At 42.2% G+C, this 57,671-nt stretch carries 56 protein-coding genes and 1 riboswitch (2 of these 57 running past the window's edge); of the genes, 23 read left to right on the plus strand and 33 right to left on the minus strand.

The window, feature by feature from the left end:
* Together fadJ and fadI are read right to left on the minus strand one after the other, a co-directional pair.
* On the minus strand, window positions 1–681 hold the 5' end (the start) of the coding sequence (gene fadJ / locus Q4549_RS08320; RefSeq protein ID WP_303550692.1) for a fatty acid oxidation complex subunit alpha FadJ. Its footprint begins 1,443 nt before the window's first position; only the first 681 of its 2,124 coding nucleotides appear in the window; its start codon is at window positions 679–681; the stop codon falls past the left edge of the window.
* Entirely contained in the window at window positions 681–1,991 is a 1,311-nt protein-coding gene (fadI, locus tag Q4549_RS08325; RefSeq protein WP_137675019.1) for an acetyl-CoA C-acyltransferase FadI, read from the minus strand. The genes fadJ and fadI overlap by 1 nt, the downstream gene beginning before the upstream one ends.
* Before the next feature lie 179 nt (window positions 1,992–2,170).
* Here fadI and Q4549_RS08330 point away from each other — a divergent pair, with 179 nt between their 5' ends.
* The 6 genes from Q4549_RS08330 to Q4549_RS08355 are packed head-to-tail and all read left to right on the plus strand — an operon-like array spanning window position 2,171 to window position 8,878.
* Window positions 2,171–3,127, plus strand: coding sequence for a MoxR family ATPase (locus tag Q4549_RS08330; protein ID WP_137675020.1), 957 nt, complete (start codon window positions 2,171–2,173; stop codon window positions 3,125–3,127).
* Window positions 3,127–4,041: a DUF58 domain-containing protein gene (locus Q4549_RS08335; protein WP_303550689.1), complete on the plus strand. Its 915-nt coding sequence runs from the start codon at window positions 3,127–3,129 to the stop codon at window positions 4,039–4,041. The genes Q4549_RS08330 and Q4549_RS08335 overlap by 1 nt, the downstream gene beginning before the upstream one ends.
* Complete coding sequence (locus Q4549_RS08340) at window positions 4,034–4,561, plus strand: DUF4381 domain-containing protein (RefSeq protein WP_303550686.1); 528 nt, start codon at window positions 4,034–4,036, stop codon at window positions 4,559–4,561. Before Q4549_RS08335 ends, Q4549_RS08340 begins: the two co-directional genes overlap by 8 nt.
* Window positions 4,554–5,561 carry a VWA domain-containing protein gene (locus tag Q4549_RS08345; RefSeq protein WP_303550683.1) on the plus strand — a complete coding sequence of 336 codons (1,008 nt, stop codon included), beginning with the start codon at window positions 4,554–4,556 and terminating at the stop codon, window positions 5,559–5,561. Before Q4549_RS08340 ends, Q4549_RS08345 begins: the two co-directional genes overlap by 8 nt.
* Window positions 5,561–7,288 (plus strand): VWA domain-containing protein, encoded by a 1,728-nt coding sequence (locus Q4549_RS08350; protein ID WP_303550680.1) that lies wholly within the window; start codon window positions 5,561–5,563, stop codon window positions 7,286–7,288. Before Q4549_RS08345 ends, Q4549_RS08350 begins: the two co-directional genes overlap by 1 nt.
* Window positions 7,289–8,878, plus strand: a complete 1,590-nt coding sequence (locus Q4549_RS08355; protein ID WP_303550679.1) for a BatD family protein — start codon at window positions 7,289–7,291, stop codon at window positions 8,876–8,878.
* Window positions 8,879–8,880: 2 nt separating this feature from the next.
* On the opposite strand, the gene Q4549_RS08360 is transcribed toward Q4549_RS08355, so the two are convergent.
* Window positions 8,881–9,165: a DUF406 family protein gene (locus Q4549_RS08360; RefSeq protein WP_303512627.1), complete on the minus strand. Its 285-nt coding sequence runs from the start codon at window positions 9,163–9,165 to the stop codon at window positions 8,881–8,883.
* A gap of 153 nt (window positions 9,166–9,318) precedes the next feature.
* On the opposite strand from Q4549_RS08360, the gene Q4549_RS08365 reads away from it, so the two are divergent.
* The 4 genes from Q4549_RS08365 to Q4549_RS08380 all read left to right on the plus strand — a co-directional run bounded on the left by Q4549_RS08365 (window position 9,319) and on the right by Q4549_RS08380 (window position 12,635).
* A complete protein-coding gene (locus Q4549_RS08365; protein ID WP_137675027.1) occupies window positions 9,319–9,885 on the plus strand; it encodes a sigma-70 family RNA polymerase sigma factor in 567 nt (188 codons plus the stop codon).
* Window positions 9,854–10,600: a DUF3379 domain-containing protein gene (locus tag Q4549_RS08370; RefSeq protein WP_303550676.1), complete on the plus strand. Its 747-nt coding sequence runs from the start codon at window positions 9,854–9,856 to the stop codon at window positions 10,598–10,600. The genes Q4549_RS08365 and Q4549_RS08370 overlap by 32 nt, the downstream gene beginning before the upstream one ends.
* A gap of 282 nt (window positions 10,601–10,882) precedes the next feature.
* A complete protein-coding gene (locus Q4549_RS08375) occupies window positions 10,883–12,136 on the plus strand; it encodes an outer membrane protein transport protein (RefSeq protein ID WP_303550673.1) in 1,254 nt (417 codons plus the stop codon).
* 103 nt (window positions 12,137–12,239) lie between these two features.
* Window positions 12,240–12,635 (plus strand): MerR family DNA-binding transcriptional regulator, encoded by a 396-nt coding sequence (locus tag Q4549_RS08380; RefSeq protein WP_303512622.1) that lies wholly within the window; start codon window positions 12,240–12,242, stop codon window positions 12,633–12,635.
* On the opposite strand, the gene Q4549_RS08385 is transcribed toward Q4549_RS08380, so the two are convergent.
* Together Q4549_RS08385 and Q4549_RS08390 are read right to left on the minus strand one after the other, a co-directional pair.
* Window positions 12,632–13,216 carry a thymidine kinase gene (locus tag Q4549_RS08385; RefSeq protein WP_303512620.1) on the minus strand — a complete coding sequence of 195 codons (585 nt, stop codon included), beginning with the start codon at window positions 13,214–13,216 and terminating at the stop codon, window positions 12,632–12,634. The two genes, Q4549_RS08380 and Q4549_RS08385, sit on opposite strands and share 4 nt — an antisense overlap.
* 22 nt (window positions 13,217–13,238) lie before the next feature.
* On the minus strand, window positions 13,239–14,813 hold the full coding sequence (locus Q4549_RS08390) for a Na+/H+ antiporter NhaC family protein (RefSeq protein ID WP_303550669.1): 1,575 nt from the start codon (window positions 14,811–14,813) through the stop codon (window positions 13,239–13,241).
* A 60-nt stretch (window positions 14,814–14,873) separates the two neighbouring features.
* A riboswitch (Lysine riboswitch) is annotated at window positions 14,874–15,045 on the minus strand.
* Between the two features lie 180 nt (window positions 15,046–15,225).
* On the opposite strand from Q4549_RS08390, the gene Q4549_RS08395 reads away from it, so the two are divergent.
* The gene (locus tag Q4549_RS08395; protein ID WP_303512618.1) at window positions 15,226–15,633 is read left to right on the plus strand and encodes an H-NS family nucleoid-associated regulatory protein; all 408 of its coding nucleotides are present in this window, start codon (window positions 15,226–15,228) and stop codon (window positions 15,631–15,633) included.
* 55 nt (window positions 15,634–15,688) lie between these two features.
* Here the strand turns inward: Q4549_RS08395 and galE are convergent, their stop codons facing one another.
* Window positions 15,689–16,702: a UDP-glucose 4-epimerase GalE gene (gene galE, locus Q4549_RS08400; protein WP_303550668.1), complete on the minus strand. Its 1,014-nt coding sequence runs from the start codon at window positions 16,700–16,702 to the stop codon at window positions 15,689–15,691.
* 50 nt (window positions 16,703–16,752) lie between these two features.
* A complete protein-coding gene (queE, locus tag Q4549_RS08405) occupies window positions 16,753–17,427 on the minus strand; it encodes a 7-carboxy-7-deazaguanine synthase QueE (protein WP_303550666.1) in 675 nt (224 codons plus the stop codon).
* 39 nt (window positions 17,428–17,466) lie between these two features.
* On the opposite strand from queE, the gene queC reads away from it, so the two are divergent.
* Window positions 17,467–18,150 (plus strand): 7-cyano-7-deazaguanine synthase QueC, encoded by a 684-nt coding sequence (queC, locus tag Q4549_RS08410; RefSeq protein ID WP_303551279.1) that lies wholly within the window; start codon window positions 17,467–17,469, stop codon window positions 18,148–18,150.
* 2 nt (window positions 18,151–18,152) lie between these two features.
* Window positions 18,153–18,731, plus strand: coding sequence for a rhombosortase (gene rrtA / locus Q4549_RS08415; RefSeq protein ID WP_303550665.1), 579 nt, complete (start codon window positions 18,153–18,155; stop codon window positions 18,729–18,731).
* Here the strand turns inward: rrtA and pyrF are convergent.
* The 9 genes from pyrF to Q4549_RS08460 all read right to left on the minus strand — a co-directional run bounded on the left by pyrF (window position 18,720) and on the right by Q4549_RS08460 (window position 28,023).
* On the minus strand, window positions 18,720–19,418 hold the full coding sequence (gene pyrF, locus Q4549_RS08420; protein WP_303550663.1) for an orotidine-5'-phosphate decarboxylase: 699 nt from the start codon (window positions 19,416–19,418) through the stop codon (window positions 18,720–18,722). The two genes, rrtA and pyrF, sit on opposite strands and share 12 nt — an antisense overlap.
* Window positions 19,419–19,422: 4 nt before the next feature.
* On the minus strand, window positions 19,423–20,592 hold the full coding sequence (lapB, locus tag Q4549_RS08425) for a lipopolysaccharide assembly protein LapB (protein ID WP_303550659.1): 1,170 nt from the start codon (window positions 20,590–20,592) through the stop codon (window positions 19,423–19,425).
* Window positions 20,592–20,882 (minus strand): LapA family protein, encoded by a 291-nt coding sequence (locus Q4549_RS08430; RefSeq protein ID WP_303512600.1) that lies wholly within the window; start codon window positions 20,880–20,882, stop codon window positions 20,592–20,594. The genes lapB and Q4549_RS08430 overlap by 1 nt, the downstream gene beginning before the upstream one ends.
* Before the next feature lie 93 nt (window positions 20,883–20,975).
* Entirely contained in the window at window positions 20,976–21,260 is a 285-nt protein-coding gene (locus Q4549_RS08435) for an integration host factor subunit beta (protein ID WP_137675041.1), read from the minus strand.
* Between the two features lie 112 nt (window positions 21,261–21,372).
* Window positions 21,373–23,046 carry a 30S ribosomal protein S1 gene (gene rpsA, locus Q4549_RS08440; protein WP_137675042.1) on the minus strand — a complete coding sequence of 558 codons (1,674 nt, stop codon included), beginning with the start codon at window positions 23,044–23,046 and terminating at the stop codon, window positions 21,373–21,375.
* 105 nt (window positions 23,047–23,151) lie between these two features.
* A complete protein-coding gene (gene cmk, locus Q4549_RS08445) occupies window positions 23,152–23,832 on the minus strand; it encodes a (d)CMP kinase (protein ID WP_303512592.1) in 681 nt (226 codons plus the stop codon).
* A 218-nt stretch (window positions 23,833–24,050) separates the two neighbouring features.
* Entirely contained in the window at window positions 24,051–25,385 is a 1,335-nt protein-coding gene (locus Q4549_RS08450; RefSeq protein ID WP_303550657.1) for a sigma-54 dependent transcriptional regulator, read from the minus strand.
* 1 nt (window position 25,386) lies between these two features.
* Complete coding sequence (locus Q4549_RS08455; protein ID WP_303550654.1) at window positions 25,387–26,430, minus strand: PAS domain-containing sensor histidine kinase; 1,044 nt, start codon at window positions 26,428–26,430, stop codon at window positions 25,387–25,389.
* Between the two features lie 114 nt (window positions 26,431–26,544).
* Window positions 26,545–28,023, minus strand: a complete 1,479-nt coding sequence (locus Q4549_RS08460) for a sigma-54 dependent transcriptional regulator (RefSeq protein ID WP_303550651.1) — start codon at window positions 28,021–28,023, stop codon at window positions 26,545–26,547.
* 438 nt (window positions 28,024–28,461) lie between these two features.
* On the opposite strand from Q4549_RS08460, the gene Q4549_RS08465 reads away from it, so the two are divergent.
* The 4 genes from Q4549_RS08465 to Q4549_RS08480 are packed head-to-tail and all read left to right on the plus strand — an operon-like array spanning window position 28,462 to window position 31,412.
* Window positions 28,462–29,295, plus strand: a complete 834-nt coding sequence (locus Q4549_RS08465; RefSeq protein WP_303550648.1) for a class I SAM-dependent methyltransferase — start codon at window positions 28,462–28,464, stop codon at window positions 29,293–29,295.
* Between the two features lie 8 nt (window positions 29,296–29,303).
* On the plus strand, window positions 29,304–30,059 hold the full coding sequence (locus Q4549_RS08470; RefSeq protein WP_303550645.1) for a phytanoyl-CoA dioxygenase family protein: 756 nt from the start codon (window positions 29,304–29,306) through the stop codon (window positions 30,057–30,059).
* Window positions 30,060–30,072: 13 nt separating this feature from the next.
* Window positions 30,073–30,729 carry an acetyltransferase gene (locus Q4549_RS08475; protein WP_303550642.1) on the plus strand — a complete coding sequence of 219 codons (657 nt, stop codon included), beginning with the start codon at window positions 30,073–30,075 and terminating at the stop codon, window positions 30,727–30,729.
* A complete protein-coding gene (locus Q4549_RS08480; protein ID WP_303550639.1) occupies window positions 30,726–31,412 on the plus strand; it encodes a WbqC family protein in 687 nt (228 codons plus the stop codon). The genes Q4549_RS08475 and Q4549_RS08480 overlap by 4 nt, the downstream gene beginning before the upstream one ends.
* Window positions 31,413–31,428: 16 nt before the next feature.
* Here the strand turns inward: Q4549_RS08480 and rffA are convergent, their stop codons facing one another.
* Window positions 31,429–32,562 (minus strand): dTDP-4-amino-4,6-dideoxygalactose transaminase, encoded by a 1,134-nt coding sequence (gene rffA / locus Q4549_RS08485; RefSeq protein ID WP_303550636.1) that lies wholly within the window; start codon window positions 32,560–32,562, stop codon window positions 31,429–31,431.
* Window positions 32,563–32,618: 56 nt separating this feature from the next.
* Window positions 32,619–34,277 carry a hypothetical protein gene (locus tag Q4549_RS08490; protein ID WP_303550634.1) on the minus strand — a complete coding sequence of 553 codons (1,659 nt, stop codon included), beginning with the start codon at window positions 34,275–34,277 and terminating at the stop codon, window positions 32,619–32,621.
* A gap of 342 nt (window positions 34,278–34,619) precedes the next feature.
* On the opposite strand from Q4549_RS08490, the gene pseB reads away from it, so the two are divergent.
* The 6 genes from pseB (at window position 34,620) to Q4549_RS08520 (ending at window position 40,510) form a co-directional block, all read left to right on the plus strand.
* Window positions 34,620–35,621 carry a UDP-N-acetylglucosamine 4,6-dehydratase (inverting) gene (pseB, locus tag Q4549_RS08495; protein ID WP_303512571.1) on the plus strand — a complete coding sequence of 334 codons (1,002 nt, stop codon included), beginning with the start codon at window positions 34,620–34,622 and terminating at the stop codon, window positions 35,619–35,621.
* Window positions 35,618–36,766: a UDP-4-amino-4,6-dideoxy-N-acetyl-beta-L-altrosamine transaminase gene (pseC, locus tag Q4549_RS08500; RefSeq protein ID WP_303550632.1), complete on the plus strand. Its 1,149-nt coding sequence runs from the start codon at window positions 35,618–35,620 to the stop codon at window positions 36,764–36,766. The genes pseB and pseC overlap by 4 nt, the downstream gene beginning before the upstream one ends.
* Entirely contained in the window at window positions 36,763–37,455 is a 693-nt protein-coding gene (gene pseF, locus Q4549_RS08505; protein ID WP_303550629.1) for a pseudaminic acid cytidylyltransferase, read from the plus strand. The genes pseC and pseF overlap by 4 nt, the downstream gene beginning before the upstream one ends.
* Window positions 37,452–38,993 (plus strand): UDP-2,4-diacetamido-2,4,6-trideoxy-beta-L-altropyranose hydrolase, encoded by a 1,542-nt coding sequence (gene pseG, locus Q4549_RS08510; RefSeq protein ID WP_303550626.1) that lies wholly within the window; start codon window positions 37,452–37,454, stop codon window positions 38,991–38,993. The genes pseF and pseG overlap by 4 nt, the downstream gene beginning before the upstream one ends.
* The gene (gene pseI, locus Q4549_RS08515) at window positions 38,990–40,051 is read left to right on the plus strand and encodes a pseudaminic acid synthase (protein ID WP_303550623.1); all 1,062 of its coding nucleotides are present in this window, start codon (window positions 38,990–38,992) and stop codon (window positions 40,049–40,051) included. Before pseG ends, pseI begins: the two co-directional genes overlap by 4 nt.
* 72 nt (window positions 40,052–40,123) lie before the next feature.
* Entirely contained in the window at window positions 40,124–40,510 is a 387-nt protein-coding gene (locus Q4549_RS08520; RefSeq protein ID WP_303512557.1) for a hypothetical protein, read from the plus strand.
* Between the two features lie 37 nt (window positions 40,511–40,547).
* Here the strand turns inward: Q4549_RS08520 and Q4549_RS08525 are convergent, their stop codons facing one another.
* From Q4549_RS08525 to flgE, 15 genes are all read right to left on the minus strand, one after another.
* Window positions 40,548–43,481: a 6-hydroxymethylpterin diphosphokinase MptE-like protein gene (locus tag Q4549_RS08525; RefSeq protein ID WP_303550620.1), complete on the minus strand. Its 2,934-nt coding sequence runs from the start codon at window positions 43,479–43,481 to the stop codon at window positions 40,548–40,550.
* 20 nt (window positions 43,482–43,501) lie between these two features.
* Window positions 43,502–43,831, minus strand: a complete 330-nt coding sequence (locus Q4549_RS08530; protein ID WP_303550617.1) for a hypothetical protein — start codon at window positions 43,829–43,831, stop codon at window positions 43,502–43,504.
* A gap of 1 nt (window position 43,832) precedes the next feature.
* Window positions 43,833–44,240, minus strand: a complete 408-nt coding sequence (gene fliS, locus Q4549_RS08535) for a flagellar export chaperone FliS (RefSeq protein WP_303550614.1) — start codon at window positions 44,238–44,240, stop codon at window positions 43,833–43,835.
* A 12-nt stretch (window positions 44,241–44,252) separates the two neighbouring features.
* The gene (fliD, locus tag Q4549_RS08540) at window positions 44,253–45,665 is read right to left on the minus strand and encodes a flagellar filament capping protein FliD (RefSeq protein ID WP_303550611.1); all 1,413 of its coding nucleotides are present in this window, start codon (window positions 45,663–45,665) and stop codon (window positions 44,253–44,255) included.
* Between the two features lie 21 nt (window positions 45,666–45,686).
* The gene (locus tag Q4549_RS08545) at window positions 45,687–46,109 is read right to left on the minus strand and encodes a flagellar protein FlaG (RefSeq protein WP_303550608.1); all 423 of its coding nucleotides are present in this window, start codon (window positions 46,107–46,109) and stop codon (window positions 45,687–45,689) included.
* Between the two features lie 79 nt (window positions 46,110–46,188).
* Entirely contained in the window at window positions 46,189–47,004 is an 816-nt protein-coding gene (locus Q4549_RS08550; RefSeq protein WP_303550605.1) for a flagellin, read from the minus strand.
* Between the two features lie 554 nt (window positions 47,005–47,558).
* Window positions 47,559–48,377, minus strand: a complete 819-nt coding sequence (locus tag Q4549_RS08555) for a flagellin (RefSeq protein WP_303550602.1) — start codon at window positions 48,375–48,377, stop codon at window positions 47,559–47,561.
* A gap of 209 nt (window positions 48,378–48,586) precedes the next feature.
* On the minus strand, window positions 48,587–49,801 hold the full coding sequence (gene flgL / locus Q4549_RS08560; RefSeq protein ID WP_303550599.1) for a flagellar hook-associated protein FlgL: 1,215 nt from the start codon (window positions 49,799–49,801) through the stop codon (window positions 48,587–48,589).
* Between the two features lie 7 nt (window positions 49,802–49,808).
* Entirely contained in the window at window positions 49,809–51,782 is a 1,974-nt protein-coding gene (flgK, locus tag Q4549_RS08565) for a flagellar hook-associated protein FlgK (RefSeq protein ID WP_303550597.1), read from the minus strand.
* Window positions 51,783–51,789: 7 nt separating this feature from the next.
* Complete coding sequence (gene flgJ, locus Q4549_RS08570) at window positions 51,790–52,794, minus strand: flagellar assembly peptidoglycan hydrolase FlgJ (protein ID WP_303550595.1); 1,005 nt, start codon at window positions 52,792–52,794, stop codon at window positions 51,790–51,792.
* A gap of 8 nt (window positions 52,795–52,802) precedes the next feature.
* Entirely contained in the window at window positions 52,803–53,903 is a 1,101-nt protein-coding gene (locus Q4549_RS08575; RefSeq protein ID WP_303512536.1) for a flagellar basal body P-ring protein FlgI, read from the minus strand.
* Window positions 53,904–53,927: 24 nt separating this feature from the next.
* On the minus strand, window positions 53,928–54,602 hold the full coding sequence (gene flgH / locus Q4549_RS08580) for a flagellar basal body L-ring protein FlgH (protein ID WP_303550593.1): 675 nt from the start codon (window positions 54,600–54,602) through the stop codon (window positions 53,928–53,930).
* Between the two features lie 26 nt (window positions 54,603–54,628).
* Window positions 54,629–55,417, minus strand: a complete 789-nt coding sequence (gene flgG / locus Q4549_RS08585; RefSeq protein WP_137675065.1) for a flagellar basal-body rod protein FlgG — start codon at window positions 55,415–55,417, stop codon at window positions 54,629–54,631.
* A 16-nt stretch (window positions 55,418–55,433) separates the two neighbouring features.
* A complete protein-coding gene (locus Q4549_RS08590; protein ID WP_137675066.1) occupies window positions 55,434–56,180 on the minus strand; it encodes a flagellar basal body rod protein FlgF in 747 nt (248 codons plus the stop codon).
* A gap of 156 nt (window positions 56,181–56,336) precedes the next feature.
* A protein-coding gene (flgE, locus tag Q4549_RS08595; RefSeq protein WP_303512531.1) for a flagellar hook protein FlgE crosses the window boundary here: on the minus strand, window positions 56,337–57,671 show its 3' portion. 3 nt of this gene lie beyond the right edge of the window; 1,335 of the gene's 1,338 nt are visible here — the last part of the coding sequence; the start codon falls outside the window, past its right edge; the stop codon is at window positions 56,337–56,339.

Raw genomic sequence — 57,671 nt, forward strand, 5'->3', positions numbered from 1 at the left:
CACATTTCTTCCAACAGGGTTTCCCTCAAGTAGTTTAGAAACAATGCTTAAGTTCGGTTTTGGTTTACGTTTGGCTTTTCCTGCGTATTTTTTAGCGACATCTAATAGCACACTGCTTGGCACCATTTCATCAACTAAGCCGCTTTTAAGCGCTTGTTTAGGGCGAAGCTGCTTGCCAGTGAGCATCATCTCTAAGGCTTTTTGAACACCAACCAGTTTAGGTAAACGCTGCGTACCGCCACCACCAGGTAACAAACCAAGTTGCACCTCTGGTAAACCGAGGCTGGTTTTATCATCAATACTACATACGCGGTAATCACAGGCTAACGCCACTTCTAGCCCACCACCTAAACAGGGACCATGAATAGCGGCAATCACCGGAAAAGGCAGTTTACTTAAGCGAGCAAACACTTTGTGACCATCTTGCGACAGTTTTTGTGCATCGGCGGCTGTTTCACAGCTGTCTAACATACCTATGTCGGCACCAGCGATAAATGAATCAGCTTTGCCGCTATAAACCACTAAACCGCTAAGTTGGGTTTGTTTCTCCAAGTCCGCCAAAATAGTGTCGAGCTCTGGGCCAAATTCTGCTTTTAAGGTGTTCATGGTTTCGCCATGCACATCAATTTTTAGCAGGGCAATATTATCTTCAGTGGTTAAGGTAAAAGTTTGCTGTTCCATTATTCAACCTCCAAAACCATTGCCGCACCTAACCCACCGGCCGCACAGGCGGTGGTTAACCCTAGTCCACCACCACGACGGCGTAATTCATTTAGCATTTGAGTAATCATTCGTGCTCCGGTTGCGGCAAAGGGGTGGCCGTAGGCAATAGAGCTGCCCATTACGTTAAATTTTTCCATATCAATTTCGCCCAAAGCTTTATCGCGACCGATTGATTTAGCAAACTCGTCACTGGCAAACATTTTCACGTTGGCCAAGGTTTGCGCAGCAAAGGCTTCATGCATTTCAATGAGGTCTAAGTCTTGTAGGGTGATGCCCGCTCGGTCTAAAGCAATTGGCGTGGCGTGAGAAGGGCCCATTAACATGTCTTCCCATACATCGATTCCCGCAAAGGCATAGCTTTTTATGTAGCCTAAAATAGGTAAGCCTTGTTCTTTGGCTTTGTCTTCGCGCATCAGTAATACCGCTGCGGCGCCGTCAGTAAGTGGGGTGGCATTTGCCGCGGTTACCGAGCCATGTTTACGATCAAACACCGGTCTTAACTTGGCTAATTTCTCTTCGCTTGAATCACCACGCACATTGTTATCGCGGCTAATAGATGCTTTATAAGGTTCTGGGTAAGCGGTCATCACTTCATCATCTAACTTACCTTCTTCCCATGCCTGATGAGCCAAGCGGTGAGAACGAGCGGCTAACTTATCTTGGTCAGCACGTTTAATGCCATGGGTTTTCGCCATTTGCTCGGCGGTTTGGCCCATAGAGATGCCAGTAGAATATTCGGCGACCGCTGGCGGTACTGGGGCTAAATCTTTAATCCGCAGTTTCTTTATCACGTTCCAACGCTGCCCTGCTGTGCGTGCTTTTGATAACTCAAGCAGGCTACGAGCAAGCTTTTTGCTTACCCCAATAGGCAGTACCGAGGAAGAATCTGCACCACCAGCAATACCACAATCAATGGTTCCCGCCATAATAGACTCGGCCACGTTTACAGCTGCTTGAAAGCTCGTTGCACAGGCGCGGGACACACTGTATGCATCGGTTGATGGATCCATTGGCGTGCCCAGTACAATTTCACGAGCAATATTTGGCGCGGCTGGCATTTGCACCACTTGGCCAAACACTAACTGTTGAATCTCTTTAACGTCTAAGTCGACACGTTTGATCAACTCATTCACTACCATTTTGCCTAAATCTACAGCAGGCACATCTTGGTAGGCGGTAGACTGTCGAGCAAATGGAGTACGCAGGCCAGCAACCACTGCTATTCGTGAGCCATTGGCGGTTTGTAAAGATTGTTGTTGGTGGTGCATTCAAATTATCCTTAACCAGTTAAGAGGTCTGACCTCATGATTTATATATTAACCATTTCTTCACAAAATTCAAACAAGTGATTAAAACTGCAATTAAGCCGTCAAATTTAAAGGAAAATTTTGAGCCATTCGCCAGAGTGTTTTATCATCCCCCAGCGATGAACAATTCAAGGGAAAAAATGAGCAATAACACTTTATCGGCCATTAAAGACTATCTTAATCAAAGCATTGTTGGCCAAACAGAATTTATTGATCAATTACTTATCGCTTTGTTAGCTGATGGGCACATACTTGTAGAAGGCCCTCCAGGTTTAGCAAAAACCCGCGCAGTTAAAGCACTATCTGAATGTATAGAAGGTGACTTTCATCGAGTCCAGTTTACGCCCGACTTACTGCCAGCAGATTTAACCGGTACCGATGTATTCCACCCAGAAACGGCCAGTTTCAGTTTCCAAAAAGGGCCTATCTTTCATAACTTGGTATTGGCTGATGAAATTAACCGAGCCCCCGCTAAGGTTCAATCGGCCTTGTTAGAAGCCATGGCTGAGCAGCAAATCACCGTGGGTAGCAGCAGTTATGCACTGCCTAAGCTATTCATGGTAATGGCAACCCAAAACCCGATTGAACAAGAAGGGACTTACCCTTTACCTGAAGCCCAGCTTGACCGTTTCATGTTTAAACTGTGTTTGAACTACCCTGATGCCGAAAACGAATTAAAGATTTTAGAACTCACTGAGCGTGAAGCCAAGCAGGTGCACTTACGCCAGCCAGAGCCGCTCACTCAACAAAAATTATTTGCATTGCGCCGCGCCATTATGGAAGTACATATTGCGCCGCAGCTTAATCAATACATTGTAGATCTAGTCGTTGCCACTCGTGAGCCTGAGCGCTATACCGATGAGTTTAGCCAATGGTTAGAGTTTGGTGCCAGCCCACGAGCCAGTATTTCTTTGGCCCGTGCCGCTCGCGCAAAAGCTTGGTTAGAAGGCAGAGACTTTGTTAGCCCAGAAGATATTCAGCAACTCGCCTACCCGGTATTGCGCCACCGCTTGCTACTTAGCTACCAAGCCCAAGCAAAAGGTATTCAAGCCGACGCGGTTATTCAGCGCTTAATTGAGTTGGTTGCATTTGCCTAATGGATACCATTACGCGGCGGTCGCCAGTTAGTGTAGATATAGAGCAGCTTATTGAAGCGCGCGCCATTCATTTGCAAATGCCGCCTTGGCGCAATGTATCTAGCAGTCGCCATGGCAATCGTTTAAGTAAAGTACGTGGTCGCGGCATGGAGTTTGATGAAGTTCGCCATTACCAACCCGGTGACGACATTCGCTGTATTGATTGGCGAGTCACTGCGCGCACAGGTAAAACTCATACCAAGCTGTTTAGAGAAGACCGTGAGCACCCGGTATTTATCTTTCTCGACTTATCTCACTCCATGTATTTTGGCAGTGGCGAGAAGCTTAAATCTGTGTTTGCCAGTGAGCTGGCTGCTTGTTTAGGTTGGAATGCCCAGCAGCTTGGCGAACGGGTCGCGTTAATGCTTCATCTAGGTGAGCATAGCCATAACGAAAAACCGGCAGCGAGCAGAACCCATTGGTTAGCCCAGCTACAAACCATTGTTGAGCAACATAACCAACAGTTTTCAGCCTTAAACAGTAGCCAAATCATTCAAAGCTCGCCAAACGCTAGCTTAGAAACCTTGTGCCAACTAGTAAAAACTGGTTATCAGGTACATTTAATCAGTGATTTCTATCATTTTGATAAAGCCTCTGCGTTGCACTTACAGCGCTTATCTAGCCACAATCAAGTATTTGCTTGGCAAATAAGCGACCCCTTAGAGCAGCAGCTACCTCGCGCCTCTAGTGCTCAGCAGCTGCAAGTAAGTAATGGCAAGCAAGAAGGCTATTTGCAACCCGACAACAAAACGTTTCGCCAGCAATTTATGCGCTTAGCGAAACAGCGTCAGCAATCCATAGATGTCATGCTCCAACAAGCTCGCATTCCTCATCAACATTTTTCCACAGCTTTCGAGTGGCAGGACTATGCCTGAGCAATCAAACCCCTTAGCCCAGTTAAAAGACATTATTTTACCCAGTAACTTTGAAACAGCCTTACCCGCTGTAGGTTGGTGGGTGCTAGCGGTAGCATTAGTATTGTTACTAGCACTAAGCCTATTTGCTGCTTGGCGTTACCAACAGTTGTGTAAGCCGCGCCAAGAAGCCCTACAAGCACTAAAACAACAGCCAATGAACTTAGCCGACACCAATCAGCTAATGAAACGCTTAGCCTTAAGTTATTACCCGCGCCAACAAGTCGCCTCTTTGAGTGGCAAGGCTTGGCTCAGCTTTTTAGACAGCACTTACAGCGGTAAACAACATGCGTTCGTTGAATTACAAAGCCAATGGCAGCAACAACTCTATGCCGCCGATGCGCCCGCATTAGATGAAGATATAGCCAAACTGTGCAAAAAGTGGATCAAACAGTTACGCCCACCACTCACCGCGGCTTCACTATTTGGCCTTCACACTCCAAGCTCAACAACATCAAAAACAGGAGGCCGGCATGTTTGAGTTTATTTGGCCTTATGTATTTGTTGCCCTGCCGCTGCTTTGGTTAGTAGAGCGTTTTAGTGGATCCCAACAAGAACAACAAAACGAGCAACTGCTTAATACCAGCTTACCCTTTACCCAACAACAAGCCGTTTTGGAAAAAACCAACGGCCCCTTAAAACAAGGCTTGAAATGGCTAGTTTGGCTACTTTGTTTAGTGGCGTTTGCTCGCCCTGTTTGGCTCGACGACCAAGTGCAAGGCATTAACGAGCAAGGGCGCGATTTACTGTTATCCGTTGATATGTCGGGCAGTATGCAAATTAAAGACATGCAACTTAATGACGAAGCCGTAGATCGTTTAACCGCCTTAAAAGTATTACTCAAAGGATTTATTGAGCAACGCCGAGGTGATCGAGTAGGCATGATATTGTTTGCCGACCACGCCTATCTCTCTTCACCTTTAAGTTTTGACATGGACTCCTTGTTAATTCAGGTGGATGAATTAGAGCATGGTTTAGTGGGCGACAGAACCGCGATTGGCGAAGGCATTGGCCTTGGTATAAAACAATTAATGAACCACCCCGCCGAGCAGCGCATACTCATTTTGCTTACCGACGGGCAAAACACCTCAGGTACAGTAGACCCAATGCAAGCAGCCGAGATGGCAGCAAAAAACCAAGTAGTGATTTACACCATTGGGGTTGGCGCTGATGAGCTGTTGCAACAAACTTTGTTTGGTACTCGCAAAGTCAATCCTTCACATGATTTAGACGAGGAGTCACTGCAAAAAATCGCGGATATGACTGGCGGCCAGTATTATCGGGCGCGCAGCACCGACGAGCTAGCCCAGATTTATGAAGAAATTAACGCACTCAACCCTATCTCTGAAGCAGAGCAATACTATCGCCCGCAATATGAACTGTATTATTGGCCACTGGCTCTAGCGGCTTTAGTGTTGTTAATTAGCCTGGCAGCTCCGCTCATTAGCCAGCGATTCAGCGCTACAAAGGAGGTTAAATAATGCAAGATATCAGTTTATTGCGTCCCGAGTGGTTATTGCTGAGCCCGCTATTACTGCTGCTATTGTTTAAAAAGCATCGCCGAGAACAATCTGCTTGGAGCCAATTGCTCAGCCCGAACATTGCCAAGTATTTAGTGAGCTCGCCCAAACAACACAAGCACTCACAATGGCCGCTTGCAGCGTTGTTTACATTAATTTTATTGGCCTTAAGTGGGCCCAGCATTGTCAGTGATAATGTGCCCTTGTACCGCGAGGGAAGTGCCCGCGTTTTAATCATGGACATGTCCTACTCTATGCGTGCTCGCGATGTAAAACCCGACCGCGTAGAGCTGGCTAAATACAAAGCGCTGGATTTACTTAAACAATGGCGCGATGGTGAAACAGCATTAATTGCCTTTGCCGGAGATGCATTTGTACTCAGTCCCTTAAGCAGTGATACCAATACATTGGCTAATTTAGTACCGCATTTAAAACCAGAGTTAATGCCCGCTCATGGATCGGCGCTTAATCTAGCCATAGAACAAGCCGCTCAGCTAATTAAACAAGCGGGTTATGCCAAAGGCGATGTGATAGTTATCGGTGATGGCATCAACCAACAACAAATGGACTTAAGCCTCGCCAGCTTGCAAGACAATAATTTGCGGTTTTCGATGCTAGCCCTTGGCACCGAAGAAGGCGCGCCAATCCCGCTTGAAGACGGCAGTATGCTTAAAGATCAATACGGCAGCATTGTTATTCCAAAGCTACAAGCCGAGTTCTTTTTGCCGCTCTGCCAATCAACTGGCGGTATTTGTCAGCTCATTTCAGCCGATAACAGCGACATTGAAAAACTGGCCTCTTTGCGCAGCCGTAAAGCGGATAATGAGCAACAAAGTGCCCAGCAAGGGCAAATACGCAAAGACATCGGTTACTTCTTACTACCCCTTATATTATTGCTTTTGCTTAACAGCGTTCGCCGTGCCGATTTATTGATTGTTTGCTTAACCGTAACCAGCTTCATTTCTATAAAGCCCGCGAGTGCCGCTGACATTTGGAAAAACCAAGCTCAGCAGGCCCAACAGGCTTTTGAACAAGAACAATTTAAAGACGCTGCTGAATTATTTACCGATCCCAATTGGCAAGCATCGGCACACTATAAAGCCGGTGAATACCAACAGGCTCAGCAACTTTTTGCCCAAGATGACAGTGCTGAAGGTTGGTACAATCAAGGAAATGCTTTAAGCCAGCTGGAAAAATACCCCGAAGCTATTTCTGCCTACGAGCAAGCTCTACAACGCAACCCTGAGCTAGAAGCTGCAGCGCACAATAAATCAGTAATAGAACAACTGTTGGAGCAACAGCAAAACCAGCAGCAACAATCTCAACAATCATCAGATGATTCTGAGCAACAAGAATCTAACGACCAGCAGGAACAGCAATCCGAGCAAGGTGAAGGTGAGCAATCTCCGCCAGAGTCAGAAGAACAACAGGCGAGTGAGCAAGAGTCGGAGCAGCAAGCAGGCGAAGATGAACAACAGCAAGCTCAAGCCGAAGAACCTAGTGAGTCCCAAGAAGATGCCGAACAGCAACAAGCGGCTCAAGCAGGCTCGCCAGACGATCTTAATCAAGACGAATTACAGCAGTGGCTAGAAAACTTGCCTAACGACCCGAGCTTACTGTTGCGAAATAAAATGTATCTCGAGTATCAAAAACGTCGCCGTCAAGCCAGCAATCAGGAGAATTGGTAAGTGAAAGCGCTCAGCCTATTGTTTATTCTTTTACTTAGCCTAAATAGCTACGCCACCACCGAAGTTACCGCTACGGTTAGCCAAAATCCAGTCGCGGTTAATCAAGCCTTTACCTTAGAAATTGTGGCTAACGATACCTTGCCAGCCAGCGAATTCGATTCCTCGGTGCTGTTAAGGCAAAAATTTGTAGTGGGCGGCACGTCAACTAGTCGCCAGCACTCAAGCATTAACGGCGTGTCGTCTACTCAAACTCGTTGGACAACCACCTTATTAGTGAGAGACGAAGGGACCTATCTTATCCCCTCCTTTAACATTGGTGGTCAGCAAACTATTCCTATTCAGCTACAAGCCAAAGTAATAGAAGCCATTGAACCGAGTAAAGATCAGGTTCGAATGGAAGTAAGCTTAGACAACGCGGAAGTTTACATTGGTCAGCCAGTGCGCTTTACCGCCAAAATCTGGGTTGCCAATAGCCTCGATCAGGCCAACATTATTGCGCCAAGCATGTTAGGTGCAAAAATAGAAAAGCTGGGTGACGATAAACAAGATTTAGAGGTAATAGACGGTAAGCGCTACCGCACGCTAATTCGACAATGGCTGATTACGCCAGAAAAAGCCGGTCAGTTTGAAGTAAGAGGCCCACGTTTAAGTGGACTGGCTAATGATATTAATCGCCGAGCCCGCCCGGTAGACATTGCCGCGCAAACTTTGTCATTAGAAGTAAAAGCCCCACCAGCAGATTTCCCTGGCACTTGGCTACCTTCTACTGATTTGCTGCTATACGAAGAAGTGCAACCCCTGCAAAGTGACTACGAACAAGGCCAAGCCTTTACCCGAATTATCAACTTAACTGTGGCAGGCATTACCGAAGACCAATTGCCCGACATCACACTCGACTACGGTGATGACTTTCGCGTTTACCCTGAAGCCTATCAAGACCGTACCATTGTAAAAGACGGTATTGTTTTCGCTCAACGCAGCTTGAATGTCGCGCTTATTCCGGTAAACCCTGGTGAAATCACCCTACCCGGCTGGTCATTGGCATGGTGGGATTTAGGCAAAGATGAACAAGCTTTAGCGAAAGTCGCAGAGCGCACTATCACTGTAGTGCCTGCGCCTGTTAACCAACAATTAGTGCCGATTCAAACAAACCTAGCTGCGCAAGCCAACACTGTAACGGAGCCTGTGACTTCCTTATGGACATGGTTTTTTGCAATCGCGTGGTTAATCACTCTTGCTCTATTAATCGCAATTTTCACCCGTATGCAAAAGCAAAAAACTGCTGTTGATTCACCGGTAAACACTGATTTCCCAACCGTGGTTGATGATAACTGGCAACAATTTGCTGATGCCTGTAAACAGCAACAAAGCCAACAAGCTGAACAAGCGCTGCAAAAATGGTTGGCTCAACAAGCTCCTTCAAAAGAGTTTGCTGCACTACTACGGATTCTTAGCAAGTCTAATTGGGGTGGAGAACAAGAGCAGAGGCTTAATTTAGTAGATTTTTATCAGCGTTGCGCTGCACTAAAAAGCACGTTGGCAAAAATAAAAGAGCAAGAACAGCCAGCGCTATCCTCGCTCAATCCATAAGCTTAACGGTTTAAGCCTAGTTGAAAGATTAGGCTTTCTGCTTGGCAAGCAAAAGTGAAAGAAGCGGCCAGCTTAAAGCCGCCTTCAACAGCACTAATCTCACTGCTAATCTCACAAGGATCAGATTCAGCTTTGCGGGCTTTCTCAACTAAATTGCTTAGGCGCGTTTCAGCATGCTGTTGCTCGGTAAATAACTCTTCGACTACTGCGGTAAGTTCTTCGCCATCGATCACAGCGCCAACATCAACACAACAACAAGTTTCAGATTCTTCTAACTTGGTTTTCATCTATTTTCCTTTAATTTACAACAGGCCTTAGTTATAACTCTTCAATCTAAACCAAGGCGAAATCAGGTGTATAGTGTGTAACATAGACCAAAGCAGGTCTCTTTGATGCGTATCATAACAGATTAGCCTAATGCCTTTTATCTAGGAATTTACATGGTTGTTGATTTTTTTCGAAAGAAAAACCAAACCGACTCGGTCATGTCGGATATGGAAGCAAAACAAAAACGTTACGAAGCCTTAGTTCAGGCTTACAACCGGGATGTTTATCGTTACGCCTATTGGCTAGTAAAGGATAAACATATTGCCGAAGACATAGTTCAGGAGACGTTCCTTAGAGCTTGGCGTTCACTCGACAGCCTTAAAGATGAAAAGGCAGCTAAAGCATGGTTAATAACCATTCTAAGGCGCGAGAATGCACGCCGCTTCGAGCGTAAGCAGTTTAACTTGGTAGATATTGAAGACCATTCTGTTGCTGATGTGAATGCCACATCAACCGAGCAGCAAATCGAGAATGAATGGTTACGCCGCCAAATAGATAAGCTCGCTCCTGAGTACAAAGAACCTTTGCTCCTACAAGTAATTGGTGGATTTAGTGGGGACGAAATAGCCGACATGTTAGAACTTAATAAAAATACAGTGATGACTCGGCTATTTAGAGCACGTAACCAGCTAAAAGAAGCCCTAGAAGATGACCAGAATCGAGGACAAAGTAATGGATGAGCTAGAGTTTCGCCGCCAGTTGTATACCAATCCTCGTGAGCGTAGTGATGCGCTCATTGAGGAAGCAACTAGGACGCCGAAAAACAAAAAACTGTACGACGATATGCAACAGTTTGAGTGTAAATTAGAACAAGCGCTAAATGTTGAGGTGCCAGATGCTCTAGCCGAGCGTTTAATATTGAGCCAAAGCTTTGATGATTCGCAAGTGCAATATCGTCGTAAAACACGCGTGCATATTGCTATGGCCGCCTCAATCGCTTTTGTTATCGGCTTAAGTTTTAGCTTGGTAAATTGGCAAGTGCCTGCTGGCTATGATGATATGGGGCAAGTTGCTTTGCAGCATGTTTACCATGAAATGCCTTATACCAGCGGTGTTGATGAGCAACCAAGCTTACAAACCATTAACGCCAAGTTGGCGCGTTACGGGGCAAGTTTTGATGAACTGCCAGGTGATGTGGTGTATGTAAATCATTGTGCCTACGCTGGCAGCCCAGCGTTTCATATGATTATGAAAGGTAAAATGGGTTCAAATGTTAACGTATTTGTAGTGCCTAAAACCACTGAACTACAAGCAGTACAAAGCTTTGCCGACAAGAAAATGCACGGCATGGTTGGCAGCTTATCTCATGCCAGTTTAGTTGTGGTGGGTGAGCGTAATGAACCGATTGAGAAAACCTTGGCGTTTTTAACCGCAGATCTCAACCAAGCAATTTAAGTGTTAACATCTACAACGCCACCTGAGCCTTCAGGTGGCGTTGATTATTTTTACAGCGAACAGCTAAGTCTTTCAATTCATTACTTGATTAATCTCTATCCTCCCTTATATTGCTCTACGACTAAAGATTAAACACTTGTTTAACTTTTGTGCGGCAGCTCCAACTTTTGAAATAAACCATTAACAGCAGCTTAACATTTGAGTGATTTGCTTTTAATCTGGTCAGAGGTCTAATCAAGACTTCGAATGATAATAAACTCCACCCGTATTAGAGAGGGAACGATGAAAATAAGGAAATTGCCACTCGCGCTACTTGCCGCGTCAGCTACACTCACTGCCGGCCATGTAAACGCTGCAGGTTTTCAATTGGTAGAACACTCTGCTACGGGACTTGGCCGTTCATTTGCTGGTGAAGCCGCTATTGCTGACAATGCTTCGGTAATGGCACGTAACCCTGCCGCAATGTCTATGTTTGATACCATCGCGGTGTCAGGCGCATTAACCTATATTTCTCCTGACGTTTACGTAAAAGGTAATACAGGCGTAGACGAAATAGATAAAGCCCTAACCAACGATGATGTAGTTCCTGGTGCAGCTGTGCCAGCGGGTTATTTTATTCAACCACTAAGTGACAATTGGGCTTGGGGTGTAGGCATGTTTACAAACTTTGGTTTGTCTACAGATTACCCTGCGGATTACGCAGCAGGCGCTTTAGCCGGTCAGACTGAGCTTATTACGCTAAATCTAAACCCGAATGTATCATATAGAATCAATCAGCAATTTAGTGTTGGTGCTGGCGTAAATGCGGTTTACGGAACAGCTAAATTAGTCCGTAACTTTGGCACTGGAGGCCCATTTCCAGCAGACGGTACAGCAGCGTCGCTAGAAGGTGATGGTTGGGGCTTTGGTTGGAACATCGGCGGTATGTGGGAAGTAAATGAAGATCACCGCTTTGGCATGAGTTACCGCTCTAAAGTTGATTTGAAATTTAAAGGCGACTACCACTCAGACATTCCTTCTGGATTAAGTGATAACCCATACGGTACTGGTGGTGACACTATTCCAGGTGAGTTAACCCTAAATTTACCTGATATTTTTGAAGTCTCTGGCTACAACCGCTTAAACGATTCAGTCGCGGTTCATTATAGCTATGTATGGACTGGTTGGAGCACCTTCCAAGAGATTGATGCTACCTCTGAAGGCATTGGCAGTGTCTTGAATAAACAAGAGCAGTTTAGTGATTCTTACCGTGTATCCTTTGGTGGTACTTGGTATCTAAATCAAGCTTGGGAACTACGTGCTGGTATGGCCTTTGACCAAAGCCCATCGCGCACCCACAAAACCATTAGTATTCCAGATAACGACCGTTACAACTACGGCGTTGGCTTTACTTATCACCTAAGCGATAAAGGCAGTATTGATACCGGCTTTACTTACATTCAAGGTAAAGAAGGCGGCTTTAACGAAGAAGGCGTTGAGTTTGTATCAAAGGGCGATGCCTACATCGCTGCAATTCAATATAACCATAGCTTTTAATGCTGATAGCAACTGGCCTAGCGCCGGTTGCTATTTCTCTAACTTGACCAAGCCGACACTATCACCCACTCTTCAGTGAGCAAGCATTTTACTGAGGGACGCCATGGCTAATACCAAAACACCATTTACGATTAGCGACTTAGCTAAAGAATTTTCCATCAGTACCCGCAGCATTCGCTTTTATGAAGACCAAGGTTTGATTCAACCATTAAGGGTGGGAACTAAACGCCTTTACAGCAAACACGACAAACTGCGCCTTAAGCTCACCTTGCGTGGCAAACGTTTAGGTTTTTCCCTAACCGAAATAAAAGAGTTATTTGATTTGTACGACGCCAAACTCACTAACACAGATGAGGTTTTTGGCTTAATCGATAATATAAAATTAAAAAAACAGAGTTTGTTGCAGCAGTTAGAAGATATTCAAGTGGTATTAATGGAACTAAAATCGGCAGAGCGCCGCTGTAACGACGCCCTTAACGATCTATCAAACAAACACTAAGCTTCGCCAGCATTGCCTTGAATAAAGTGTTTACGGCACAACGAAACGTAACGGTCATTGCCACCTATTTCAATTTGTTGCCCTTCGCTAACCACTTTCCCGTGTTGATCAATACGCGCATTAAAGTGCCCTTTATTGCCACACCAGCAAATAGTTTTAAGCTCTTCTAGCTTGTCAGCTAAACACAGTAAGTGATAAGCACCTTCAAACAACTCGCCCATAAAATCAGTTTTAAGGCCATAAACCATCACTGGAATATTTAACTCATCAACAATTTTTGCCAATTGATACACTTGCTCGCGGCTTAAAAACTGACCTTCATCTACGATCACTACGTCTTGTTTAGTCTGTTGCTGCTTTTGCTGCAATAGCTCAAACAAGTTTTGCTGTTTACAAAAGGTTTCAGCTTCTAGCGATAACCCTACCCGCGCTTTTATAGTTCCTATTCCGTCACGAGTATCCATAGCGGGTATAAGCGCTAAAGGGTTCATGCCGCGCTCTTGGTAATTAAAGTGAGCTTGAATCAGTTGGGTAGATTTACCCGAATTCATAGCGGCATATTTAAAGTGTAGTGAAGCCATTTACTGCAATTGTCCCGACTTGTTAGCTATTTACAGCGATTACAGATGTTTGTTGGCGATGGTACAAAGCTGCGCTAATAATCGCAAATAATAGTAAGCCAATAGCTAACGCTGCGATCACACTTCCACTCATCCCCATCACCAAATAACTAGCGATGCTAATAAAGGCTACCAATAAGGCATAAGGTAGCTGAGTGGCTACGTGATCAATATGATGACAAGCCGCACCAGTAGAAGACAAAATAGTCGTGTCGGAAATAGGCGAACAATGGTCACCAAATACCGCTCCCGCTAACACTGCCGACAACATAGGTAAAATTAGGCTCACTTCGCTGGCTACTGCCATATCTGCTGCAATAGGTAGCATGATACCAAAGGTGCCCCAACTGGTACCTGTGGCAAAGGCCATTACGCCAGCTAATACAAAAATAAGCACCGGTAACATTGCTGGGTTAATTGCACCGTCTAATTTAGCGGCCAAGTATTTACCCGTTTCCATATCACCAATAACACCGCTAATAGACCAAGCAAATAGCAGAATAATAATTGCCGGGCTCATTGCTTTTAAGCCTAACCAAATAGCATTTGATAATTGTGTAAGGCTAAGTTGTTGCTTTAATGCGAAACCAATAGTAACCAACAAACCTACTATGCCACCCGTTACCAAAGACAAGGTGACATCGGTGTTTTCCAATGCTGCCAACAAACCAAAAGCTTGGCCATCTTCAATAGCGTTCGCACCGGTAACAACAAAGCTTGCGAAAGTAACCACAGTGAGTAGCACAATGGGCAGTACCAAACCTAAAGGTGAGCCATTTTCCGCCTGGAAGTCATGATTAACACTGCCTGCTGGAATACCCTTGGTTTTATCAAACAATTCGCCATCTGACGCTGCTTTTTCGTGTTGCGTCATTGGGCCAATGTTTAGATTAAAATAAGCGACCGTTAGTGCCATTAACAAAGCAAAAATGGCGTAGAAGTTAAGTGGAATCATCGCGGCGAAGGCTGCTAATGGGCTGATATCGGTTATTCCGTGTGTCACCAAAATACCGCCTATTAAGGCAATAATATAAGCGCCCCAGCTAGATAAAGGCATAAGTACACACATGGGTGCGGCGGTTGAATCGAGCAGGTAAGCTAGTTTTGCTCGAGACACGCCAGCTTGATCTGTCAGAGGGCGCGCTACACTGCCCACAGCAAGACTATGGAAATAATCATCTACAAACACCACAAAGCTTAACAGTGCCGTAGTAACGGTTGCGTGGCGCTTAGTTTTAATGCGCTTTTGCGCCCAATGAGCAAAAGCAGATGTTGCTCCGGTTGCTGTCATTAAACTGGTCATACCGCCTAATAGCAGTAAGAAAATAATGATTTGAAGATTCCATAGGTTTAGCCCGTCGTCCCACACCAGGCCGCTAGCCAGTTCGGTAAGGTAAACCGCGCTAGCCCCAAAGGAAAAATTACTTAACAACAATGCACCGGTTAAAATACCGCAGCTTAACGCCACAACCACGCGGCGAGTAGCTAGTGCCACTAAAAGGGCTATAACTGGAGGTAAGATAGACAATATGGAATCTGTATATGAAATAGTTTGCATGTTTTCTCTGTTATTGTTGTTTAGAGAGCAAACTGAGTGATAGCCATACTTTGAACGTATGCACCCTGTAGCTCTCCATAGTGTGTACTATGACAATGCAGCATTTATTAAACACTGCACCAGTAACAAGTTTAGATGGTACTTGTTACTTCGGCGCGGGCCCCTTTCATACAGAATCATTGGCATCACCCCATTCCGCACTACTTTTGACCAGCGCTCCTCTACAATCTAGCGTTAGTAGCTGGATTATACCCACAAAAGCAGAGCTTTCAACCCATTGAGTTGATTTCGTATTAGTCAAAAATTAAATATCAATTCAGTTATTTACTATGACTTAATTGACAAGGCTTAATAAGTAATTAGAATTTAAACGTTGATTGATTAAAACTTAATAAAATATAACAGGATTAACATGAGCGATTTCATCAAGGTATTTCTAAACGCAAGAAGTCTTAAAGCCGCTACAAAAGAATTATCGATAGAACAGCTAGAAGAAAGCTTTAATAAATTAAAAGTCATTCTAGATGAGCGTTACACTCTAAAAGCTGAAGAAGATAAACTACAGCAAGAAAAACGCGAAAAGTTAGAAAAATATAAAGCTTTGCTTGAGCAAGATGGAATCGACCCAAGCGAACTATTATCAATTATTGAAGATGCTCCTGTTAAAGAGCGTAAAAAACGTGAGCCTCTTCCAGCTAAATACAAATTTGTTGATGAAAATGGCGAAGATAAAACCTGGACAGGTCAAGGAAGAACACCTTCGCCAATTCAGCGAGCCATAAAAAATGAAGGAAAATCTAAAGAAGACTTCCTTATTTAATTAGCATTGCGCATGAAAAAGGAGCCTAGCGGCTCCTTTTTATCATTATGTATTATTAAGATGCAAATCCATTGGGATTGCCTTGTTGCCATCGCCAAGAGTCCTCGGCCATATCGTCTAAATTTAATTCAGCTTGCCAGTTTAATTCTTGTTTAGCCAAACTTGGGTCAGAATAACAAGCAGCAATATCACCCGGCCTGCGAGGTGATATTTGATAAGCAATCGTTTTCCCAGACACCTTCTCAAACGCTTTAAGCATTTCTAGTACACTGTAACCTTGGCCGGTGCCTAGGTTATAGGTTACTAGTCCCGCTTTTGCATCCAGTTTAGCTAAGGCTTTTAAGTGACCTTTGGCTAAATCAACAACGTGGATATAATCGCGTACACCAGTGCCATCAACAGTATTGTAATCATCGCCGAACACGCTAAGTTGAGCCAAACGCCCTACTGCAACTTGCGTAATATAAGGTATCAAGTTATTTGGAATACCATTTGGATCTTCGCCAATTAAACCTGATTTATGCGCCCCTACCGGATTAAAATAACGCAGCAGAGCGATATTCCATTCGTTATCTGACTTATATAAATCGCCGAGCATTTCTTCAACAATAAGTTTTGAACGACCATAAGGGTTGGTCGCACCAGTTGGAAAGCTTTCTACAATCGGTACAGTATGAGGGTCGCCGTATACCGTTGCCGAAGAACTAAACACTAAATTCTTTACTCCATGCTCAGCCATTACTTCACAAAGCACTAAGGTACCCGCAACGTTATTCTGATAATAGTGTAATGGGATAGTCGTAGATTCACCCACCGCTTTTAAACCTGCAAAGTGAATAACCGACGTGAAACTGTGCTTTGAAAACACTTCAGCCAAAGCGTTTTTATCGCGAATATCGGCTTGATAAAAAGTTGGCCTTTTCTGACAAATTTGTTCAACTCTATCAATAGAAACAGGGTGTGAATTACAAAGATTATCGACAATAACGACATCTTCGTCTTGCGCTAATAATTCTACAACAGTGTGGCTACCAATATACCCGGCTCCACCAGTGACCAAAATCGCCATAACAATCCTTAATTAAGTAAAATAAACATCACCACTCAGTAGCGGGAGTTTTATTCTATTCCGATATATTTGTGGGTTTGCAAAGACAAACGCCAGTTATTTTTAATACAAGCTTCAATACACAACTCTGTGGCCCGAGGTTGTTGGCTAATAGGCTGTAAACAGACTAATGCGTGATGCCCTTCTGGCAAACGAGCCAATAGCTCGTTTAAATTCTCTATATCCCGTTCACGAGCAACAGGATGCTTTATTTCATTCGCCCTTTGTAGAGCTTCAAGCAAAATTTCTTTTTCGCCTTTCATCGCCACTTTAGGTGAAACGGTCACCCACGTTTTCTCATTTGCTTTAACGAGATAAGTACCACTGGTTTCTATTTGTACCGATTTCCCGTCACTAATTAATGCGCTAGTAAGCGGTTCTAAATCATACATGCACGGTTCACCGCCGGTGATAACGATATGTGTAGCACTGTACTGAGTTAATACTTCCAGTAGCTGCTCCACGCTATAGCTAGCCCAACGCGCAGTATCGCCACTCACCCCGATAATTTGCTCTACCTGAACCTTATCGGCAGCCAACACTTCCCAAGTATGTTTAGTATCGCACCAAGAACAACCAACATCGCAGCCTTGCAAACGAATAAATACAGCAGGCACCCCAGTGTGAAAACCTTCACCTTGTATCGTTTCAAAAATTTCATTAATTGGTAAAGTGGGCTGTGGCATTTGTATCCTAAATCATAATAAGCGAAAATCGACAGCAGTATTAAAACATATTTTAAAGAGCAAAAAATGAAAGAAAAGGCCGTAGTTATATATTCTGGTGGTATGGATTCTTACACCGTATTACATAAAACACTGCAACTTGGGCTGCAACCCTTTGCTCTAAGCTTTAATTATGGTCAACGTCACATCAAAGAACTCGAATATGCTAAAAACGTATGCGATGAGCTGTCTGTTGAACACAAAATTGTAGATATTAGTAGTATAAACCAGCTGCTCGAGGGCTCGTCTTTAACGTCTGACATTGATATTCCAGAAGGCGATTACCAAGAAGAATCAATGAAATCGACCGTGGTACCTAACCGCAATATGATTTTGTTATCGTTAGCTATTGGTTACGCAGTATCGATAGGCGCAAAAAAAGTATTCTATGGCGCGCATTCTGGAGACCACGCGATTTACCCTGACTGCCGACCAGAGTTTGTAAGAAAGATGAACGAGGTTAGCCTTATTGCCAATTACGAGGCCGTTGAAGTCATTAGCCCCTATCTAGAGCAATCTAAAATAGATATTTTAAGTGATGGTTTAGCCATGAACTTAGATTACGCTAAAACTTGGACTTGCTATAACGGTCGAGACTTAGCCTGTGGGAAATGTGGCGCTTGCCAAGAACGCTTAGAGGCTTTCAAGCTTAATGCTGTTAAAGACCCTCTTAGCTACGAATAAGCATGGTTAGTTATTTTATCAAGCAATTTTGGTTTATATGGTTAATGCTGGCGCTAAGCTGGGTATTACTGGCCCATGCTGAGCTAGCCAGTTGGAACAAACATCTAATCATCGAGGGAGAGTACTGGCGAGTATTAAGTGGCAATTTTTGCCACAATAATCTGATTCATTGGCTAATGAACATCGCCACCTTAACTCTAATCTATTTTGTTTATGATGACCGACTATCTAATCGGCACTTTTTAGTCTTGAGTATCTTGTTTGGCCTAGTGGGCGGGCTTGCTCTTTTATTGGCTAAATATGATGAGTATGTAGGCTTGTCGGGCATCATTCATGGTTTACTGGCTTACGCTGCACTTATTGATCTAATGAAAGGCAAAATTAAACTAGGTTTAATTGTGCTTACAGGTTTGGGTATTAAACTTGTGATGGAGCAGATATACGGCGGAGATCCGTGGGTAAGCGAAATGATAGGCATCGATGTAGCAACCGATGCCCACCTAATCTTCACTTTGCTAGGGTTAACTATTGCCTTAGCAGTATGGTGTCCTTTATGGAATCGACAGCCGTTAAGCAGTTAACTCTTGATTAATTTGGGTTAATACTGCGGCTGGAGAAGCCGCTTGAGTAATTGGCCGGCCAATCACTAAATAATCGGAACCTGCAGTAATCGCTTCAACCGGTGTCATAACTCGTCGCTGGTCACCTTGAGCGCTTCCAGTTGGGCGAATACCAGGAGTGATTAAGGCAAACTCTTCGCCTAACAAAGATTTTAAAGCCCTTGCTTCGTGAGCAGAACACACCACCCCATCTAAACCACATTGTTTAGTTAAACTCGCTAAACGCTCTACCTGCTGCTGAGGGCTTAACTCAATGCCTAAATCTAACAAATCAGACTCATCCATACTGGTTAGCACAGTCACAGCAATCAATTTAGGGCGTTTATCACCATAGGGCGCTAAAGCGGCCTTAGCAGCTTCCATCATTCGTCGACCACCGCTGGCATGCACGTTCACCATCCACACGCCCAACTCTGCTGCAGCTGCCACAGCTTTGGCAACCGTGTTAGGAATATCATGAAACTTTAGGTCTAGAAAAACCTCAAACCCACGCTTATGCAAGCTTTCCACTAGATGAGGACCAAACAAGGTAAACATTTCTTTGCCTACTTTAAGGCGACAAGAGCCTGGTTCTAATTGCTCTACAAACGCCATACATTGATCTAAATCTGCATAATCAAGGGCGACTAATACCTTAGGGTCTTGCATCTCTCTATTCTCCGTCGAGCCCCACTATCGGTTTTACTGTTCCCCAGCTTTTACAAGATGGGCAGTGCCAGTAAATAGAATGCGATGAAAATCCGCATCGACGGCATTGATAATGGGGTTTTATTTTTAATTGTTGGGTAACCAGTCCTCGTAATACTTGAAGACTTTGCTTAGCTCGACCTTCTTCAGCTGATTCTAAATGAAGGCCCATTAAGTGATGAAATCCTTTCATGGTGGGGTTACGTTTGAGTTCATCCACCAATAAATCCTGAGCTTGCTCTGCGCCATGCGCCTCGCGATAAATAGCCGAGAGCTCTACTAGCACACTAGCAATGCTTTTTAACGATAAACAATATTCGAGAAACTGTTGATAATACTCAGGCTTACCTAATCCTTCGGCGCATAACTTGTAGAGCGTTAACGCATCAGAAGCAAAATCGATATCTTGCTCTGGGATGCGGTTAAGATTCTTAAGAGCCGCCTTAAAATCGCCTTCTGCGCTTTGTAACTGAGCTAGGTGAAGGCTAGCTCGCACACAGTTCTTGTCTACAGTTAGTGCTTTTTTAAGCAAACCAATACTTTTACTTAGCTTACCTGCTGTTTCTAACTCTTGCGCTTGTTCACAATAAAAATGGGCAATTTGGGTTGCGACATCGGTGAGTTCTTTTGGGTCGATTTTCTTCGCCACAGCAATCGCTTGCGGCCATTCTCGAGTTTGTTGGTAAATACTTAATAATTGCTTTAGAGCTAACTGGCGATACTCAGGCTCAGCTTGTAGTTCTATCAGTAATGCTTCCGCTCTATCAAATAAACCGGCAGCCAAGTAATCTTTGGCCAGTTGTTGCAAGGCTAGATTACGCTGATCGATATCGATGCCTTCGCGGGCAATAAGGTTTTGATGAATACGAATGGCGCGATCCACTTCACCACGTTGGCGAAACAAGTTGCCCAAGGCTAAGTGAGTATCGATGGTTTCAGAATCTACTTGCAACAGTTCTACAAATAGATCGACAGCTTTGTCAGATTGATTAGAAAGGAGGAGGTTTAAACCTTCAACATATTGCTTTGAAACATGGTTAGCTTGCTGCTGTTGATTTTGTCTAACACTGCGTTGCCCCATATACCAACCGTAAGCGGCGGCAACAGGCAATAACAAGAACAACAAGCCCAGCATTAACTATCCTTGACCATCTCATCTTGCAATTTATTAAGTTGTTTTTGTTGTTTAGCTAAACGTCTTTTTAAACTGGCACTTTCGAGTCTAATGCGAGTATAAAAAGCCAATAAAAACAGTAAACAGGATATGAAGCCGGCAATGAACAAGCCAGCCATTAACCAAGATAAACGCATGTCGGATTCAGCAATAAGATAGTTTACTCCAACGATTTCATCGTTTTGAGCCCCTATCGCTAGCGCTGTTACAAACAGTACGATCAAAATTAATGTAGAAAATATTGCTTTCACATAACCTCCGAAGCCAAACAAAAGCTAGGGAAATTATGCAGCAATCACGTTAATTAAACCAGCCAAGAACACCTAATTGTAAAAGAAACAATACTATAGGCCAGAATTCACGCGTTCTCTTAATTCTTTACCAGGTTTGAAGTGGGGAACATACTTCCCAGACAACTCAACCTTCTCGCCAGTTTTGGGATTGCGGCCTACACGCGGCGCTCTAAAATGTAAGGAAAAACTACCAAAACCGCGAATTTCAATTCTGTCGCCTTCCTGTAAAGAACCAGTCATTTGCTCAAGAATTTCTTTAATTGCCGACTCAATTTCTTTACTGGTAAATTGAATATGTTTACTAGCGAGTATTTCAATCAAATCAGATTTAGTCATGGATTCTCCAAGCCATTGATAAAGGGAACTAATACCAGTGTAGATAAAGAACTTGGGGGGGACAAGTCCCCCCCAATATTCAATCACATAAATCTAAAAAAAGATTTAGAGATTATTCGCCTTTAAGGGCTGATTTGAATGCATCTGCCATAGCGTTACCAATCTGAGCATCTTCTTTCTTGTTCAGAGTAGCCATTGCTTCTTTCTCGTCCGCTTCGTCTTTAGCACGGATAGAAAGGCTGATTACACGGTTCTTGCGGTCAACACCAACAAACTTAGCTTCAAGTTTATCGCCAACAGAAAGAACAAGTGAAGCGTCTTCAACACGGTCACGGCTAACATCGCCAGCACGTAAGTAACCTTCAACGCCATTTGCTAATTCAATTGTTGCGCCTTTAGCATCAACTTCAGAAACAGTACCGTTAACTAAGGCACCTTTCTTAAGGTCAGCAAGGTAGTTGTTGAACGGGTCTTCAGCAAGCTGTTTAACACCTAGGCTAATACGCTCACGTTCTGCGTCAACTTGTAGTACAACAGCTTCGATTTCGTCGCCTTTCTTAAAGTCGCGAACCGCTTCTTCACCTTGAGCATCCCAAGAGATGTCAGATAGGTGAACAAGACCGTCAATACCGCCGTCAAGGCCGATGAAGATACCGAAGTCAGTGATAGACTTGATCTTACCAGAAACTTTGTCGTTCTTATCGTGAGTGCTAGCGAATAGCTCCCATGGATTAACTTTACACTGTTTCAAACCAAGCGAGATACGACGACGTTCTTCGTCAATATCCAATACCATAACTTCAACAAGATCACCCACGTTAACCACTTTAGATGGGTGGATGTTTTTGTTAGTCCAATCCATTTCAGAAACGTGAACTAGACCTTCAACACCGTCTTCGATCTCAACGAAACAACCGTAGTCAGTAAGATTAGTTACGCGACCTTCTAGACGAGCACCTTCTGGGTAACGGTTAGCAATTGCTACCCATGGATCTTCACCCAGTTGCTTAAGACCTAGAGATACACGAGTGCGCTCACGGTCAAACTTAAGTACTTTAACGTTGATTTCGTCGCCAACATTAACAATTTCGCTTGGGTGCTTAACGCGTTTCCAAGCCATGTCAGTGATGTGTAGTAGACCGTCAACACCGCCAAGATCAACGAATGCACCGTAGTCAGTAAGGTTCTTAACGATACCTTTAACTTCTTGACCTTCTTGAAGGTTCTCAAGAAGTTGATCACGTTCAACACTGTTTTCAGTTTCGATAACAGCACGACGAGATACCACTACGTTGTTACGTTTCTGGTCAAGCTTGATAACTTTAAATTCAAGCTCTTTGCCTTCTAGGTGAGCAGTATCGCGAACAGGGCGAACGTCAACTAGTGAACCAGGCAAGAATGCACGGATGGTGTTAACTTCAACCGTAAAGCCACCTTTAACTTTACCATTGATGATACCAACAACCGTTGCTTGCTCTTCGTAAGCACTCTCAAGTTGGATCCACGCTTCGTGACGTTTAGCTTTCTCGCGAGAAAGAACAGTTTCACCGAAACCATCTTCTACAGCGTCAAGGGCTACGTCTACTTCAGCGCCTACTTCAATTTCTAATTCACCAGCAGCATTTTTAAACTGCTCGGCAGGGATTGCAGATTCTGACTTAAGGCCAGCGTCTACTAGTACCATACCGTTTTCGATACCTACTACAGTACCTTTAACAATAGAACCAGAACGGAATTCCAAATTCTGTAGAGACTCTTCAAAGAGTTGAGCAAAAGATTCAGTCATTTTTTAATTTACACATATAGAAACGTCCACTCAGCAATCCGGCTAAATGGGGTTAATAAAATACACCTATTTCATCCATGTTATAGGTGAGCTAATTCCCAGTGATTACTGGGTTAATTTTTCGTCGATAAACGCTATCGACATTGATACTACTTCATCAATAGAAAGAGAAGTTGAATCAATTACTAACGCATCTTGAGCGGGAACTAAAGGAGCAACCGAACGGTTTCTATCTCGTTGGTCTCGTTCTTCAATTTCGCTCAAAAGGTGGTCAAAACTAACATCAAAGCCTTTATCTTGCAACTGATTATAGCGCCGTTGGGCGCGTTCCGCCGCACTCGCATCCAAAAAAATCTTGGCTGGGGCGTCAACAAAAACAACCGTTCCCATGTCTCTGCCATCGGCAATTAACCCTGGCTCAGCTCTAAATCCACGCTGGCGACGAAGCAATGCTTCTCTTACACGAGGAAAAGCGGCGACTTTAGACGCTGCGTTACCGGCTGTTTCTTGGCGTATCTCAAGCGATACGTCTTCGCCTTCTAAAATAACAACGGTATTACCATCTCGCGCTTCAAAGCGCACATCTAAGTGAGCAGCTAATAGGCTTAACGCATCTTCATTGTCTAGTGCGACTTCATGGTGAATTGCTGCTAAGGCCAAGACTCTATAGATCGCCCCACTATCGAGAAGTTGCCAATTGTAATGCTGGGCAAGTTTTTGGCACAACGTACCTTTACCTGCGCCACTTGGCCCGTCGATGGTTACCACTGGAACGTGTTGAGTCATGAGTCCTCCATAATGTCCAAAAGCATAATGCAAGTTCTCATCTAGCCATATATGAGAACTAAAAATTCGGCCGCATTATACGTGAATAGGCTGCGTTTCGCCTCATTAAATTATTAATAAAAAACAAAATACAGCGAACGCTTATCGCATTTTTGAACAAAAAAGCAGTATATCGTACTGACATACTGCTTTATATCACCCTTGTCTGCTGCTAAGTATCAAGCTGGAAGCTGCACTCCTGAGTCTTTTATACGCGCTAGTTTGTAACGTAAAGTGCGTGGACTTATACCCAGTTTTTCGGCAACATCTTTACGTTTTCCGTGACAGGCTTTGAGTGTTTCTAAAATGATCTGCTGCTCTTGTTGGCGAAGTTCATTGCCAAGAGGTTCGGGAGTTAAACTTTGCTCTTCCAAAATAGGCGCAACACTTAGCGGCTCTAATTGATTTTCTATCACTAAACAGTCGCTATCGATTGTAGACACATTTGCCAAAATCAGCGCTCGTTGCATCACATTATCTAATTCACGCACATTACCCGGCCACGCATGGTTCATCAACTTATGCTGTGCACTTAAACTAAGTTCGTGAGATTTGGTGCTGTGGCGGTTAAGTAAGTGATTAGCTAATGGAAGGATATCGCCCTTACGTTGATTGAGCGGTTGCCACGCTAAAGGAAAAACGTTTAAGCGATAATACAGATCTTCTCTAAATAAGCCTTGGCGAACAATTTCACGCATGTCTCGGTTACTAGTAGCAATAACTCGAACATCCAATTGAATCATTTTCCGACTACCTAAGCGCTCTACTTCTTTCTCTTGTAGCACTCGCAAAAGTTTAGCCTGTAAACCTAAATCCATTTCGCTAATTTCATCAAGTAATATGGTACCGCTCTGCGCTTGTTCAAACTTACCCGGACACGCCTTAATAGCGCCGGTAAAGGCGCCCTTTTCATAACCAAATAACGTAGCCTCAAGCATATTCTCGGGTATTGCCGCACAGTTAATCGCAATGAATGCTTGCTCGCTTCGCGGGGAGCAATCATGGATATAGCGAGATAATACTTCTTTGCCGGCACCACTAGGCCCACTTATTAGAACGGAAGCTTCTGAAGCTGCAACTTTTTGGCTTAGTTTTAGCAGCGCCTCCGTAGAAGGGTCTCCATATATGGGCTCACGCTTTTCTACTTTGATCGAAGGTGCATAGCGCCCTACTTGATTGAGCAGAACTTCAGGAGAAAATGGTTTAGACAGATAATCAATTGCACCATCTCGCATCGCAGACACTGCATCGTCTATTTTTGCGTAGGCTGTCATTAACAATACGGGGGTTTGGGGCCATTTTTGCTTAATATTTTTAAGCAAACTTAAGCCATCCATTCCGCTCATTTGCACATCGCTAACCACCAAATCTACTTGCAGATCATTAAGGCTTAATAACGCTGCTTCAGCACTATCAGCTTGTTCGCATAAGTAACCAGCTAAAGACAAGGTGTCGACTAATGCCTCTCTTAATCCGGCATCGTCTTCTACAATTAAAATCGTTGATTGGCTCATCTTAATGCCCTCCTACAGCAAGGTCTTGGTGCTGCACTTCCGGCAACGGTAATGTCACAACAAAGCGGCTACCAAGTTCAGTGCCAGTGAGTTCGATGGAACCTTGGTGAGCACTCACCACTGATTTGACCACCGCTAGCCCTAAACCTGTTCCATTCTGTTTAGTGGTATAAAAAGGTTCGAATACTTTATGTTGTTGCGCTTTGTCTATTCCGCCTGCTTGATCTTCAACCTCAATCACAACTTCGCTCTCAGAGCTAGTGACTGAAACGGATATAAGTTGATCACTACCACTTAGTTGAGCAGCATTTTCAACTAAGTTCGACAGCGCTGATACTAAAGCGTTAGCATTTACCAACAGCTCGGTATTTGGATTTACAACCGACAAACGCAGCTCTACATTGTGTTGACGAACACAAGCATCTGTTGCGGCTTTAAGTTGCTCAATCAATTGACCAACCGGCACATAGTTAACCACCATTTGTTCGCCACTTTTGGCGAACAACAACATATCGTTTACTTGAGTTTCTAAATCTTCAAGCCTTGCCATCATCTTGGTTTGAAAGCTGTCTCGCGCATTCTCTGACAAAGTTTTATTCGACAGGTTAGAGCCGTACAACATCGCAGCAGACAAAGGGGTTCTAATTTGATGCGCCAACGACGCCACCATGTTCCCTAGCGCAGACATACGCTGTAGTTTGGCAACATTTGCTTGAAGTTGACGAGTATGCGTCATATCGGTAAGAACGATTAGCTGGCCTTGGGTATCTTGTAAAGGCGATAAACTCAGTTTTACTCGCCTACCATCAACTAACGAAAGCTCATGGCCGTCATCAGCTTTAGGAGAGAATAAACGAGGCACCGCGTCTAACCAACGTTGCTGCTCAATGTCCTTACCCAGTAAATTTTTAGCAATAGGGTTGGCGCGCGCGACATAACCTTTATTATCGAGTAGTACTAAACCTGAAGGCATAACATCAAATATCTGAGCAAGGTTATGCTCCGATAAGCTGGTAGGCTGTTGTTGTAAAAGCACTGAAGGCATGAATAAAGCTCCGCGTCATAAAACCGTTAACAGTGCTTACTTAATCAATTTTCATGCCATAAAAAAGGCCATGTATTTCATGGCCTTAAACAAACTAAGTTCGAGACTCTAGATTCAGCTATCTTTGTTCAACCCATACTTGCGCATTTTTTCTACTAACGTCGTTCTGCGCATACCCAGTTGCTCAGCAGCTCTAGCTACAACACCATCTTGTTGTTCGAGTGCTTGACGAATCAAATCAACTTCTAGCTCTGCCAGTAGCTCTTTTAAGTTAACCCCTTCGTCGGGAAGTTGCTGAGCACCACCCCAACCATCATCAAGAGATTCTTCTGGTTCGCCCTCTGGGAACAGGGCTTCTGGGCTTGGATCTGAAAAAACTGACGCATCTTCATCATTAAAAATCGCCAGTAAAGCATCACGTTCCGCTAATTCGGGACTGTAGTTGGGTTCAAATGCTTCTGCATCTATGTGCCTATATTTAGGCGGTAAATCATGTACATCAACAATTTGGTCGGGATGCAAGATAAGTAAACGCTCAACTAGGTTAGATAGTTCGCGAACATTACCTGGCCATTGGTGCTGCATTAGTGATTCAACAGCGCGCTGCGTAAAGCGAACCACAGCCGAATGCTCTTCCTCATGGCGATTAACTAACTCTTGCAGCAATAAAGGAATGTCATCTTGGCGCTCTCGCAACGATGGCATCTCAATAGGGAATACATTTAGTCGATAGTATAAATCTTCACGAAACTTCTCTTGCTCTATCATTCTCTCTAGCTGTCGGTGAGTAGCTGCCACAACTCGCACATTGGCGTTAATTGCTTTGCTCCCCCCTACACGCTCAAATTGGCGCTCTTGCAATACGCGAAGCAACTTAACTTGCATCGGCATTGGCATATCGCCAATTTCATCTAAGAACAACGTGCCGCCTTCAGCTAACTCAAAACGCCCTTTGCGCATAGCAAACGCGCCGGTAAAAGCGCCCTTTTCATGGCCAAACAATTCGCTTTCAAGTAAGTCTGGAGGAATAGCACCACAGTTAATTGGAACAAAAGGCCCGCCGTTTCTTGTGGAATGGTCATGAATTGCTTTTGCAACGACCTCTTTACCTGTGCCTGACTCACCCAAAATCAGTACATTGGCTTCTTTAACAGCTACTTGCTCGATTAAATGACGAACCTCTTGAATAGCAATGCCCTTGCCTATCAAGTTTTGTCTTAAACGTTCACTCTTTGCTGGAGCAATCTTGCCAGGAAGATGAGTAAGGTAAGCATCGCAGTGGTGTAATAACTGAGTTAGCTGCTCATAACTAAACGGTAAATCTAAATGGCCAATAAGATTAGGTAAAGGCTCAACGGTATGCCCCTCTCCTACACTTAAAAAAGGACAAAGTGGATACTTAGCAATCAAACTACCAACATCGGCAATTTGCTTACTAATGAGTACTACGCGGCTAGTGTTTGATACTTCAGTAGCAAAATTTTCGTTATCACAAACGCTAAACTGTTGCCCAATAAACCCCAGTACCGTTTCAAGTTGCTTAGCTCTCTCTGCGTCGTTTTCAAAAACTAAAACACTTTTGGATGCTTGCATCCCTATCCCCTGCAAAAATAAGCTACCTTGCGACATACTTATAGTTAGTTACCCTATAAAATTAATTGTAAACGGGCGTCAAAAAATCGCAAGCAATAAGCGGGAAAACCGACAAAAATATGACGCAACGTAACATTGGATCCTTAACGTATCCTATTTACATGTGACGTAAAGGCCCAAAATTATTCAAACAAGGACTGCACAGCCACCCATTTTACGCTTAGCAAACTAGAACCCAATTAAAGTAAAATTCCAAGTAAGACACTTTCATAAATGGCATAAATCTTGACTAATTTAAACACAACCAAGCAGCCTATCTTGAGTTAGCAGCTCTCGACCGGCTGACAATCTATAAATAAAAATCACGCAATCTACACTTGACCAAGCGGAGTTTGCTAAGCTGAAGCACAACGAAGATATCAAAGGTAAGTCATGCCAATGGAAACTAATAATAAAACCCTCGAATCTAATAGGAAAGTTCACTCACTGCTTTTGAAAAATGGAGATTATCAAAATAGTCCTCATTTCCGACAAGAAAACCAAGATAAAGTAAAAAGAACAATTATATCCCTAATGGAGAAAGCTATTGGAAATAAAAAGCTAATAGATTTTGGATGCGGTACCGGCTTTATCATCAATCTAACGAAAAATTTATTCGATGAAGTTCATGGGGTTGATATAACACAAGAGATGATGGATGAGATCGACACTACAAGCGGTAATATAACATTAACTAATAGTATCGCTGAACACACGCCTTATCCAAATGACGAGTTTCATTTTGCAACAGCCTACTCATTCATGGACCACCTAAGCAGCTATGAAACCTTTCTAAAGGAAGTATTTAGAGTGCTATGTAAAGGAGGTGTGTTTTATTCAGACTTGAATCCGAATAGGAGTTTTATAAACGCGTTAGAACACACTGAATCTAGCACCCAACAAAACAACAAAATTATAACGAGAGAAATCCAAGCAGGGTTACATAATGGAGCATACTATCAAGATAAATATGGTATAGATCCTGAAACCATGGCTGCTGCTGAACCAATAAAATCGTTCCAGAAAGGATTCTCAGAAGAAGAAATACGACAAACCGCTAGGAAAATTGGATTTAGCGAGTGCTATATAGAATATGAATGGTATGTCGACCAAGGCTCTATCATTCATGATCACTCTCCCACACTAGCTGATGAAATCGACCAGTACCTAAAGTCTATTCTCCCATTATCATCTTCACTATATAAATATTTAAAAATTGTACTTATAAAATAGGAAGATAAATGGATATTACGGAAAAATTCAATAATGATGGAATAATCGTTATCCCAGCTGTTTTGTCAAATGAACTCACTGAAAATTTAAAGAGTGAGTTGAGTTCTGCCACAAAGTTTGACTTAGAGAAAAATGGAGATCGTTTTGATAGAGGCATGATTCATAATTGTATGTTACATGGAGAAAGTCTACTAACACTGCTCGATCATCCTTCACTGTATAAATATGTGTCAATTTTATTAGATAAAACTAGTATCGTTTATGCGTATCAGTCTTCAACACTCCCCCCAAAAAGTAAAAACTATGGAAGCAGAGTGCATGTAGATTGTCCAAGATTTATTAAAAACCATATTAGTAACTTAGGTGTTATTTTTCCATTAGATGACTTTACAATAGAAAACGGAGGTACATTCTATCTTCCTGGCTCGCATTTAATTGAATCTCTACCTGATGATGATTATTTCTATAGACATGCCAAACAAGTGACATGCAAGAAAGGCGATATGATAATATTCAACGCACGACTTGCTCATGCGGCGGGAGAAAATAATACTGCCCAAGGCCGCTATGCTTTAACCATCAATTTTTGTCGTTCGTATATGAGACAACGATTTGACTACCCTCGACTCGTTCCAGAAGAATTAATAGGTCAGCTCGGCGATATAGGGAAGCAGTTTTTAGGTATGAATGTACGAGTTCCAACATCTCTAGAGGAATTTTATCTCCCTGAAGAGTTACGACTCTATAAACCTAACCAAGGATAGGGACTAAATCGATATGGATATTGTAATCTATGGAATTGGTGACTTAGCCCTTTTGATAACCAATTACATGAAAACACAAAAAAAGTACAACATTATAGCTTACACTGCGGACTCCAATTACTGCAACCAAGAGGTTATATATAATAAACCCTTAATACCATTTAAAGAATTATCTACCTCATGCCCTTCTTCAAGTACTAAAGTATTACTAGCCATCGGCTATAGAAACATGCGAAACCGAGTAATACTGTTTGAAGAAATAAAGAAGGCTGGCTATTCTATGATAAACTATTTAAGTGCTAAATCGATTATTGATCCGTCATCAAAACTTGGAGAAAATAATATAATTTTCCCAGGAGCAATTATAGAACCATTCTGCGAAATTGGTGATAACAATATATTTTGGTCTGGAACAACTGTATGTCATAACAGCATGATAGGGAATCACAATTTCATAGCCGCTAGATCTGTACTAGGCGGAAAAACACATATGGGGAATAATTGCTTTGTTGGCTTTAACTCGACAATCATTCAAAATATAAACATCGAAAATGAAACATTAATAGGTGCAGGCGCTCTAATAACCAAACCAACGCAGCCATTTACCAAATACATTGGGGTGCCAGGAATAAAAGTTGACACTCACAAATCAACCGGGATATTAATATGAAAAAAATATCTATATTACAATCAAACTATATTCCTTGGCGTGGTTACTTCGAAATAATTTCTCAATCAGATATCTTTGTAGTATACGATACAGTTCAATACACTAAAAACGACTGGAGAAATAGAAATAAAATATTAACAAATAGCGGAGTGCAGTGGTTGACCGTTCCTGTTAAACATAAAAATTTGTCGCAAGAAATAAATTCAATTGAAATAAACAATAAAATATGGAGTAAAAAACACTGGAAAACAATTGAGCAAAATTATAAAAAATCTAATTTCTTCGAAGAATACCATGATAATTTTAAAAACATTTACAACCAAGAATGGAAGTACCTGTCTGACTTGAACATCACGTTAATTAAGGCAGTTAACAAATGCTTAGACATAAAAACAGAGATAGTTAACTCAAGAGACTTAGACATTAAAGTTAGCAATAGTAGAAATCAAAAGCTAATAAATATTTGCAATCATTTTGATGCGAATTTATATATCAGCGGGCCTGCAGCAAAAGATTACCTAGAAGAAAAAGAATTCAAAAGAAACTCGATTGAGATAAAATGGATGGATTATTCAAAATACAAGTCCTATCAACACAAAAGTGAACTTAACTATGAAAACCTTTCAGTATTGGATTTGATATTTAACCTAGGTCCAAATGCAAAGAAACACATAACCTTATAAAAATCTAGAAGTAATATTATCTAATAAAAAACTTTTTAACGGATGATATAACCAACGTAATTTCTGCATCGGTAATATTAAAAAATAAAGGTAGACGAATTAGACGAGAACTCTCAGATGATGTATTTCTATCTTCACCATTAAATCGACCAAACTGAAAACCAGCGTTTGATGAATGTAGAGGAACATAATGGAAAACTGAATTCACATCCATTTCTTTCAAATAGTTCAACATCTCATCTCTAACCTTCTCATTTTTAACTTTTATATAAAAAATATGCCCATTATGTTCACAGCGATCGGGAACAAAAGGTAAATCAATAGAACCATTTTCTTCTAAGCTTTTAAAAGCACTTAAATATGAATCCCAAACATACTTTCTCTTAGCGTTAATGATATCTGCCGACTCTAGCTGAGCGAATAAATAAGCCGCTTGCAAATCAGATAACAAATAACTACTACCAATATCAACCCATGTGTATTTATCTACAACCTGTCTAATAAATTGATTTCTATTAGTACCTTTTTCTCTTATTATTTCTGCTCTTTCATTAAATCTACAATCATTAATTAATAATAACCCGCCTTCTCCTCCACTGGTATAGTTTTTTGTCTCATGAAAGCTGTATGCTCCAAAATGACCTATTGTTCCCAAGGGGCGATCTTTATATCGAGACATCAAACACTGGGCAGCATCCTCAACAACATATAATTTATGACGATCTGCAATATTCATAATACTATCCATTTCGCACGAAATCCCGGCGTAATGGACCACAACTATAGCCTTAGTTTTATCTGTTATGGCCTCTTCGATAAGTAGCTCATTTATATTCATAGTGTCTTTACGTATATCAATAAATACAATGACAGCCCCCCTAAGAACGAAAGCATTGGCTGTGGATACAAATGTATATGAAGGCATAATAACTTCATCGCCAGGCTGAATATTTATAAGAATAGCTGCCATTTCCAACGCTTGTGTGCAACTAGGAGTTAACAATACCTTTTGGCATCCTAGCTTCTTTTCAAACCATGCATGACACTTTTTACCGAATACTCCATCACCAGATATTTTTGAACTACCGATTGAACGACTGATATAGTCGATTTCATTTCCTATAACGGTTGGGCGATTGAATTGAACCAAATGTCCACTCCTTCTGATACTAAAAAAACAAAATAACTAAAACTTAGTCCTGCTCATTAATATTTCACACCACAGTCTATAAGGATAGTTTCAAATGCCGATGGTGCATCAATAATACTCTTGTATTCATCTTTTGCTTGTTGAGATTGCTGCTCATAAAAACTTCGATCATTCTTACAGCTGTATATATATGAAACCATTTCATCATAACTACAAAACGAGAATTTTTCTTGGACCCACCAAGCTACATCACTATACATACGAGCAAGTGTTGCAACGGGGATACCAGCTCCAAGTGCCATTAAAGCCCCAGTCCCTCCTCCAGAACGATCAGGGTTATAAAACAGATCAGTTAGAGCGATTACAGAATAGAGGTCTTTTTGATACTCTAGATATATCGTCTGATTTTCGTATTCATTAAAGTAAAGACTTACTCTACTCTTCGGTGAACCAATAAAAACAACAGCCATATCGTCAAAGTTATCTAGTAACTTTTTTAAACTGTTAAGCCAATCAGTATTGAACTCATCATCAAGACGAGTCCCTACAACAGAAATTAAAAATTTATTATCTGGTAGGTTCAAGTCTGCTCTAGTTAACTCTGAAGATACATGACGTTTGGGATACGAACGCTGTAGATACAATGAACATTTCTCTGATTGATTAACAATGTCGTCTTTTACTGGATGATTGAGATACAAGGGAATTGTATTTATCTGGATAGGTAAACCTGAAGACGTTGGGTGAGTGACCACGGGAAAGGCCCCACAAGACAATTTTGCAAGAGCATCAGCTAACAGATTATTGTCAGATATGGATACAACCAATTCAGGTTTTTCAATCATTAAATTTGAAACAACAGATGCGATTTGTTCTTCACTTTCTAGCTGAGAAAATGGAATATCAACGCCTTGATAGCAAATATGAGAGCTAACACTTTCTGATGAATTGAATTGAATTCCATTTTCTTCAATTACAATTTTGTTTTGAGCTAAATCATACTCTAATACTCGGTTGAACTTTTCACCACCTACAAATATGACAGGAAAATCAGTTGGTAGCATTCCCAAATTTAGAATCGAGACTCGAAATCCCAGATTTACATATTCTCGTGCCATATTTAGACACAGATAAGTGGGTGCATGCTTTGCTGTTAGAAATTGATTAGTTAGTAGAATAATCTTTGGCTTAAAATGGCTTTTTGAAGGCTGCTCTTCCGACATTATAGCCGACCTTATACTCTCTGCTTTTTTTACTTTCTGACTTAGACAAATGTAGTAGTCATTAAATACAGCCTTGTAGGCTTCAGAAAGTTTCTTAAATCGAAAAGCTTCCTCATACCTTAAGCGATTAAGAAAGAAATGCCGAGTCAGTTGCCAATATACAAACCATTTCACATCAAAATCTAATTTAACATGAGATAATGTGTGCACTAATTTATCAATAGCTCCTTCTCGGTCCCCCAACTCCAAGTGTATTGACATTAAGCAGATTAGCCAATGTGGATCATTTTTAGCTAAAGGCTCTAACTCTTGAAGCAACATGTTAAAGATACGATTACTAGACTCACTATCAATCTCGCTATTACGCTCAAGTTCTTGCAGAAACAATGTCAATGCAATTGACATATCCTCTAACGTCTCTGGGGCTTCCCCCTCCGAAAACACTTCTTTCAAAACATTGCTTTGCTTCCAGTCAATATGCTTAATAATCATTCCGTAACCCATAACAATTGAAGAACTTACATTCCTTTGTGAAAATAAACCAAGCAAATAGTATACCAATCATCAATTACCTATCACTTAACATTTTTCGTCAGAACATAGGACAAATGAACGGATTAATCTTGTTTATAAAGAGCTAAGTTAAGCTAAATAGATTGCCATTATTTTGACGCTAGGCATAATGAAATTGAAAAACATTTTTATACCGATACAAATAGTCAAAGCAAAACGACTAGCTTAAAGCCAATATACGCAACAGATTGAAACAGCCGCCAGTATTATTGGCCTATTTTATGCTTTAGACGAATCATATAATAAGAATTAAGGGTGCTTATGTTTGACAACAAATCTATCTTGATTACTGGTGGAACAGGTTCTTTCGGTAAGAAGTATACAAAAACTATCTTAGAACGATATAAGCCCAAGCGCCTAATCATCTATTCTCGTGATGAGTTAAAGCAATATGAAATGCAACAGCAATTCAATGACCCTTGCATGCGCTACTTCATTGGTGATGTTCGTGATAGAGAACGCCTTATTCAGGCCATGAACGGCGTAGATTATGTCATTCACGCAGCGGCTCTAAAGCAAGTTCCCGCCGCTGAATACAATCCTATGGAGTGTATAAAAACGAATATTCATGGCGCTGAAAATGTAATCAAAGCAGCCATAGAAAACAACGTATCTAAAGTTATTGCATTATCTACAGATAAAGCTGCAGCCCCCATCAACTTATATGGAGCGACAAAACTAGCCTCAGATAAGCTTTTCGTGGCGGCAAATAATATGGTTGGCCAAGGCCAAACTCGTTTTGCAGTCGTTCGATATGGCAATGTTGTGGGATCTCGAGGGTCGGTAGTGCCGTTCTTTAAGCAATTAATCGCTAATGGTAATGACCACTTACCGATTACTCATGAAGAAATGACTCGTTTTTGGATTACTTTGCAACAAGGTGTCGACTTTGTTTTGAAAAACTTCAGCCGCATGTACGGCGGCGAAATTTTCATTCCTAAAATACCGTCAGTGAGAATTGTCGACTTAGCAAAAACCTATGCGCCCGATCTCCCTATTAAAATTATTGGTATTCGTCCAGGCGAAAAGCTTCACGAAATAATGTGTCCAGGTGATGACTCCCATCTCACATTGGAGTTTGACGACCATTTTGTTATCTGCCCAAGCATCAAGTTTTATAATGATGAACACAACTACTCTCGGAATCTGATAGACGAGGTAGGTCAACTTGTTAAACAAGGTTTTGAGTACCACTCTGAAACTAACCCTGACTTTTTGGATTCTGAGCAGATTTTGGCTTTCGACGAAATGGCTGAATTATGATCCCTTACGGTAGACAGCAAATATCTCAACAAGACATTGACACTGTTGTAGAAGTATTGGGTTCTGACTACCTTACTCAAGGCCCCAAAGTGCCTGAATTCGAACAGGCTCTATGCACCTATACTGGAGCTAAATATACCTTAGCCACTAATTCGGCTACCAGCGCCCTTCACCTCGCTTGCCGAGCACTCGATGTTAGTGCTGGTGATATCGTTTGGACCAGTCCTATCACTTTTGTGGCATCGGCCAATTGTGCGCTCTACTGTGGAGCAGAAGTTGATTTTGTAGACATAGACTCTAGCAGTTACAACTTATGCCCACTGGCTTTAAAAACCAAATTAGAAAAATCAACTACCACTAACTCACTTCCTAAAGTGGTAATTGTTATTCACATGTGTGGGCAACCCTGTGACATGCAAGCCATATATGCCTTAAGTCAGCAATACGGCTTTCGTATTATTGAAGATGCATCTCATGCCATTGGTGGTACCTATTTAGAACACCCCATTGGCAACTGCCGCTTTAGTGACATTACTGTTTTCAGCTTTCATCCAGTAAAAATCATCACTACAGGAGAAGGCGGCGCAGCACTCACCAACTCACTAGAACTGTCTACAAAGATGGCCTTACTGAGAAGTCATGGTGTCACAAGAGACCCAGCGCTTATGACAAAAGAACCAGATGGTCCTTGGTTCTATCAGCAACTCGATTTAGGCTTTAACTATCGTATTACTGAGTTACAAGGCGCATTAGGTTTGTCGCAACTTAAGCGAGTGGATCAGTGGGTAGCCAAGCGGGCAGAATTGGCCAACCGTTACGATGAGCTATTAACCCCTCTTCCGGTTATTTCACCAAAACAGCATACTAATGGAATATCTGCTAGGCATTTATACGTCATTCAGCTCAGCCAGCCAGAAAAACGACTCGCCGTATTCAACAAAATGCAGGCGGCTGACATTGGTGTGAATGTTCATTACATACCCGTGCATACTCAACCTCATTACCAAGCTTTAGGACACAAGTTGGGTGACTACCCTAACGCCGAGCATTATTATAAAGCAGCTTTGAGTCTGCCGCTATTCCCTGCCTTAACCGATGAAGAACAGAAATTTGTGGTTAGTACTCTGGCAGAGGCTTTGCAATGAGCGCTGTAGCAATAATTCCAGCACGCGGCGGAAGTAAACGTATTCCGAGGAAAAACATTAAGCTTTTTAATGGCAAACCCATTATCGCTTACAGTATAGAAAGCGCATTACAAAGCCAGTGTTTTGATCGTGTTATTGTATCCACTGATGATTCTGAGATAGCCGATATTGCTAAACAATTCGGCGCTGAAGTGCCTTTTGTTAGACCAGCGCACATTGCAAATGACTACGCAACTACGCTTGAGGTTATTCATCATGCTATTTCTACTTTAGTAGTTATCGATTCAGACATTACTGAAGTTTGTTGTATCTACGCGACAGCGCCTTTTGTGACACCCTCTCAATTGTTAGAAGGTAAACAGGTATTAAAACAAAAGGATGCGGACTACTTATTCCCGGTTGCAGCCTACCCTGCACCTATACAACGTGCTTTGCGTCTAGATACAAACGGCTTTGTTTCAATGATGGAACTAGAACATTTGAATAGTCGTAGCCAAGATTTAAATGAAGGGTTTTACGATACCGGTCAATACTACTGGGGAAAAGCCTCGGCCTATTTAAGTAATACTCCAATTTACAGTGAAAAGTCCCTGGGTTTAGTGGTTCCCAAAAATAGCTGTGTAGATATTGATGACATGCAAGACTGGGCCTTAGCTGAGTTTCTATACAATTACCGACAACAACAATGAATATTGTCTTTAGAGTAGACTCGTCAATAATCATTGGTAGCGGCCATGTTTACCGCTGTTTGTCGCTGGCCCACCAGTTAAGAAAAAATGGACACACTATAAGTTTTGCCAGTGCAGAACACCTCGGCAACATTAATTCTGTTATCACTGAGTCTGGTTTCAAACTGTTATTGCTAGCACCTCCAACAGAACACCTTGACCCAAAGGATCCCTCTACTTGGTTAGGTCGACTTTATACTCAAGACGCCAATAATACTCTAGATAAAATAAGTGAAATAGGCCCAGTAGATTTCTTGATCGTAGATCACTATGGCGTAGACAAACGCTGGGAACTGCTTTTACAACCCTATGTAAAACAAATAGTAGTAATTGATGATCTCGCTAATCGCGCCCACCAATGTGACATTCTGCTAGATCAAACCTATGGCAGAACTAACTCTGATTACCGGTCATTGGTGCCCTCTTCTGCTTCCCTATTACTGGGTACACATTACGCATTGCTGAGAGATGAGTTTTTAACTGCCCAAACCACCGTTCAAACTAGGCGCGATAAAAAACAGTCAATTAACTCAATATTATTAAGTTTGGGTGGCACCGACCGCAATAACGTAACTAAGCAATTGATAGAATTATTACAAAGTAGTCCGATTGATAGCTGTACTAAGCTAATTGTAATTGCGGGTCCTAATAATCCCAATTATCAATCGCTGCTAGAAACTAGTCAGCGCTCACGATTCAAACATTGCCAGGTTCTGCGCTCAATATCCAATATGGCGGAAATAATGACCAAAGCCGACCTTGCCATTGGTGCCAGTGGCGCTAGTGCTTGGGAACGCTGCGCTTTAGGTTTGCCAAGCATTAATATTGAGTTGGCTGATAATCAGAAAGAAATATGTCGAATACTCGCTGAAGAAGGAGCGGCTATTTCTTTAGGTTCGCCACAGCAAATCAACGAACACAAACTAACTCAAGCTATACAGCACATTCAATACAATTACCAAAGTATGGCGAATAAAGCGACAGCCTTAGTTGATGCGCAGGGTGCGCGCAGAACAGCGGCAAGTATCATGCAAACATCGTTAACTAATGGGCAGCTAGTTCACCTAAACCTTGTCACCAAGGAAGACTGTGTACAACTCTTTCAATGGCAGCACGAACCAGGCACACGAGAGTACGCAATAAACCCCGCGACTCCTACCGAGCGAGAACACAAGGCATGGTTTTCCCAGCAACTAAGCAATACCGCTTATCATCTTTACATCGTCACCAATGGAGAACAGCCCCAAGGTATGCTGCGGCTTGATAGGCTAACAGAGAGCGATGGTTACGAGATATCTATTCTTACAGCAAGTAACAGTAAGCGACTAGGAGTAGCAAGCGCTGCTTTAAAACTTGCTAGGTCTCTGCTGCCGAATTCCGATTTTTACGCAACTATATTGCCAAAAAACAAAGCTTCTCTATATTTGTTTAAGCAACAGAATTATCAGGCGATTGGCAATAACGTCTTCCTTCAAACAGCCAATGGAAGCTATACATGAACAACAATATTTGTATCGACAATAGACGAATTGGCGTAGACCAACCGCCCTATATTATTGCTGAGATTTCAGCAAATCATAACGGTAACATTAATAACGCTCTTGCACTGATAAAAGCCGCCAAACAGGCAGGGGCTGATGCGGTAAAAATCCAAACGTATCGCGCCGATACTATCACCCTAAAAAGTGATAAACCTGAGTTCAAAATATCTGGTGGGCTTTGGGACGGTAACACCCTCTACCAGCTATACGAATCTGCATACACTCCATGGGAGTGGCATAAAGAGCTATTTGATTATGCAAGGAAACAAGGCATAACTCTCTTTAGCTCGCCGTTTGATAATAGTGCTGTAGACTTGCTCGAAGAGCTAAATGCCCCAGCCTACAAAATAGCATCATTTGAAGCGATAGATCTCCCCCTAATAAAGTATGTAGCGTCAACCGGGAAGCCGATGATTATTTCAACCGGCATGGCAAATGAGCAAGAGATTAGCGAAGCCATAGAAGCAGCTAAGTCTGCTGGCTGTAAGCAATTAGCAATTTTGCATTGCGTTAGCGGTTATCCGGCCCCGGCGTCAGATTATAATTTGCATACGTTAACTGATATGCAGAGTCGGTTTGGCTTAGTGACTGGATTGTCTGACCACACTATAGACAACACTACCGCCATCACCGCTGTCGCATTAGGGGCGGCTATCGTAGAAAAACACGTAACATTAGACCGGCTTGGCGGCGGCCCCGACGATAGCTTCTCTATTGAGCCTAAGGAATTATCTCAGCTATGTCAGTCAGCGGGTACAGCATGGTCTGCAATGGGTCTGGTATCTTACTCTCAAGCGTCAAGTGAGCAACAAAACATACAGTTTAGGCGCTCCCTATACACAACTAAATCCATAAAAAAAGGTGATGTTTTATCTACCAATAACATTGGAAGTGTAAGACCAGGATATGGCTTAGCCCCCAAATGGCTAGACGAGGTATTAGGTAGCAAGGCCAAAATAGATATAGACTTTGCAACGCCATTATCTTGGGAGTTAATAAGCAAAACTAGCACTTAGCTGACGTATATACTTGTTAAAATAAATAAAGCTTTTAGTATTAAGATTATAATTTTTGAAAGGACAGAAATAATGAATAACGAAGAGTTCTCGAAACTTATGGCCGACACAGCCGAAGATGCCATTAGTTTTATCGAAAGCACTGGTAGCCCTCGTCCAGACTATTCATTAGGTAGCCTCACCCAAGTAGATCAGCTAATCAAAACACTCAGCGAGCAACATTTAGATGAAAAAGAGATGTTTACCTATTCATATATGTTAGGCGCTTATGTTGGAGAGGTGTATAAAAAAGAAGCTGGTGGCGAATGGCTATTTATCGAAGAAACCGAAGAAGAACCTCCTCAAACATTCTTTAAGAATGAAGAGCGTTCAATAGCCTTCCCGGGGAAAATCTACCACGCACTTTTTGGTCAAGAAGAAACGATCTCAGAGTACATAGAACAATTACTAGAATCTTAAAAATTGGGGTTAAACATCACCGTTTAACCCCAATTATTTAACCCGTTTTTGCTGCTTCTTTTCTTTTTTTAAGAATATCAAGTGCAGGCATTGAATCAAAATCATTATCTGGCACAGGCCGAGGCGTTTGGTCGAACTCACCAAAGTCGCTGAGCACTTTATCCCGCATTTCGGTTATATATTCTATCCATATTGCTTTACCTTCATTGAAGCGCTGCATACATAACTCTTCATCATCAGCCGAATAAGCTAAGCGGGTTAAATAGGTTAAACAAAAAGAAGCACTCCCCCGCATTAAGTAAAAGAATAGAGATTTAGGGTCTGCCGCAGAACCTTTAACTAATTTAACTTGACGATCTAATATATCAAGTACAGCTTCCCAGCTATCAGCATCATTACGTACTATATCAAGCAACTGGTTACAGTGCTCTTCAATATGTTTATCTGAGTAGGTATTGTCGAATACATCAACTAACTGAGATGTGTCTTCTCTATAAGCGCCTAACTTTATACGCTGTTTTAACGCGGATTTATCAATTTCATCACCTGTTAGAAGCACCTGCTCGAGAGCTAGTGGAGCGGCTCCCTCAATTAGCGCCCCATTCGAAGTGTTATAAACTTCGGCATCATCATACTCAGCTATGGATTTACCTAATATTTCTGCAGAGTACTTAAATTCATGCTTAGTAAATACATAATCTTCAAAATTACCAGGCACTCTTAAACCCGTACCATGTGCACTATAATCATAAAGCTCTTTACCATCTTCTTTAGCGTTATAGTATGCAGAGTGCCGACTATGGTGACGACTGGGGTCTACAAAACCAAGATCCACACCAAATAGATATATTTGTCTAAACCCAATGCGCAGAGCATAAGATAATGCACAATTTGATACTGTAGGATAAGAGTAAAGGATACTATCGAATTCTTGCACTTCTTCAGCAATTTCAAGAAAACTCAGTGACCCAGCTTCTCCCGTTTTCAAACAATATAGCGTTTCACCAAACATGTCTGATACTTCGGGGTGTAGGCCGTTTACAGTAATCATATCTATTTGTTTAAGCCAATCAGGATCTGGAACTTGGCATACCCAATGAAGAGTAGCTCTAGTTTGTTCAACTTCTGCATGAAAGTCTGGCTTAATACCTAGCTGATAAAGTGCTTTTAAACTCGTACCAACTGAAATAATAATCGCCTTACCTTGGTGCTGACGAATCACATCCGCACTGCTATCTAAAGAGGGTCCATTTCCGATAATAAATACAGGAATGTTGGCTAATTCGTCACGCAGCACCTGCGGTTTGTTTTTTAACATATAGCGACTGTTGCGCAATAGAGAGTCACGAGTATGGTTTAAGTTATAGAAAGCATGATCGAAGAACTCACTAATGTTTAATAGGACCTTGAATTGGTCTCGTGTTAAACGAATATTTTTATCCATTGCATGCTGAAAATAACTTACATAAAAGAACGTATACGAGAGAATATGAATACCGTAGCTCTGTAAGCGCATATGAATATCATCAAACATATGCGTGCCATCATCGCCAATATTGAGATAAAGTTTAGTACCTTGCTCATCAGAAGCCTGTAGGATTTTACTCCAGTCTATCGTGGATAATGATGCATAGAAAAAATCTATATTCGGCTCATAAAGTATAAAATTATCTACAATATGGGAGTTTAGCAACTTCTCTACTTGATAACCCAAAGAGCAACCATACATGATAAATGACGGTAATTTATGCGGTAATTTACTGTGTTTTGATTCTGGAATTGATTGAACCAAATTTTTAAGTTGAGCTGATTTATCATAATGAATAAATGGACTTGGCTTATGAAATGTTTGCCTAGCGTCGAGAGGGTCAATTCTAGGATTGGCTGAATAGTGTTCGAAATACTTAAGGCTTGAATCTCGTAGTTCCTCACTACTAGACATTACTCCTTGCTCTAAATCAAACAGGTTAAACTGTCCATCTCCTGTACTAACTAACTGCCACCTTACGGCTTTATAATCAACAGCAAAAGCGTATATGTCAGGAAAATACTTACGAAACGCCACTAAATTGTTTGAAAAGTGGTTATCTAAAAGCTTACTATTCTTTTCCTCTATATGAGTCGCCACCTGAGAGTTTTCTAAATAGTAAAAGCTCAAAGAATGGCTAAATTCAAAACTACTTTCTTCTTCTAGGTTGGCACTTTGCTCTATCAGTTCGTGAGAAAAAGCATCTAATCCTAAAGCTAAATGATATTCAAAACAATTAAAGACAGCATAATCATAATGCCGATAAATATGGAATTTCGTTAGCCCATGTTCTTTTTTCCAGTCACTTATCGCTTGTATAGCGTCTGCACCTTTTACCCCCGAAACAATATTTAATTTAATATCATTAGCAGAAACATGCCCCAACATTTCTCGCCACTCAGCACTAAGCAAAGAAACATATAATAAATCTACCTCAGGTTCAATTAAAAGTATTCTCTTCCAAGGAGCTAAGCTGGCTAACTGCTTTAAATGCAAACCTAGGCCACAACCCAAAATAACAAGATTTTCACTGTTTTCATCTATTGCTTGGTAAGCAATGTTACCTTGTGGCAACAGAGAGTTTAACGTAGCGCCTTGCTGTTGAATAACACTCAACAAAGGGGTATCTACAGAGCTATCATAAACCAGAGCCTGTTGGCTAAAGTGTGTAACTTGCTGAGAGACCTGTCTTTCAGGAATGAGGTTATAAAGAGCTCTCCCTTTTGCAATGCTCATTACATTTAAACGACGAGAAGTTGTAACAAAAGGGGAATATTTAACAGAGTGATGTTCAGAGAGTGTTTTTGCTAAGCCAAGATCAAAGCTAGCAAACGCCTCTAAGTTACGCGCAAAGCGCCTCTGTATCAAAGGGGCTAATTGAGCTTCATGTTGTTGTTGAATAGGCTCATCGGTGGATGTCTGAAAATCAATATTCTTTAGCATTACGATTCCTAAGTTGTCGCCTAAAGATTCTTAAAATAGGCGCCCACGACTTTCTGACCACGCTTTAAAGAGCCAAGAGTAGTTTTTATGTCTAAGCGTTGTTCTTTAAAGTAACTGTAGATCGCTTGAACTTTCTCGGAGTATTCATTGAGAAGAACCAGATCATCCGCTGAAAAAACCCTAGAGTCAGAGCCTTCAAATATGTCTTTAACAATAGCATGATGTTCTGTAAGGCTGCTCTCTACTTGCTTAAGATCAACCGAATCTCCGTCTAAAGCTTCACGGAGCGCAAGTAAAGATAAACTAGCTTTAGCTAGTTGCTTATTGAGGTGAGAGTTAGACGTACTCATCTTACTTCTGTTGGTAGGCTTCTTGCTTTGCTGACTCTGGTATTTGGTCCCAAGCAGACTTAATTGGAAGGAAAATATCAATCACTTCAGCAACTAATTCTGCTTTATTAGAAACAGACGCTTCTGATAAAAGCTCTAACATATAACTATACAAATCATTTAAGTTATCAGCAATATCACCGCCACGTTCGTGATCTAAAGTGTCTCGAAGCGAAGTAATAATAGAGGTAGCTTTACCAATTGGCTTGCCTTTATTTGCTAAGTCATTGCGCTCTAAACACCCTTTAGCAACAGCTAAGTTTTGTAGAGCCGTTTGCATCAATATCTGAGTGACTCCATGAGGATCTGCAGTTGCTATTTGGTCTTTAACACCTACTTGGCGATATTGATTAATGCCTTTTTGATACATATGTCACTTCCATTATTTATTCAACTGCGCTAGTTGTCCTGTAATATAAGACATTTGGCTATTTAGGTCACCCATGGCAACATCAAAAGCAGTATATTTGGCACGTAGTGTTTTCTCATAAGAAGCCATTCGCTCTTCAAAATCCAACTTTTGATGTTCGTAATCTCGTATCTGACTTTTTACTGACTCCTCTCGAGAAGCAAGCACACCATCAGATTTCTCATAACTTGCGACTATCGCAGAAAAAGACTCCGAGATACCACCAGACATAGCAAAAACCTCGCCAACTCCGTCCATATTGTTAGCTAGGTTCTCTTTAAATTTAGTCTCGTCCAATTTAAGCATGCCGTCATTGTCCATTTCAACACCTATACCATAAAGTGTTTTCATGCCTGGAGGGGCATCATCGTAGCCATTACTGGCGATTCGACCTAATGAGTAACGCAGTGAGCGAAACATAGCATCGCCACTTAATTCTTTACGAGAAGAGGATCCATCATCACCTTCAACTACCGTTTCAGGCTTAGAGTACTTATCAATTTCTGATATAACCTTGTTATAAGCGTCAACAAAGGCTTTCATATTCTCAATTGCTTTTTCTTCACTGGGCGCAATACCTACAGAGACAGCAGATCCTGTCACTTTTTTGACATCGATACTTACGCCAGATACCACGTTACTGAAATTGTTAGTGCTGCTGGTTGCTTCAATTCCGTCAATGGTAATTTTCGCGGACGATGCGTCAATCACACTCATTTTTCCACCAGCATTGGTAAAATTATCAAGTTCAGGGTTAGAGCCAGTATTTGTTACCGTTAGAGTATTACCATCTCCAGTTTCTTCTGAAGATATCGCTAGGCGAATCTCTGAACCAGTATCAATAAGGTTGGCACTGACCCCAAAGTTATCTTCCGCATCATTTATTTTTTCTCTTAACTGCTTAAGAGTTGTCCCGGCTTCAACATCTAAGACAAAACTTTCACCGTTAGCCGTAGCAAAAGTCATTTGTCCCGCAGTAGTAGACACCACATCGTTTTCGCTTGAATACAGTGGGGTTCCGCCATTTGCTGTAGAGTCAATGGATGTAAGAGAGGAGCCTCCTGCAAGTTGCTGAACTTCAATTGAATAATTACCGTTTGTGGCACCTTCGTCCAAATCAACAATAATTGATTCATTGCCTTCAGATTCACCTGTAGTAGCAACCCTAGGAATAAAGGTTGATTGTTCTTTAGCTTTTTCGAGAATACTAAGAAAGGAACTTAAAGCAGATTTAACAGAACCGACCGCAGACAAAGTAACATCTAAGGTGGCTTTAGTTTTCTCCAAACGAGCATCTTTACCAGCGCGTTCAGCATTAATAGATACTTCAATAAGTGCTTCTAAATCTAATCCGCTACCAATACCCGCCGCTGTTATTCCTGTCATAATATTTTACTCGTATATTAGTTACACCAATTGATCTACAAATAAGCCAGTTGTTTGGCCAATGGCATCTTGAAACTTTTTCAACCGTTCTTCCAATTGACGATACTCTTCTGTAGGAATTTCACGAATGAGCTCGTCAGTGCTTCTATTTAGCACCGATGTGAAGAACTGACCATCTCGTTCATCTACTACAAACTTTACATCCCTGTCTTGTACCTCAAGTAACTGGTTTAGAGAGGCAACTACGTCATCTATTTGAGTCTTATCCTCATCTTGACGTTTCTCTTGCTCAGCTTCTTGTTGTGCTTTTACCTTTTGTTGCTCTTTTTGAAGCGATATTTGTGCCACTTCCATCTTGTCAGCAGCACTTAAGTTGGGCTCCTGATTTGCAGGTTGACCGGATGTAGCTGTCGAGGTGGATATTGAACTTACACTGTTATCCATATTCCAGACTCCTTAAACAAAGCAAGCCACACTTATACAGTATAAGTGTGGCTGCGTCTTTCTTCACTATTTTTGCCGATTAAACTAGAGCTAACGCAGCCTGTGGGCGTTGGTTTGCTTGAGCAAGAATCGAAGTACTGGTTTGCTGTAGAATCTGAGCCTTAGTTAGGTCTGCAGTTTCTTTCGCAAAATCTGTGTCTTTAATTCGCGAACGAGCACCAGAAATATTCTCTGAGATGTTAGACAAGTTACGAATTGTAGATTGGAAGCGGTTTTGAACCGCACCTAAACTCGCTCGCTCTGAATCTACTGCTTTAATCGCTGAATCAATGCTTGCCATAGCCGCACTAGCTGCTGCTGCTGTGCCTACACTTGCTCCAGTAATACCTAAACCAGCTTGCGAAATAGTTTGGCCAATTGATACAAGAATATTCTCACCGGCATTAGCTCCAACTAGGAAGTTTGAGCTATATGAACCGTCTAAAAGAGCAGTTCCACCAAACTTAGTTGTTGTACCAACTCGGCTAATCTCAGCTTTAAGTTGACTAACTTCAGCGTTAAGCGCGGCGCGGTCATCACTGTTGTTAATACCATCTTGCGACTGAACGGCTAAAGTCCGCATACGTTGAAGCATGTTAGTCACTTCATCCATAGCACCCTCAGCTGTTTGCGCAACCGAAATACCATCTTGAGCATTCATCACAGCGCGATCAAGACCTTGGATCTGTGAAGTCATGCGGTTAGAGATTTGTAGACCAGCTGCATCATCTTTTGCACTGTTAATTCGAAAACCAGAGCTTAGACGTTGATAAGCAGTATCTAACATACCACCAGAACTAGATAACTGACGTTGTGCGTTCAATGACGACACATTGGTGTTGACAACTAATGCCATAATTTGAGCCTCCTAAGAAATCGCTCATCCTGATTGAACTGTGTCAGGACGATCAAAACCATCTGTTAGTTGTTGAACCCCTGGTTAATGAACCGAAAACCAAGACAACTTAGAAATGGACTAAAGTTTTAATAACTTCATATTAGTTAGCGGCAAGCCTAGGAAAAGCTTTAGGGAAAAAGAGGAAAAAACGGAAATAATTTGCCGCTTTTGCGGCAAGCCTTGCTATCAAAGGCTTTGTAACGGAAAATAACACTGTGTGAACCAGACTAAAGATAGAGTTTTTAACTAAAAGTTTAATTATTTGATGCCAATTATCTGTCACTAAAACTTGGCACAAGCATTGCTTTATTATTCGTGCAGTCTGAACCGCTGCGAAAAAAGGTCAAGTGAGTATACATCACTTGACCGTATCGCTCGAAACGATAGGAGATTGAGAGCGAAACTAAAGCGCAACTTATTATTGGTATGGAATTGAGCCTCCTAAGAGTACTAATTGCGCGATTACAGTATGAGGACGGTGGATTGAACCCCCACCGTCCTTTTCTTTTTTATTATCCCAGTAGTGACAACGCAGCTTGAGGACGTTGGTTCGCTTGAGCCAAAATCGTCGTAGAAGTCTGTTGCAGTATCTGGTTTCGAGTTAATTCTGCAGTTTCTTTTGCAAAATCAGTATCTTTAATACGCGAACGAGCTGCCGTTACGTTCTCTGAGATGTTAGACAAGTTACGTATGGTAGACTGGAACCGATTTTGAACAGCACCTAATTGAGCGCGTTCGGCATCAATGGTTTTAACCGCTGAATCAATGGCAGCCATAGCAGCGCTTGCAGCTGCAGGACTTGTAACAGCCAATGCAGCGATACCTAGACCAGCCTGGCTCACGGTAGTCGCAATAGTTACCGCAATATTTTCTCCAGCGTTTGCGCCTACCAAGAAGTTTTCGTTATATTGGCCATCCAATAGAGTGATGTTACCAAACTTAGTGGTTGTTCCAACTCGGCTAATTTCTGCCTTAAGCTGGGAGACCTCTGCTTGCAATGCAAGTCTGTCGTCAGAGTTGTTAATACCATCTTGAGATTGGATGGCTAAAGTACGCATACGTTGCAACATATTTGTTACTTCGTCCATCGCTCCCTCAGCGGTTTGCGCTAAAGAGATACCATCTTGAGCATTCATTACTGCCCGATCTAGACCTTGAATCTGCGAAGTCATACGGTTTGAAATTTGAAGACCAGCGGCATCGTCCTTTGCACTATTAATACGCAAACCCGATGACAAGCGTTGGAATGATGTATCTAAAGACCAGCCAGATTGAGTTAACTGACGTTGGGCGTTTAGCGATGACACATTTGTATTTACGTATAAAGCCATGATATTTCTCCTATCTATATATTAACCATTTATAGGTTTTATTAGTTGTCAGTTATTATTTTCTTCTGACTTACCCTATATAACGGCGGCGCTTCAATATTCTTTAGCAATTATTTTAATTTTATTTCCAGAACAAATCTTAAAATAAAAAAGGTTGCTTCATTATTGAAGCAACCTTTATAACGGCAGGCTAAGAATAAACTTTAGCGTTATAGATAATTAAATAGCGATAACTGGCTTATGCGACTATAAGATGAATAAGAAGTATTAAGTGCAAGCTCCGCCTTCTGCAGATTGCTCACAGCTTCTGCGAAGTCGACCTCGCTCAAGGAAGCGCGAGATTTTTGATTAATGAGGTCCATCGAAGACGCGGCAGAACGCACTGCTTCCAAGGAGTTACCTCTTGCGCCAATAGACCCTAAGGTTAAGTTTACACTTTCTAATGAATTATCTAAACCTACCAAAAAGTCTGATTGTTTCTCTACATAGGCGTCCCCCACCAAGGAAGGGTCTTCTAATGCAACTATATATTCAGACAACATATTCAGTACATTATCTTTATCAGGTGGCGCTAATTCAAATGACTCATTGGCACTACCTGCAGGAGTAGATATATTAATATCAACACCATTAAAGTTAATAGATTGCCCTGACACATAATCCCCCGTTTCTGGGGGTACTAAAGATGCTCCACCACTATCAAGTATTTCATAGCTATCAGGTGCACCTGCTGTTGTTTGAACTTGGTAAGTATTATTAGCGGGGGTAATCGGATCATAATTTAATTTGTGAAAACTATCATAAGCTCTTTGATCGGTAATAGTTGTATTAATATTTCCCGATAAGTCATTAGTCACAAATCGTTTAAATACGTTATCAAATACTTCTTGGCCAGTATCATTACTTTGAATATACACTGACGATGATACCTTTAATTCGTTAACTCCAGCATCACCTTGGTAATTATAATCAGTGCCATCAAATACATATGGCTGTTTTTGGGTTTGAAACCCAGAGAATACATAACTACCATCCGCATTCTGGCTATTCATAAAATCAACCATTTGCGCTTGAATTTGCCTTAACTCCTGAGCTAATGATTTACGTTCAGCTTCGCCATTTAAGCCATCGCCAGATTGAACACCTAACACCCTCGCCCGCTGCATTGCATTGATCATCCCATCTAGAGTGGATTCTTCGAAATTAAGCGCGTTTTCGAGCAAAGTACCGTTCTTAAGGTGTTGCTCCGTTAAGGTAATTTCGGTCGTCAAAAACATGGTTTTACTCATGTCAGACGGACCATCAGCCGCGGTAAGCAATTTCTTATTGGTAATCAAGTGTTGGTTCATTTTCTCAACTTGTTGTTGAGAATTAAGCACACCATTCAGTGAACTTTGATACAAATTAATACTAGATACTCGCATAATTTGATTACCTCACTGAACTTAATAATGTTTGGAAGGTTTCCTGGGCAGCGCTAATAACTTGTGCAGATGCAGCGTAAGCTTGCTGGAAACGAATTAGATTAGATGCTTCTTCATCAAGATTAACCCCAGATATGGAGTTGTGCCGCTGGGTACTTTGCTCAAGTAAAGATGTCGCTGCAGATACAGCTACCCTCGCCTCGCTGGTTTTACCGCCCACAAAACTCACTACGCTGGCGTAAGCATCGTTCATGGTCATTTTATTGTCGCCGCCAGTTGCAAGACTTTTGCGCACGAGGTCTTTTTGCTGCAAATCAACCAAGCGCAGAGCATTGTAGTTGTCATTAAAACCGTCGGTATTGTAATCCATGGTGAATACATCACCTTCTTGCACATCGCCGTCAATATTTATCTCATAACCCGGTGTTAAAGCAGGCACTGCATTAGCAAACAATTGTTGGCCAGCACTCGCGGCGGGCGCTGTCGCCATTAAGGCCCCTACACCATTGTATATTTCATAATCACCAGCGTTATTAATACGTACCTCATGCGGTCCGTTAGGATCATACCCACCAGGTGCGGTGAAATTAGACGTAGCTGGATCGGTATCGTAAATGGAATCGATAGACACCGTCGCATTACCGCGGTTATTAAGTTCCCGCTCTACGCGAATTGGAGAGGCTAGCGCAAGTTTCTCTGGCTGGCTCATGCTCACTGTCATTTGCGCAGCGGCATCTCTCACTGGTTGAATAAGGTGTTTGTCTCCAGCCGCAAAAGGGCCTGAAGAGAAATCCCAATCTATACCATCAAGCTGGAAATTGGTGGGAGGTATTGTCCCAGATATGGCGGTTTCTATTGGACTATCACCGTCAAAACGCTGCATTTCAAAAGTGGTTGGCGAAGTAAAGGTAACTCGGTAATCATAGGGCGTAACTTCACTACCGCTACCGGCTATAAAGCTGCCGCTAATCGTGCCAGCCGTAGTATTGGTCGAGAACTCTTTGCCGTTAAACGTAGGTAGAGTAAATATATCTCCACCAATATCGCCATTTAAATCCATGCCTAAACGGTTTTGAGTATTAAAAGCATCGGTCATCGCAACTGACAGTTGACCTAGTTGATTGCGGCTAGTATCCAATGTGGTTTTACGGTATTCCATCAATCCACCGATAGTCGCACCAATATCATCACGACCAATAATACGGGTAGAACCGGCTAACGAAAGCGTCATTTCTTTTTGGGTACTATCAGGGTCACCATCTACAATGGCCAACTTAGTATGGTCATCTTGCAACACTAAAGCTTGACCCGAGCGCATAAACACGAGGGTTGAGCCGTCATCTTGAACAATGGTATTAATGTCTATCAGTTCAGCTAGTTCTTTAATCGCTTGGTCACGTTTGTCACCAAGTATCGCGGTATTACCATCTAAAGGGCTACCGCCAGCTGCCACAATCTCTTTATTGATTTCCGCAATATTGCGAATTAAGGCATTGGCTTCATCAGCTTTTTCTACAATATCTTGGCTAAGATTTTTTTCTTGTACGCTGTACTGCTCATTCAGAGTTCTATAACGATCTGTTAAGGCGTTGAATTGGGACAACGCAAGCTCACGAGTAGATAATGCAGTAGGATTGTCGGTTGTTGCGTGAAGCTGGGTGAAGGTATCGTCAAACTTACTGCTTAAAGATAAGGAATCATCACTTAGAATCGCGTCAATATTACTCACCGATTCTAAATAAGCATCACGGTTAGCTAATGTAGAAGTATCGCGAAACATTTGTGCTTGAGCAAAACCGTTTAACACACGCTCAGTATAACCTTCTCGAACACCACCTAAAGTATCTGCTGTATAAAATGTGCGTTGTAAGCTGTAGCCCGGAGTATTTACATTGGCAATGTTATTACCGGTGGTCATCAATAGGCGCTGGTGTGCTGCTACCCCCGATGAACCAATGGTTAGTAGATCATTCATAGCCATAAATTGGTTACTCCCCTACAACTTGTGTATCACGAAACTCTGAAAAGTGACGGCTATCTAAAATTTGGCCAATTTTGTTTGCGTACTGAGGATCGGTGGCATAACCCGCCGCCTGTAGCTCTTTGGCATATTGCTTAGCATCCATACCTTTTGCTAAAGCCTCTTGATAGCGCGGCCCTTCTACAAACGACAAGTAGTCTTTTACACTTTCTTCAAAAGAATCATACGAGCGGAATGCGGCGCGTTCTTGCTGTGCTTGTCCGTTTCTGTACTCTAAAGTGTTCACTACTGCCTTATCTCCTTGCCAACGACTATCCGCTTTAATTCCAAACAAGTTATGGCTACTAGAGCCATCTCCGTTTGCAATCACTTTTTTACCCCAGCCTGATTCCAATGCCGCTTGCGCTACAATAGCCATTGGTTCAATGCCTTTATCTGCAGCCCATTTTTTTGCAACTGGCAAAATGGCTTCAATAAACTCACTAGGAGAGGAAAAACCTTGCCGTTTTATTGCCACCGGCTCTGCTACTTCGTCCTTAATTGGCTCGCTAACGCTATCTTTTACTAAAGGTTTGCTTATTGCGGCCGTTACACTAGTCGATACAGCAATATTCTTGCCATCTGTTGCCTGTGCATTTAAAGAACGCTGTTGCAAATCAATGTTTTGACCGCCGCGTAATACCGATGCGGGCGTTACGTTGGCAGCAGCAGGATCTAATTGGGCCACAATTAAGTCGGCTAAACCTAAAGCACCTGAAGACGACAGCTCCAAAGCCATTTGGTTATCGTGCATATCTCGATAAGTTTGGGTATGACGGTTATTTAACGGGGTATCACTTTCAAACAATTCGTTACTTTTACGCATCTGTTTCATTAACATCTGCATAAACAGCGATTCGAACTGACTAGCGACTTGCTTCAGCGCTTTATCCGGATCTTTTTGCGCAGCACTCCTTAGCTCATCTAAACTGGCTAAGTCGTGGTAGTTTGCTGATTGTTTTACCGCGTCCATAGTCATACTTAGATCACCAACAGCTCGCCTTGAATAGCACCAGCTTGTTTTAAGGCTTCTAAAATTGAAACCAAATCACCTGGTGCTACTCCAACACGGTTAACAGCACGCACTAAATCATCTAAGGAAGCACCTGGGTCAAAGTTAAACATTCTCGAGTCTTCTTCGGTTGCCTCAATGGTACTCACCGTTGTTTCAACTGTTTCTCCATCAGAGAATGGATTTGGCTGAGAAATCAAAGGTGTTTCAGAAATTTTCACTGTTAATCCGCCATGGGTAATTGCTGCGGGTAACAAACGAACATCTTTGCCAATCACAATGGTTCCGGTTCGCGAATTAATTATAATTTTGGCGGATTCTGAAGCTGGCTCAAAGGTTAGGTTCTCTAGAGTAGAAAGATAGGCGACTCTTTGGCCAGGGTCTCGCGGTGCAAATACTTGTACTGACGCAGCATCCATCGGGGTTGCTGTATTTGGCCCCACTAAGCTATTAATGGTATCGGCTAAACGTTTCGCTGTAGTGAAATCTGAACGCTTCAAGTTAAAGGTAATGGTATCGCCATTCATAAATGGTGATGGTACCGAGCGCTCTACAATCGCTCCATTTGGAATACGACCAACCGTAGGTGTGTTTGAAATAACTTTAGAGCCATCAGCACCTTCGGCACCAAAGCCACCAACAATTAAACTACCTTGAGCAAGTGCATAAACTTCGCCATCAGCTCCTTTCAAAAAGGTTTGTACTAAACTGCCACCGCGTAAGCTTTTAGCTTCACCAATGGCTGATATTGTAATGTCGATAGTTTGACCTGGTTTAATAAAAGCAGGTAACTCTGCATGTACTGCTACTGGCGCAACGTTTTTAATTTTTAAGTTAGTGCCTGGCGGCACAGTAATACCAAAGTTACGTAACATGGTGGCAAAAGACTGCTTGGCAAAATCACTATTTTTCTCACCGGTGCCCGGTAAACCTACCACTAAACCGTAACCCGTTAATTGGTTAGATCGCACTCCGGCAACGTTTGCTACGTCTTTTACTCGCGCAGCATTAGCGGTATTTGCTAACAAACACATGCCGATACTGATTAACACAATGCTACGTTTTAACATGATACTACTCCTAGAAATCAGGGCTTAGAATGGCCAAACAGGACCATTAAAGAACTTAGATAACCAACCCTGGTCAGTGGTATTAGCAAAATCGCCAGTACCACCATATTGAATTCTTGCATTGGCAATACGCAGCGATGTAATCGAGTTATCCGGTGCTACATCTTCAGGGCGAATAATGCCTGTTAAGCGAATATACTCATTGCCATTGTTTAACATTAGCCACTTCTCGCCGCTAATAATTAAGTTACCATTTGCTAATACCTGCACCACATTCACCGAGATATTGCCGTTTAAACTGTTACTTTGTGCAGCATCAGCTTCACCGCTAAAATCACTGTTTTGACTTAAACCAAGTTCAATTGGGTTACCGTTTATGGTGGCAACACCACCCGGCACGGTAATTTGGTTTAAGTTAAGAGTTTTATCTTTGGCTAACTCATTACTGGCAGATTTGCTGGCTTGAGTACTCTCTGCAAGTGTTACCACAATAATGTCGCCCACTCGGTGGGCTTTTTTATCTGAGTACAAGTTGTTAGCGCGATCTTCTGTAAACAGCGAGCCAGTGATACGTGCTTCCACCGCTACATCTTCTGGGTAAACAGGTGCAAACTCTGGGTCGTCGGGTACCACTGCAGTATTCACGCTGGCACACCCGGCCATTGTCATACAGGTTGCTACTACCATTAGTTTATTCATGAGCAATCCCTCTCTCTAAACTTTATCTACAGTTGTTGTGTAGCGAAGGTCAACATTTGGTCTACGGTTGAGATAACTTTAGAGTTCATCTCATAAACACGTTGAGCTTCAATCAAATTAACCAGTTCTTCGGTTACGTTAACGTTTGAAGTTTCTAACGAGCCTTGGCGAATTGCGCCTAAGCCGTTCTCTGATGCGATACCATTTTGTGGTGCGCCACTCGCGCCAGTTTCAAGATATAAGTTTTGACCACGCGGCTCTAAGCCCGACGGGTTAACAAAGTCGGTAATCGTAATTTGACCAATAACTTGGTTGTCGGTTTGCCCAGGTAAGCGAACACTCACCTCGCCGTCTTCACCTACGGTAAAGCTTTGAGCATCTTCAGGAACTTGAATTTCTGGCTGCAAGGGGTAACCCGCACCAGGGGTTACAATGGTCCCTTCGTCGTTGAGGCCAAATTGGCCGTTACGCGTATAAGCCGTGGTACCGTCTGGCATTAAAATCTCAAAAAAGCCACGGCCATCAACCATTAAGTCGAAAGCGTTATCGGTAGTTTGCACGTTACCTTGATCGTGATTCTTTTGGGTAGCAATAACTTTGGCACCAGCACCAATCATTAAACCAGAGGGCATATTAGTGTTTTGAGATGAACGACCGCCCGGCTGATTAATGGTTTGATACAACAAATCTTCAAATACCGCGCGGCTTTTTTTGTAACCAATAGTGCTGGCGTTAGCGAGGTTATTAGAGATAACCGAAACGTTTGTTTGTTGGGCATCTAAACCAGTTTTACTTATCCATAATGCGGGATGCATAGTACGCTCCTTATTCCTAGCTTAATCGCAACAAGCTGTTGGTTGCTTTTTCGTTTTCTTCAGCGGTTTTCATCATTTTAATTTGCATTTCAAATTGACGTTGCATGCTGATCATATGTGTCATTTCTTGCACCGGGTTCACATTACTCCCCTCTAGTGCCCCCTTGGTGAGCTCAACCGTTGCATCGGGTTGAAATGCTTGACCAATGGTTGATCTAAATAGGCCGTCATCACCTTTAGTTAAGTCGCCGGCAAACGGCTTACTTAGTTTAATTCGATTAATTTCTTCTAAGGCATCAGCTGGCGCGCCTTCAGGGCGAATTTGGATGGTGCCATCTTCGTTAATCTCTAGCTTCTCAACAGGTAAAGGAATAATGATAGGCGCATCTTGGTTGCCTAACACAGCTTGTCCTTGCATGGTTTGTAATACACCCGCAGCAGACACTGTGAAATTACCGTTACGCGATAACGCTTCTGTACCATCTTTATCTTGAACCGAAATCCAACCTTCGCCTTTAATCGCCACATCTAAATCTCTGCCGGTGGTTTTTAGCAATCCATCGGTAAAGTTTTGAGTGGGACGTTCGGTCATGGCAAATACACGAGATGGCATGCCTGGTCCAAAGGCTTGCATTGAGCGAGCATTCTCTAGATCAGCTTTAAAGCCTGTAGTGTTAGCATTTGCTAGGTTGTTTCCGCGTACCGCGATCGAATGCATATTTTGTTTTGCACCTGTCATCGATATGTAGAGTAATTGGTCCATTTCTATTTCCTTCGTCAATTAGCTGACTCAAAGGAAATAACAGCAAATATGATGCCAAAGAAAAACACAGGTAAGCATTAGTGAGGAAAGGTTATATAAATCAAGCAATTAAAAAGGCAGCTAATGCTGCCTTTTTGTCATTACCCATTTCATTGATTAACGAATTTGGATAATGGTTTGCTGCAGTGTTGAGTTAACTTCTAAGGCTCGAGAGTTAGCTTGGAAGTTACGTTGTGCACTGATTAAGTTAACCAGTTGTTCAGTAAGGTTAACGTTCGCTTGCTCTAAGGAAGCGGAGTTAATTTTACCAAAAGTACCAGTATTACCTTCACCCGCAATGGCCTCGCCACTTAACTGGGTTTGCTGCCAAGCAGTATCACCAATTTGTGCTAAACCTTGATTGTTAGCAAAGTTCGCCACCGATACTTTAGAGATATTGGTTGTTTCACCATTACTATAAGACGCTACAACTAAGCCATCTGGGCCGATATCAATACCTGTCAATTTACCAACAGTAGAACCATCTTGAGATAGGGCTGATACTTCAAAAGCAGAGTTGTATTGAGTTGGACCATTTAAGTTGAAGTTAATCACTTGAGTTGGGTCAACTGAACCAGTCACAGGATCCCACACACCACCTGGACCACTTGGTGGAGCCGTGCCCAGAGCAACTGTTTGAATAATTGCGGGCGTAGTAGAGGCTAACGCACCAGTATTATCAAAAGTTAAGGTCGCAGAGGCTGGAATGGTTGGGTTAGCGTTACCGGCATTTGGCGTATTAGCAGTACCGCCATCAACGTCAGTCGGCTGACCATCAATATAGATTAACTTGTGCCAAGTATTTGCCGTGGTTGCATCTTTAATAAAGAAGGTTTCGGCGACGTGTGAACCACCTTGAGAGTCATATACCGTTACCGACGTTGCCGAGGTATAGGTATTACTGTCCGATGGGTCAAAGTCACCAACATCATGAGTGGTACCACTTGATGGCAAGTTAAAGCTCATATCCACTTGGCTGGTCATCGTAGGGTTACCGACTTCAGCACTAATTTGAATGGCTTTGGTTGCTGCCATACTCACTGCTGAAGGCGTACCACTGTTGTTAACCGTGTAGCCTTGTAAGTATTGGCCTTGCGAGTTAACAATAAAGTTATCTGCATTAAGCTTAAATGCACCTGCACGGGTGAACTCACGAGTTTGGGTAGTTAAATCTGAAGCCGTAACAAAGAAGCCTTCACCACTAATCGCCAAATCTAAGGCGTTTTGGGTAAAGTTAAGACTACCTTGGTGGAATTGCTGTGCAACATCCACGGTTTTTACACCATTACCAACTGCAGTTCGAGCGTTAGCAAAAATCGATGTTGCATACACATCGGCAAATTCTGCACGAGACTCTTTAAAACCAATGGTGTTGACGTTAGCAATGTTGTTCGCTGTTACGTCAAGATCCTTTTGCGAGGCATTGATGCCGCTCAGAGCGATATTAAATGA

Origin of the sequence: Agarivorans sp. 2_MG-2023, assembly GCF_030548085.1 — a bacterium.
In the GTDB taxonomy this organism is placed as follows: Bacteria; Pseudomonadota; Gammaproteobacteria; order Enterobacterales; family Celerinatantimonadaceae; genus Agarivorans.

Coding starts and splice junctions, on each gene's coding strand:
- flgG (WP_137675065.1), bottom strand. CDS start 55,417: ATGCATCCCGCATTATGGATAAGTAAAACTGGTTTAGATGCCCAACAA.
- fliD (WP_303550611.1), bottom strand. CDS start 45,665: ATGACAGGAATAACAGCGGCGGGTATTGGTAGCGGATTAGATTTAGAA.
- Q4549_RS08490 (WP_303550634.1), bottom strand. CDS start 34,277: ATGATTATTAAGCATATTGACTGGAAGCAAAGCAATGTTTTGAAAGAA.
- pseC (WP_303550632.1), top strand. CDS start 35,618: ATGATCCCTTACGGTAGACAGCAAATATCTCAACAAGACATTGACACT.
- Q4549_RS08390 (WP_303550669.1), bottom strand. CDS start 14,813: ATGCAAACTATTTCATATACAGATTCCATATTGTCTATCTTACCTCCA.
- Q4549_RS08475 (WP_303550642.1), top strand. CDS start 30,073: ATGGATATTGTAATCTATGGAATTGGTGACTTAGCCCTTTTGATAACC.
- Q4549_RS08340 (WP_303550686.1), top strand. CDS start 4,034: ATGCCTGAGCAATCAAACCCCTTAGCCCAGTTAAAAGACATTATTTTA.
- flgH (WP_303550593.1), bottom strand. CDS start 54,602: ATGAATAAACTAATGGTAGTAGCAACCTGTATGACAATGGCCGGGTGT.
- Q4549_RS08370 (WP_303550676.1), top strand. CDS start 9,854: ATGACCAGAATCGAGGACAAAGTAATGGATGAGCTAGAGTTTCGCCGC.
- Q4549_RS08590 (WP_137675066.1), bottom strand. CDS start 56,180: ATGGACCAATTACTCTACATATCGATGACAGGTGCAAAACAAAATATG.
- flgK (WP_303550597.1), bottom strand. CDS start 51,782: ATGGCTATGAATGATCTACTAACCATTGGTTCATCGGGGGTAGCAGCA.
- Q4549_RS08530 (WP_303550617.1), bottom strand. CDS start 43,831: ATGAGTACGTCTAACTCTCACCTCAATAAGCAACTAGCTAAAGCTAGT.
- Q4549_RS08555 (WP_303550602.1), bottom strand. CDS start 48,377: ATGGCTTTATACGTAAATACAAATGTGTCATCGCTAAACGCCCAACGT.
- pseG (WP_303550626.1), top strand. CDS start 37,452: ATGAATATTGTCTTTAGAGTAGACTCGTCAATAATCATTGGTAGCGGC.
- Q4549_RS08520 (WP_303512557.1), top strand. CDS start 40,124: ATGAATAACGAAGAGTTCTCGAAACTTATGGCCGACACAGCCGAAGAT.
- Q4549_RS08545 (WP_303550608.1), bottom strand. CDS start 46,109: ATGGATAACAGTGTAAGTTCAATATCCACCTCGACAGCTACATCCGGT.
- Q4549_RS08470 (WP_303550645.1), top strand. CDS start 29,304: ATGGATATTACGGAAAAATTCAATAATGATGGAATAATCGTTATCCCA.
- pseI (WP_303550623.1), top strand. CDS start 38,990: ATGAACAACAATATTTGTATCGACAATAGACGAATTGGCGTAGACCAA.
- Q4549_RS08465 (WP_303550648.1), top strand. CDS start 28,462: ATGGAAACTAATAATAAAACCCTCGAATCTAATAGGAAAGTTCACTCA.
- pyrF (WP_303550663.1), bottom strand. CDS start 19,418: ATGCAAGACCCTAAGGTATTAGTCGCCCTTGATTATGCAGATTTAGAT.
- Q4549_RS08550 (WP_303550605.1), bottom strand. CDS start 47,004: ATGGCATTAGTTGTCAACACCAATGTGTCGTCATTGAACGCACAACGT.
- Q4549_RS08335 (WP_303550689.1), top strand. CDS start 3,127: ATGGATACCATTACGCGGCGGTCGCCAGTTAGTGTAGATATAGAGCAG.
- cmk (WP_303512592.1), bottom strand. CDS start 23,832: ATGACTCAACACGTTCCAGTGGTAACCATCGACGGGCCAAGTGGCGCA.
- Q4549_RS08375 (WP_303550673.1), top strand. CDS start 10,883: ATGAAAATAAGGAAATTGCCACTCGCGCTACTTGCCGCGTCAGCTACA.
- rpsA (WP_137675042.1), bottom strand. CDS start 23,046: ATGACTGAATCTTTTGCTCAACTCTTTGAAGAGTCTCTACAGAATTTG.
- pseF (WP_303550629.1), top strand. CDS start 36,763: ATGAGCGCTGTAGCAATAATTCCAGCACGCGGCGGAAGTAAACGTATT.
- fliS (WP_303550614.1), bottom strand. CDS start 44,240: ATGTATCAAAAAGGCATTAATCAATATCGCCAAGTAGGTGTTAAAGAC.
- flgL (WP_303550599.1), bottom strand. CDS start 49,801: ATGCGAGTATCTAGTATTAATTTGTATCAAAGTTCACTGAATGGTGTG.
- flgJ (WP_303550595.1), bottom strand. CDS start 52,794: ATGGACGCGGTAAAACAATCAGCAAACTACCACGACTTAGCCAGTTTA.
- Q4549_RS08360 (WP_303512627.1), bottom strand. CDS start 9,165: ATGAAAACCAAGTTAGAAGAATCTGAAACTTGTTGTTGTGTTGATGTT.
- Q4549_RS08575 (WP_303512536.1), bottom strand. CDS start 53,903: ATGTTAAAACGTAGCATTGTGTTAATCAGTATCGGCATGTGTTTGTTA.
- lapB (WP_303550659.1), bottom strand. CDS start 20,592: ATGCTGGGCTTGTTGTTCTTGTTATTGCCTGTTGCCGCCGCTTACGGT.
- rrtA (WP_303550665.1), top strand. CDS start 18,153: ATGGTTAGTTATTTTATCAAGCAATTTTGGTTTATATGGTTAATGCTG.
- pseB (WP_303512571.1), top strand. CDS start 34,620: ATGTTTGACAACAAATCTATCTTGATTACTGGTGGAACAGGTTCTTTC.
- Q4549_RS08395 (WP_303512618.1), top strand. CDS start 15,226: ATGAGCGATTTCATCAAGGTATTTCTAAACGCAAGAAGTCTTAAAGCC.
- queE (WP_303550666.1), bottom strand. CDS start 17,427: ATGCCACAGCCCACTTTACCAATTAATGAAATTTTTGAAACGATACAA.
- Q4549_RS08330 (WP_137675020.1), top strand. CDS start 2,171: ATGAGCAATAACACTTTATCGGCCATTAAAGACTATCTTAATCAAAGC.
- Q4549_RS08435 (WP_137675041.1), bottom strand. CDS start 21,260: ATGACTAAATCTGATTTGATTGAAATACTCGCTAGTAAACATATTCAA.
- Q4549_RS08450 (WP_303550657.1), bottom strand. CDS start 25,385: ATGAGCCAATCAACGATTTTAATTGTAGAAGACGATGCCGGATTAAGA.
- Q4549_RS08525 (WP_303550620.1), bottom strand. CDS start 43,481: ATGCTAAAGAATATTGATTTTCAGACATCCACCGATGAGCCTATTCAA.
- Q4549_RS08345 (WP_303550683.1), top strand. CDS start 4,554: ATGTTTGAGTTTATTTGGCCTTATGTATTTGTTGCCCTGCCGCTGCTT.
- fadI (WP_137675019.1), bottom strand. CDS start 1,991: ATGCACCACCAACAACAATCTTTACAAACCGCCAATGGCTCACGAATA.
- galE (WP_303550668.1), bottom strand. CDS start 16,702: ATGGCGATTTTGGTCACTGGTGGAGCCGGGTATATTGGTAGCCACACT.
- Q4549_RS08365 (WP_137675027.1), top strand. CDS start 9,319: ATGGTTGTTGATTTTTTTCGAAAGAAAAACCAAACCGACTCGGTCATG.
- Q4549_RS08460 (WP_303550651.1), bottom strand. CDS start 28,023: ATGCAAGCATCCAAAAGTGTTTTAGTTTTTGAAAACGACGCAGAGAGA.
- Q4549_RS08480 (WP_303550639.1), top strand. CDS start 30,726: ATGAAAAAAATATCTATATTACAATCAAACTATATTCCTTGGCGTGGT.
- Q4549_RS08350 (WP_303550680.1), top strand. CDS start 5,561: ATGCAAGATATCAGTTTATTGCGTCCCGAGTGGTTATTGCTGAGCCCG.
- Q4549_RS08455 (WP_303550654.1), bottom strand. CDS start 26,430: ATGCCTTCAGTGCTTTTACAACAACAGCCTACCAGCTTATCGGAGCAT.
- Q4549_RS08385 (WP_303512620.1), bottom strand. CDS start 13,216: ATGGCTTCACTACACTTTAAATATGCCGCTATGAATTCGGGTAAATCT.
- Q4549_RS08380 (WP_303512622.1), top strand. CDS start 12,240: ATGGCTAATACCAAAACACCATTTACGATTAGCGACTTAGCTAAAGAA.